The 57,671-nt window shown below is 38.3% G+C and carries 34 protein-coding genes (1 of these 34 running past the window's edge); 14 read left to right on the top strand and 20 right to left on the bottom strand.

Features of this window, described 5'->3' with window-relative positions:
- Window positions 1-415: 415 nt before the first annotated feature.
- Window positions 416-994, top strand: a complete 579-nt coding sequence (locus tag OQZ33_RS21770) for a helix-turn-helix domain-containing protein (protein WP_265801583.1) — start codon at window positions 416-418, stop codon at window positions 992-994.
- A gap of 70 nt (window positions 995-1,064) precedes the next feature.
- Here the strand turns inward: OQZ33_RS21770 and OQZ33_RS21775 are convergent, their stop codons facing one another.
- The 8 genes from OQZ33_RS21775 to OQZ33_RS21810 all read right to left on the bottom strand — a co-directional run bounded on the left by OQZ33_RS21775 (window position 1,065) and on the right by OQZ33_RS21810 (window position 9,599).
- Entirely contained in the window at window positions 1,065-2,222 is a 1,158-nt protein-coding gene (locus OQZ33_RS21775) for a TIGR03364 family FAD-dependent oxidoreductase (protein ID WP_265801585.1), read from the bottom strand.
- Window positions 2,219-3,559 carry a DUF5690 family protein gene (locus tag OQZ33_RS21780; protein ID WP_265801586.1) on the bottom strand — a complete coding sequence of 447 codons (1,341 nt, stop codon included), beginning with the start codon at window positions 3,557-3,559 and terminating at the stop codon, window positions 2,219-2,221. The genes OQZ33_RS21775 and OQZ33_RS21780 overlap by 4 nt, the downstream gene beginning before the upstream one ends.
- Before the next feature lie 180 nt (window positions 3,560-3,739).
- Window positions 3,740-4,636, bottom strand: coding sequence for an alkaline phosphatase family protein (locus OQZ33_RS21785; RefSeq protein ID WP_265801587.1), 897 nt, complete (start codon window positions 4,634-4,636; stop codon window positions 3,740-3,742).
- A 311-nt stretch (window positions 4,637-4,947) separates the two neighbouring features.
- On the bottom strand, window positions 4,948-6,192 hold the full coding sequence (locus OQZ33_RS21790) for an MFS transporter (protein WP_265801588.1): 1,245 nt from the start codon (window positions 6,190-6,192) through the stop codon (window positions 4,948-4,950).
- Complete coding sequence (locus OQZ33_RS21795) at window positions 6,182-7,264, bottom strand: alcohol dehydrogenase catalytic domain-containing protein (protein ID WP_265801590.1); 1,083 nt, start codon at window positions 7,262-7,264, stop codon at window positions 6,182-6,184. The genes OQZ33_RS21790 and OQZ33_RS21795 overlap by 11 nt, the downstream gene beginning before the upstream one ends.
- A gap of 10 nt (window positions 7,265-7,274) precedes the next feature.
- Window positions 7,275-7,958 carry an HAD hydrolase-like protein gene (locus OQZ33_RS21800; RefSeq protein ID WP_265801591.1) on the bottom strand — a complete coding sequence of 228 codons (684 nt, stop codon included), beginning with the start codon at window positions 7,956-7,958 and terminating at the stop codon, window positions 7,275-7,277.
- Window positions 7,959-8,310: 352 nt separating this feature from the next.
- Window positions 8,311-9,183 (bottom strand): hypothetical protein, encoded by an 873-nt coding sequence (locus OQZ33_RS21805; protein WP_265801592.1) that lies wholly within the window; start codon window positions 9,181-9,183, stop codon window positions 8,311-8,313.
- Between the two features lie 65 nt (window positions 9,184-9,248).
- Window positions 9,249-9,599, bottom strand: a complete 351-nt coding sequence (locus OQZ33_RS21810) for a hypothetical protein (RefSeq protein WP_265801594.1) — start codon at window positions 9,597-9,599, stop codon at window positions 9,249-9,251.
- Window positions 9,600-9,853: 254 nt separating this feature from the next.
- Between OQZ33_RS21810 and OQZ33_RS21815 the strand changes: the two genes are divergently transcribed.
- The 7 genes from OQZ33_RS21815 to OQZ33_RS21845 all read left to right on the top strand — a co-directional run bounded on the left by OQZ33_RS21815 (window position 9,854) and on the right by OQZ33_RS21845 (window position 25,339).
- Window positions 9,854-13,234 (top strand): SusC/RagA family TonB-linked outer membrane protein, encoded by a 3,381-nt coding sequence (locus OQZ33_RS21815; protein WP_265801596.1) that lies wholly within the window; start codon window positions 9,854-9,856, stop codon window positions 13,232-13,234.
- A 13-nt stretch (window positions 13,235-13,247) separates the two neighbouring features.
- Window positions 13,248-15,014 (top strand): RagB/SusD family nutrient uptake outer membrane protein, encoded by a 1,767-nt coding sequence (locus OQZ33_RS21820; protein WP_265801597.1) that lies wholly within the window; start codon window positions 13,248-13,250, stop codon window positions 15,012-15,014.
- A 55-nt stretch (window positions 15,015-15,069) separates the two neighbouring features.
- Complete coding sequence (locus OQZ33_RS21825; RefSeq protein ID WP_265801598.1) at window positions 15,070-17,262, top strand: alpha-N-acetylglucosaminidase; 2,193 nt, start codon at window positions 15,070-15,072, stop codon at window positions 17,260-17,262.
- Between the two features lie 209 nt (window positions 17,263-17,471).
- Window positions 17,472-18,806, top strand: coding sequence for a sulfatase-like hydrolase/transferase (locus OQZ33_RS21830; protein ID WP_265801599.1), 1,335 nt, complete (start codon window positions 17,472-17,474; stop codon window positions 18,804-18,806).
- A 451-nt stretch (window positions 18,807-19,257) separates the two neighbouring features.
- Entirely contained in the window at window positions 19,258-21,552 is a 2,295-nt protein-coding gene (locus OQZ33_RS21835) for a glycoside hydrolase family 95 protein (RefSeq protein ID WP_265801600.1), read from the top strand.
- Window positions 21,553-21,838: 286 nt separating this feature from the next.
- Window positions 21,839-23,971: an alpha-galactosidase gene (locus tag OQZ33_RS21840; protein ID WP_265801602.1), complete on the top strand. Its 2,133-nt coding sequence runs from the start codon at window positions 21,839-21,841 to the stop codon at window positions 23,969-23,971.
- A gap of 63 nt (window positions 23,972-24,034) precedes the next feature.
- Complete coding sequence (locus OQZ33_RS21845) at window positions 24,035-25,339, top strand: DUF6055 domain-containing protein (RefSeq protein WP_265801603.1); 1,305 nt, start codon at window positions 24,035-24,037, stop codon at window positions 25,337-25,339.
- Window positions 25,340-25,413: 74 nt separating this feature from the next.
- On the opposite strand, the gene OQZ33_RS21850 is transcribed toward OQZ33_RS21845, so the two are convergent.
- The 4 genes from OQZ33_RS21850 to OQZ33_RS21865 form a co-directional block, all read right to left on the bottom strand.
- Window positions 25,414-26,811, bottom strand: a complete 1,398-nt coding sequence (locus OQZ33_RS21850; protein WP_265801604.1) for a sulfatase — start codon at window positions 26,809-26,811, stop codon at window positions 25,414-25,416.
- Window positions 26,812-26,966: 155 nt separating this feature from the next.
- Entirely contained in the window at window positions 26,967-28,103 is a 1,137-nt protein-coding gene (locus OQZ33_RS21855; protein WP_265801606.1) for a formylglycine-generating enzyme family protein, read from the bottom strand.
- Between the two features lie 58 nt (window positions 28,104-28,161).
- Entirely contained in the window at window positions 28,162-28,962 is an 801-nt protein-coding gene (locus tag OQZ33_RS21860) for a hypothetical protein (protein WP_265801607.1), read from the bottom strand.
- Between the two features lie 97 nt (window positions 28,963-29,059).
- A complete protein-coding gene (locus OQZ33_RS21865) occupies window positions 29,060-33,115 on the bottom strand; it encodes a hybrid sensor histidine kinase/response regulator transcription factor (RefSeq protein ID WP_265801609.1) in 4,056 nt (1,351 codons plus the stop codon).
- Between the two features lie 441 nt (window positions 33,116-33,556).
- On the opposite strand from OQZ33_RS21865, the gene OQZ33_RS21870 reads away from it, so the two are divergent.
- Window positions 33,557-35,848 (top strand): glycosyl hydrolase family 95 catalytic domain-containing protein, encoded by a 2,292-nt coding sequence (locus tag OQZ33_RS21870; protein WP_265801611.1) that lies wholly within the window; start codon window positions 33,557-33,559, stop codon window positions 35,846-35,848.
- A 993-nt stretch (window positions 35,849-36,841) separates the two neighbouring features.
- Here OQZ33_RS21870 and OQZ33_RS21875 read toward each other — a convergent pair.
- The 8 genes from OQZ33_RS21875 to OQZ33_RS21910 all read right to left on the bottom strand — a co-directional run bounded on the left by OQZ33_RS21875 (window position 36,842) and on the right by OQZ33_RS21910 (window position 49,607).
- Window positions 36,842-38,299, bottom strand: a complete 1,458-nt coding sequence (locus OQZ33_RS21875) for an alpha-L-fucosidase (RefSeq protein ID WP_265801612.1) — start codon at window positions 38,297-38,299, stop codon at window positions 36,842-36,844.
- A 385-nt stretch (window positions 38,300-38,684) separates the two neighbouring features.
- A complete protein-coding gene (locus OQZ33_RS21880; RefSeq protein WP_265801613.1) occupies window positions 38,685-40,214 on the bottom strand; it encodes a sulfatase in 1,530 nt (509 codons plus the stop codon).
- An 18-nt stretch (window positions 40,215-40,232) separates the two neighbouring features.
- The gene (locus OQZ33_RS21885) at window positions 40,233-41,495 is read right to left on the bottom strand and encodes an MFS transporter (RefSeq protein ID WP_265801614.1); all 1,263 of its coding nucleotides are present in this window, start codon (window positions 41,493-41,495) and stop codon (window positions 40,233-40,235) included.
- A 52-nt stretch (window positions 41,496-41,547) separates the two neighbouring features.
- Window positions 41,548-43,455, bottom strand: a complete 1,908-nt coding sequence (locus OQZ33_RS21890) for a RagB/SusD family nutrient uptake outer membrane protein (RefSeq protein WP_265801615.1) — start codon at window positions 43,453-43,455, stop codon at window positions 41,548-41,550.
- Between the two features lie 11 nt (window positions 43,456-43,466).
- On the bottom strand, window positions 43,467-46,634 hold the full coding sequence (locus OQZ33_RS21895) for a SusC/RagA family TonB-linked outer membrane protein (RefSeq protein WP_265801616.1): 3,168 nt from the start codon (window positions 46,632-46,634) through the stop codon (window positions 43,467-43,469).
- 35 nt (window positions 46,635-46,669) lie between these two features.
- The gene (locus OQZ33_RS21900) at window positions 46,670-47,656 is read right to left on the bottom strand and encodes a ferritin-like domain-containing protein (RefSeq protein ID WP_265801618.1); all 987 of its coding nucleotides are present in this window, start codon (window positions 47,654-47,656) and stop codon (window positions 46,670-46,672) included.
- Window positions 47,657-47,664: 8 nt separating this feature from the next.
- Window positions 47,665-48,396 (bottom strand): ferritin-like domain-containing protein, encoded by a 732-nt coding sequence (locus OQZ33_RS21905; RefSeq protein ID WP_265801619.1) that lies wholly within the window; start codon window positions 48,394-48,396, stop codon window positions 47,665-47,667.
- A 275-nt stretch (window positions 48,397-48,671) separates the two neighbouring features.
- A complete protein-coding gene (locus OQZ33_RS21910; RefSeq protein ID WP_265801620.1) occupies window positions 48,672-49,607 on the bottom strand; it encodes an ROK family protein in 936 nt (311 codons plus the stop codon).
- A gap of 485 nt (window positions 49,608-50,092) precedes the next feature.
- On the opposite strand from OQZ33_RS21910, the gene OQZ33_RS21915 reads away from it, so the two are divergent.
- The 5 genes from OQZ33_RS21915 to OQZ33_RS21935 form a co-directional block, all read left to right on the top strand.
- Window positions 50,093-51,280: a glycoside hydrolase family 88 protein gene (locus OQZ33_RS21915; RefSeq protein ID WP_322975120.1), complete on the top strand. Its 1,188-nt coding sequence runs from the start codon at window positions 50,093-50,095 to the stop codon at window positions 51,278-51,280.
- Between the two features lie 31 nt (window positions 51,281-51,311).
- A complete protein-coding gene (locus OQZ33_RS21920; protein ID WP_265801622.1) occupies window positions 51,312-52,145 on the top strand; it encodes a heparin lyase I family protein in 834 nt (277 codons plus the stop codon).
- A gap of 167 nt (window positions 52,146-52,312) precedes the next feature.
- Complete coding sequence (gene hepC, locus OQZ33_RS21925) at window positions 52,313-54,265, top strand: heparin-sulfate lyase HepC (RefSeq protein ID WP_265801623.1); 1,953 nt, start codon at window positions 52,313-52,315, stop codon at window positions 54,263-54,265.
- Window positions 54,266-54,364: 99 nt separating this feature from the next.
- Window positions 54,365-56,338: a heparin-sulfate lyase HepC gene (hepC, locus tag OQZ33_RS21930; RefSeq protein WP_265801624.1), complete on the top strand. Its 1,974-nt coding sequence runs from the start codon at window positions 54,365-54,367 to the stop codon at window positions 56,336-56,338.
- Window positions 56,339-56,409: 71 nt separating this feature from the next.
- On the top strand, window positions 56,410-57,671 hold the 5' portion of the coding sequence (locus OQZ33_RS21935) for an alpha-L-fucosidase (RefSeq protein WP_265801625.1). It continues 115 nt past the right edge of the window; 1,262 of the gene's 1,377 nt are visible here — the first part of the coding sequence; it begins with the start codon at window positions 56,410-56,412; the stop codon falls past the right edge of the window.

The raw sequence follows: 57,671 nt of genomic DNA on the forward strand, positions 1-57,671 counted from the left end.
TTACTTCCTATGGATGTGGCCTCTGTATCTACGTAATAGTCCCCGTGCAGTATCGGGCTTCTGTTTGTCGTGCAACATCACCCGGACTAAATCCGCCTCGTATACAGTTTCTGTTCGTAAGCCCCCATATTTGCCGCGGACTTCCTTCAGATTCGCAGTCACCCACGACCCCCTTGTCTCTAGCTAACACTTCCTACTGCTAAGCGTGTTCGGGACTTGAACCCTATAGTCGATTGCCATGCCCGGCGCACGATATGAAAAACGGGATGGCTTTGGCTATCCCGTTCTTTTTTATCGGACACTAGTGATTAAAATTTAAAGATTTAAATTTTAATCAATAAAAATGTTTACATATACTTAACTTTGAAGATCAGAAAAAATTATCGATCTGATATAGCATTACGATTTAAAAATAATGAAAGAAGATACACTCTTAAAGATCAGCAATAAGATTAAGGAAAAAAGAAGGGAGCAAAATATCACTGTTCAGGAATTAGCAGATAGAGCGGATGTAAGCAAAGGCTTAATTTCTCAAATCGAAAATTCACGAACCATACCATCTCTTATTGTACTCATCGATATTATAAAAGCGCTGAATATCGATCTAAATGTTTTTTTTAGAGATTTTACCAACAGCGATAATCAGGAAATGGTGCTTGTTAAAAAAGCGGCAGATTATGAAAGCTTCGAAAAGGAAGATGCCAATGGGTTTTTATACAAGCGTATATTTACACCTTCCGTAAGCAAAGGAACTGTGGATATAATCTTACTTGAATTGGAGCCAAAAGCAAATCGTCCGATGGTTGAAACAGAGGCATTTGAATACAAATATATTATTAGCGGAAAAGTATCTTACAATATTGACAATAAAATCTATGAGTTAAGCGCCGGAGATTCACTTCTTTTTGATGGCAGAATTCCCCATACACCAACTAATATTGGAAAAAGCAAGGCGGTAATGCTGGTAATCTATTTCTTTGAGGAGAAAAGTTAAGCCACCAGAATTCAAAAATTAACCCCTTGGAATCCGAATTGAAATTTTGGATTCAGGGGGTTAAAAATTGTTAACCAAATATTGCTTTGATGCTTTCACCTGCATAACCAGCGCTGGCAGTCATCCCTTTACCACCTATTGCTGTGCGAATGTGAATACGATTGTCAATATCATATTCCACAATGTGCTTTGTGGGGTGCTGGGGATAAAATCCAGCCCAATAATGCTGAATTTGCCTTACATCAAAGTTTACAATTTTTTGGGCTTCGGTAAGCATGAGCTCATTTACATACTGTTTAAGGTTAAAACCCAAATCGTCAAATTGATCAACATTTGCATATTCATGGCTATCGCCTATGATGAAGCTGCCATCAACAGCTTTCTTAAATAAAATATGTATTCCCCATTTTATTAGTTCTTCATAATACGCGGGCGTCGAAATGTTTTTGAAAGAAGGGCAGTGATGCTCAAAGCTTTCATATCGGCGAGTAGTTAACCCAGTCAAAATATTTCCTTCCAAATTTACCTCTGGCATCGATACCGTTCTCATCATTTGCAATTTGCTAATTACGATTCCGCTTGACAGGAAAAGATCGGGAAATAGTAGCTTAAATTCGTAGCCATTGCAGATAATGGCTTTATCTGAAGTAAATTTTTCTCCTTTATTGGTTGAAGTCAGTACTTCGCCATCAACACTTTCGCAAGAAATAACAAGTGTGTTATAGATGATATTATACTGAGGAAATTTTTCGACCATGTAACGCTGTAATCGATGAATCATCAAATCAGGCTCTACACTAACCTCTTGGGGAAAGAAAAGCGCCTCCTTTACATATTCACCTTTTAGTGTAGGATGCTTTGCGAGTGTTGATTCTTTAGTTAATAGCGAAGAGTCATAATCCAAGCCATCATAATGTTTTTTGAGTTCATGTAAAAGCTGCACCTCATCATCATCACTAGCAAGGTATAAACTTCCATTTTGCCTTACTGAAATATCAAAATCAGCTTGAATCTCTTTGTAGATGTTTGTTGCAGTTCGTCCATATTCAAACCATTTATCTTCCATACCCGATGGTACTACCTGCCCAAAATTTCTGACCGTTGAACCGACAGCGTAATTGTCTTTTTCTAGCTGAAGCACTGATTTGTTTTCCTTTAAAGCGTGGTAAGCGTGAAAAGTGCCCAATATTCCACCACCAATGATGATCAGATCATATTTTTGTTTCATACGAGTTGTATTTGATTATTATCTTGATTGTTGATTGAATCAATCGTTGTAGTTTCAATCGGTTGATTTTGTTTTTTTAGACTAAAATAAATCATGGAAAAGATGGTTAACACCAATCCACAGATGGATACGAGCCAAAGCGATCCTTTAAAAAATTCGATCCAACTTATCTGGGGATTACCTATTTCTTTTACGCCAAGAATTGTAATACTGGCTAGATATCCAAAAGCATCAGCTATGTAAATAAGAAAGCCAATATTGCCCTTTTGATGGTAAGTTGCGATTAGCCTTTCGAAGAAAACCGCATTATATGGAAGGTAGGCCATAAACAGACCTATTCCGATACTAGTCATCCAAACAATAGGATTTATGTAACCCCATTGAAAAAATAATGACGCTAAAAGAATAACGAGGCAACCCATAATAATCATTAAATGAATAAGCATAAAAGCTCTTAAGTTATTTCGAACCATGATTAATAAGCTAAGCAGCACCAGAATAACCAAACTGATAATGGTATCAATTTGGGCATATATTTTATTGTTTGATATGCCCAGGCCTTTCCATATTTCTACTTCAAAATTATCCCTCATATCCCTTAATGCTGTAAAAAGAACATAAATAATTACTGTTACGATTATGCCCGGAAAAAATCGTTTCAAAAAAGCGATTCGCTCTGCACCGTTCATGGCTACCCGTTTGGTTCGCAAAAGAATATCTTCGGGCGTTGGCTGGGGCATGGCTTCCAGCATTAAAACAAAACCAATTAAAGGTAGTATGAAAAGAAGTCCTATTGCAAAAGGCATCCATATTTCGGTAAGCCCGGTAATTTCCATGAGCATCCGTCCTACCGTTTTAACAAATCCTGAGGCAAATATCAGCGTAGTGGCCAAAACAGCACCCATAAATTCAGTGGTTTTACGTCCTTCAAGGTAACTGCAAACCAGCCCCCATATCATGCCTAAAGGAAATCCATTGAGAACCATAAAGACAATATTGTACGGAGCAGGGATTATTGCTAAGCCTAAAAGTGCGCCCCAGCTTATTAAAATAAGCAAAAGGATATTTTTTGCTCTACTCCTCCCTTTGCGTTCTGAAATAAATTTAATACCGTAAAATTTACTTGCCGTGTAACCGATCATCTGTGCAATTACCAACCAGATTTTATAATCAATGCCCAGTAAATCTTCATGCCCAGAAAATGTAGCTGCAGCAAACGCTTTTCGAAAAACATACATTGATGTGTAGCAACCGAAGGCAGCTACAGCACCCCATAAAGTGATGGCTGTGATGCCCATTGCTTCAAGTTTAGCAATTAATTTTTCCTTGGAAAACATTTGCGTTTCGGCTTGATTTTAGAAAGCTATTCCAGTTTGTATCTTAAAGTAAATACAAAATTTCACAAGAGCAGGAATCTACACGTTAAGGACATTTTTAATGATTGAAAAAAATTCAAGTATGTTAACTATCCTTATGGGTAAACACCTAATAATCCAGAAAAAAGAGGCGTTTCTGTCTTATTTGAATAAACCTTTAGGTAGCTGTCCTGTCCAAGAGTTCGGCAATTTTTTCGCCCCAAAAATATCAGCGATAACTAATGATGTATTCTTGTTGCTATTATATTCGGTAAATAATCCAATCTTCTTAACTTTAGGTCCGGTGATTGCCCAAGGCACTTCCATTTCTACCATTGAAACGCCTCCATGCCCCTTATTTTTCCCACCATGATCGGTAATTAATAGGAAATGGGTCGAATCATACAAACCCGCTTTTTTCAACTTTTCTAACAGCTCGCCAATGGCCATATCTGCTTGCTCAATGGCAGTAATATATTCTGGGCCCATCCAGCCAAAACCGTGTCCGGCGTGATCAGTATGTACACTATATAAAAAAGCAAGTGTTGGATAATTTTGGTTTTTCACAAGGAAATCGAATGCCTTATTGTAATTCTCCAGGTAAGTATCATTTTCCCCAAAAGATATTTCATCCAAATAGTTTTTATTGATGGGATATATCAACTCTTTCCAATTATAATAGTAGGCTGTTTTTACATCTTTTATTTGCTCCTTCAAAACTTTAAAAATAGATGGGTAATAACCGTCCTTATCCGTTTCAACACTCAATAATTCATGTGTAGCTAAAGTCCATGCATTATTGGTTATTCCATGTTCTTCAGGCCCAGAACCTGTAAAATGACTGGTCCAGTTGGGCAAAGTAACAGATGGCATTACTGGTCTGGTGGTGAGTGATAAAGCTCCATCAGCAATCATTCGATCCAAATTGGGATGTTTAGCCTTTTTAAAACCTTCGGCACTAAATCCATCTAAGCCGAATACCAGCACACGTGTGCTTTTGTTCTGAGCTTGGGCGACAGTGCAAAGGAATATTAAAGTAAGGGATAAAATTATTTTCATTTCCTGCTCTTTTTTATTTGTTAATCAATTGCTTTTTATATTTAAGTAAAGTATGTTTGGTATTTATTTTTGTTTCTACTGCTCTTTTTTAATTCTTGCAATTTTTGAGAAATTAAAGAACACTTTCCTTTAAAAAAATTAATACTATTTTACATGTGAAAACTTTTATCGCTGTAATTGATTAGTAATCAATAAATCACCAGAATAATTATAGCTAAAATTAAATATTATTTAGTATTTATAAACATCGTATTTTACCTGGCTTCAGTTAATTTTTAACTTATAACTACTAAATTCAATACATACAAGGATTATAGCGCTTTTTGTTTTGATGATTTTCTAATTGTTGAGATCAGTACTACCGACAGCAAACACATGATACAAATGAGTACAAATACACTTGAAGTATTTTTTGTTAAATCGATCACCCAGCCGAAAATGGGCTCTCCAAGTGCTGCAAATAAGTAGCCAATCATATTCATGCAACCAATGCCAGTTGCAGTTACTTTTGCAGGCAACATTTGTGGACTCAATGGCCAAAAGTTAGCCTGTGGACCATACACAAAAAAGCCTGATAAAAACATTAAGAGCCCACCTAATAGAAGATTTGAAGAGGGTGATATATAAACCAGCATCACCAAAACTGCACTTATTGCCATTCCTAATCGAATTGATGCAATGCGGTTTCCTTTAAAAATGGAATCAGATAATGTACCGAAAGAAATTGCACCGGCAGCCATACCAATCGGTAATAGCAATGTTGCCCATAAATATTGTGGGTTGTCTTTCCAACCTTTTCCAAGGTAGTGAACAGGTACCCAAAATATTAAACCATATCGAGCCATGCTTTCGAAACCGAAAGATAGTGTAGCCATTACAAAATTTCGGTTTGATAAAACAGTTTTATATCGCGATAGCCAATTATCATTATCTTCTAAATGCTGAACTGGTGGTTCTATTTTTGAGGCTTGCTTAGCTGATGGCCTATCTCGAATTAATATTAGAAACACAATAGCTACAAATGCAAGTGGAATAATTGGTAAACGAAACAACATTCGCCAATCCAGATTCATTTGTAGCAATATTATTGAAAATAAATAGGTAACTACCGATGATAAGCCTGCAGCCATGGTATAAAACCCAAAAGCTTTTCCATGCTCCTCTTTTGCCCACCAATTGGCAATAACCTTGCTTCCAGGTGCCCAAGCCATTGATTGAAAATAACCATTAAGTGCCCACAACACTAATATCATGCTTGAAGAATGTGAGAAACTGATGGCGATATTGGCTCCTATGGATAGAAAAGCACCAGTAGGCACCATAAACCTGGCACTTAAACGATCTGCTAAATTTCCATTGATGAGTTGCCCAAAAGAATAACCAATTAACATGGAAAAGCTAATCCAACCAATTCTTGTGTAAGAAATATCAAGATCTTTAGCCATTTCTGTCACAGCCCATCCAAAATTATGTCGCCCGGTGTAAAAGAAAAGGTAACAGAGCATGGTCACCAGCAGCATTTTCCACTGCTGTTTTCTAAACGAATTACTTTCCATCACTTTCGTTTTTTTCCATATTGATCCCAACACGGAAAGGTTTTTTTTCTACAGCATATTTCATCGCTACTTCCGAATTTTCTAAATCGAATTCTTTGGATACGATACTATCAAAAGGATAGGTTTCGTGGTGTGCTGTTATAAAATCTACAGCTGCAACAAAATCCTCGTAGTTATAATTGTGGAGGCCTTTAATTGATATAATTCTCCTAACAATCTGCTCTGCATCAATTTGAACCGGGCGTGATTTGAATACGGCTCCAATCCAAACAGCAGTATTACCTACACCTAATGAAGCTAGTCCCTGTTCCATCGCATCAGTAGATCCGCTCATATCAAAAGCAATATCTATAGCCGCGGGTAATTCATGTTGATCTGTTAAAAGATAAGTCGCATCCACACCAAAATCCAGTGATTTCTTTAACCTTTCGGGATTAATATCACCCATCAGCACTGATGCTGCACCATTTGAACGACACATTGCCGCACAAACAATTCCCAGTAATCCGCTTCCGGTGATGAAAACTCTTTTATTATTGACGTTACCTGCAAGCCTAAGTGCTCCAGCAACCGTAGCTATAGAACAATTAATCGTTGCCGCTACTTTTAATGGAATTTTTTCACTTAACTTAATTATTGCAGTTCCATTTTTGATCACGCAATGAGTGGCTAATCCTCCATGAAGCGCATCACCATCAGTAATTTGTGTGTGCCCATATTTAAAAAGTCCTGAAGCCTTCTGCGGCATACCAAACATAGACATGAGTGAGGAAGCGTCTGAAGCAAAAATACTCCAAGTTACTCTATCTCCAATTTTCAGCGGATTTCCTAGGTGGTCAAACTTTCCATGGGTTTCGGAGAAAGCGACAATTTCACCAACAATTTCATGCCCTAACACGGTTGGTACTTTTTCCGATCTCAGGCCACAAAAGGTATGTAAATCACTACCACAAATGGTGGTATAGAGATTTCTAACCAATATTTCATCTCTTTTTAATTCGGGAATTTCAATCTGTAGCATTTCAATTGGTTGTCCTGCTCCGTGAAATACTGAAATTTGTGCCTGGTTCATCGCTGTTGGTTCAATTTATTATTTGAGAAACCTCCATTAAATCATTGATAATAAAATCAGGGTTTGCAGTTTGCAATTGATTAAGGGTATGTGCACCTGTGGTGATACCAATACTTAAGCCGCAGCCTGCATTTTTACCTTCCATAATATCGATGGTAGAATCGCCTATTTTAACTACATTTTTGCTATTGGTAATGTTAAATTGCTTCATCGCAAACTCAATCATATCAGGTTCAGGACGATTTCTAGGCACATCCGAAGCTGTTACCAATGCGTCAAACTCTACACCAATTTTCCAGCCTAGTTTTTCCACAATGGAAGTTGCAGTTGTGCGATCATAACCAGTGTTTAAAACGGTGAGAATATTTTTCTGTTTCAAATGAGAAAAAAGTTGAAGTACATTGGGCTGTGGAAGAATCTGAGCCTCTGCGTATGCATTTGTTAAGGATATAATGAAGTCATCATAAATCTGATTTACCAGATTCTCATCTTCTACGCCATCAAAAGTTTTCAAAACCGACCTAATGGCTTGTTTTTTTTCTTTTCCTGCTCCCTGTTCCAAAACATTATCTAATGTAAAATTATAACCTGCTTGGTTGATAGATTTATGAAGTGTTTTGTACACCAAATTATCTTCATTTATTGTAGTGCCAGCCATATCAAAGATGACCATTTCTATATTTTTGTATTCCATTTTTATAATCTTCGGGCAAATTGGCCAAGCAATTTTTTTGTTTAGCAAAACAAAACAAAGTTTATGTAATAACATTTGATCTGTGTTAATAATATATTAATAATTTGTTACTAATAATCTGAACATTGCTAATTTGAAATTATGAGACTGACCTTTATATATATATTTACTATTGCAACAAGGCCTGGTTCAACAACGAATTATGCTTTGAGTATTAATGAATGATGATACCTTTCATAATTGGGTGTAAACAATAAGGAGTTGATGATATATTGTTATGAGCTGCGGAGATATGACTTTGCTAAACTTTTTCGGAGAAAAAATTCGAGCTTAAACAATACATGAATAATAACTAGAAAATTTTGCCTGTCGATAGGTCTACGAGTTTCGGAGAAACCGCCCGGCCAATGCCATTGAAGAGTATTTTAATACCCATCACTTTTCCTATAGCAGTTTTGTAACTGGTATTGAGTACGTTTTTTCCATTGATGAATATCGAAGCTTTTTTGTTTTGCACTTTGATGGTAACATTTCCTCCATTTATTGGATTAAACGCTAACGCACTTAGATTATCTTCTGTTCCCAACACACGCAACTCAGAAAACTTATAATCGCAAAATACCGCACAGGCCTTACGGAACAAATTAATCACATGTTTGTCTTTTTCTCCCAATATAATGAGTGCAGTTCCTACACATTGTGTACCAGGGCGGTTTCGTTCTGAATATACCCTACAGGAAAAAGAGAAGTTATCGCCACTAATAAGTGAGGGCTTAATATTACTATAACCAATCAGGAATGGTTTTCGAGTATCTAAACCGGCAGAATCTAACTGATGTTCAGAGACATAAATATTTTCTGGATCAAGTGATTTCAGCCCAATAATTGGAAAGGAACGAGAGGTATCGTTACCAGAATTGGCCACCCAACCTTTGGTTTGCATAAAAACGCTGGTGGTATCAGTAGGTTTTCCATTGTAAAATAACTTAGCGTAAACAACGCCGGGATTTTTGAAAAATTTGGCCACTTTTCTGTTGCCACTGATGGTTGATCGGGTAGCTTCTTCCAGAAAATCAATCTCGTATTTTTCATCCTTATCAAAATTATTTTTATGTTCAAGTTTAAAGACTGCAGAGTGAGGAACGTTTCCATAAGGATTGCTACATATTAATTTCACATCTGGCGGCTCCTGATATCCATACCAAATTATACTTCCTACAGCCAATATTGACACTGCTGCAAAAACTAATAAAATCCGCCTTATAGTTTTATTTTTTACTTGTGGCTCCTCTACCTTATATTGGTAGATGGAATTACTTCTGTACGCTGCTTAGAAAGTTTGTAAAATATGCCCAGCTCATTCCAGTTACGATGCCCAATAAATTGCGCTAATGCATCTCTGGTGGCTTGTTGTGGATTATAGTTTTTGGAGGTTTGTAATTTACCTAGAATCCTTCTTAACGTGTTTTCACTTAAATATACCTTCGTTTGTTTTCCCAAACGGCTGGAAAGCGAACTATAATCAGCTGAACGCCATTCGGAAACAGGCTTACCTCCCATTTTTTTTTCGATTTCAGAAACACAATATTCTGATAACTCATAAAAAAACTGACTTTCCTTGTTTCCAAAATCTGAATGCATACTTTATAATTATTTGAATAACAGACGATTACCGTGACAGAAAATTTCAAAGACTTTGTAATGGCATTTACTAAGGACGGCCCTCCATTTCACTTAGTTTTACAATAACCAAAAAATCATGATTACAAACATAATAAAGAAATAACATTAATGTTAACCACATTTTGACAATTTCTTATGAGAAAATGCTCTTAAAATCATAGAGATACAAGATTTAAACCAAAAAATAAAACCATTCTAAACAAAAAATAACTATGTCCTTATTTGAATCACATCACTTATCAAATACCATTAGCGTTTCTTGGTTTCTTTGCCGCCTGAAAAAGCTCCGAGATTCGATTCTAACAATTGTAATGGTATTCGCAACATTTCAGGCCAATGCTAGAGTATTAGCGCCTTCAAGTTCGAAAATTAATGAAGAAAAAAAACATTTTTATGGCACACTTCCTGAGCATTTATTGAATATCGGTGCTATCGATGTGAGTGGCAAAGTACTCGATGAAAATGGGCAACCTATTCCATCTGCCAGCATACTTATAAAAGGAACAAAAATAGCCACCCAAACAGATGTAAATGGCCAGTTCCAACTAAAAGACATTGCCGATGATGCAGTTTTGGTAATCTCTTATGTGGGCTATAAAACTCAAGAGGTTAAAGCGAGTTCCGGAATGACGATCAAGCTGATTCCACAATCTGATCTTGATGAAGTGGTTATTGTAGGTTATGGCAGTCAGAAGAAATCTACATTGACGGGCTCGGTTTCATCGATTAAAATGGATAAAGTAAATGATATCCCTGTATCCAATTTATCAAATGCGATGGCTGGGCGTGCTCCGGGAATCACAGTAACCAATACATCAGGTTTAGCAGGTGCTACATCTTCAATTCGTATAAGGGGTAGTTTTAGAGAACCTTTATATGTCATCAATGGAGTGATTAAAAACAAAGCTTCTTTTGATGCTTTGGATCCGAATGAAATCGATCAGATGAGTATTTTAAAAGATGCTGCCTCTGCATCAATTTACGGTGCACAGGCGGGAAATGGTGTTGTGGTGGTGACCACAAAAACAGGAAAAGTACAGGCACCACAATTTAATTTTCAAGTATCAAATACTTTATCAAAATCTACACAGCGGCTTTTAGGAGATATTACTACCGCAGCGGACGAACTCACCTATCAAAACAGGGTAACCAGATTTGAATGGGAACAAGGTGCCAGAACAACACCTTATGTGCAACCAAATAATGAAAGGGAATTCAGCTATTTTAATGATAAAATTTATAATGTAAATGATTATGTATGGCGTAACCCGAATTCTCAAAAATACTTGTTCAGTGTAAATGGTGGCAGTGAAAAAATCACCTATTACACCATGGCCAGTTATACGAATGAGCAGGGTACTTATAAAAACGTCGACTTCGGTAAATTCAACCTTCGATCTGATGTTACCGCTCAATTAAACAAAACCCTTTCCCTAAACTTAAATTTAAGTGCTTCACAACAAAACAATAATAGGTTTTTTTGGCAGGGTGATGGCGCTGATGATTTCAATGTGGGAGATTTTTACCGTGTAACTTTCAATTGGACAAAATTGTACCCGTTTTATACACAGGCAGATGGTACACCAGCTGATGGAGTAACCAATTTCCCTGTTCAAACTCCGCTGGGAAGTTTTCAGGCTTGGAGCGTAATTGATCAGGTTAATGGTGATCGTTATATTGATACCAAAAACAGACAGTTTAATCCAATCTTGAGTTTAAATGCGAATTTGGATGCCATTACAAAGGGATTATCTGCCAAGATTGTAGGAAATTACGAAGCCGTGGATTATATGAGAAAAACATTTATTACCTATCAGAAGAATTTTGTTTTTATCCCTAAGGAACCCACAGGCAACCGTTTCATCCCTGCTGCACCCGATCCACAACGTACGAATACATATACTTTTGGACAAACACAACCGAGCCTGAGTTACCAAATGAATAATGCATGGAGATACCAGATTAATGGTTTTTTGAACTACAACAGGTCATTTGGAAAACACCAGGTAAATGCACAGGCCATATTCGAGCAGTCGGAATTTAAAACAACTTTCATCACCACTACGGGTTTTGCACCTACTGCCAGCATTGATCAAATGTTTGCCTATTCAAATTCTGCCGGAAATAGAACTGGTAATGCAACCGAGAACATTGGCATTAATGGTGGAAATGCATTTAATTCATGGGTTTCTAACATTGCTTATATTGGTAAAGCGGGATATAACTACGACGAAAAATATTTGCTTGATTTTTCATTTCGTTATGATGGAACGCCATTGGTTGCTGAAGATAAGAGATGGGGATTTTTCCCTTCGGTTTCAGCAGGCTGGAGAATATCTCAAGAAAGCTTTGTTCGCGACAATGTAAAGTGGCTTAGTGATTTAAAGTTACGTGCTTCTTATGGTACAACAGGTAACTTAGTTAACACAGGGAACGAAGTGATAGCACCGTTTGGTTTTGAACAAACCTATGGTAATGGAAACCAATACATTTTTGGCAACACACTTTTACGTGGAATTGCCCCAGGCAATATCCCTAATCCAAACCAAACCTGGGCAACAATTTATAACTATAACGCTGGTTTAGATTTTGGATTTTTAAACCAAAAGCTAACGGGCTCTGCTGATTTTTTCCTCAACAATATGAAAAACATATTGGGCACTCGTGTAATTACTTTACCTGCTAGCTATGGTCAGAGCATTGCTCCTGAAAACTATGCAGCCAGAAGTTTCAGGGGTATAGACTTTAATTTGCAATGGCAGGATAAGATTGGCGAAGTTTCCTATTCAATATTTGGAAATGTAGGTTATGCCAAAGATCGCTGGGATATTTTGGATCAAAGCGCAGACTATCGTCCTGGTGGAGTTAACGAGTGGCGATCTGCAATTGGCCAGCCTTCCAATAGAATCATCGGACTAAAGGCGATTGACCTCATCAGAACTCAAGAGCAATTGGACGCTTTAAATGCTCAGGGATTTTTACAATACGGCAGAAAGCCATATTTGGGAGCCATTCTCTTCGAAGATATACGTGGAGATTCATTTGCGCCTGGAGCAAATAATAAAATTGACGATAATGACCTGCAAGTATTAAGTACCAACGGCGCACCACGAATCAACTTTGGTTTTGGTTTCAGAGTAAACTGGAGAGGCATTACCGTTGATGCCTTGATGCAGGGTGTTGGCGCTTATGATCGGATGATTAGTAACCAAGAAGGTGGCGGTATGCGTCAGCATGGCGGTAATTTCAGAACTTACTATCCAATATGGGCTGGTGACGTTTGGACAGCGGAAAACCCAAATGCTAAATATCCGAGACCAGTAGGGCAAAATTGGGCTGAATCTGGTGCATCAACATCTAGTTTTTGGTTAGTTAATGGCGCATACTTACGCCTTCGTAATATCAATATTGATTATGATCTTCCTCAAAAATGGATCAGTAAAGTCGGCCTGTCAGGTACGCAACTATTTTTCAACGGCACCAACCTGTTAACCTTTTCTGCCATGAAAGAGTTTCAAGATCCTGAGCAAAACAACTACGATTCATTCCCTATCATGAAGACATTTACCCTTGGTTTAAATGTTAAATTTTAATTCCCTAAATAAGATGAAAAAAATATTTATATTCTTTATGGCCGTAACCATGTTATCGGCATGTAAAAAAGCACTTGATGTCGATAATCTATTGGCGTACGATCCTGAACAAATATGGAATGACCCACTTTTGGCAGATGCTTATTTAACCAACATCTATCCTTCCGCATTTGGAAATCACAATGTATCAGCTGATCGAAACAGCGATCAATTGTCTGGAATTGCTTTCCCGCAGGACGCCGTTACCATCACCAATGGTGGTTTGGGCAACTGGAATTATAATCCGATCAGGTTGGTCAATCAGGCACTTTTAGATATCCCAAAAGGCACTCTTCCAGACGCTACAAAGAACAGAATTTTAGGAGAGGCGTATTTTTTAAGGGCATACTTTTATTTTGGAATGGTTCGGACCTACGGAGGAGTTCCTTATATTAAAATTCCTCAAGATCGATTTACTGATGAACTTAATGTACCCAGAAACTCGACAAAGGAGTGTTTTGATTTCATGTATGAGGATTTGGATAAGGCAATTAGCTTACTTCCTAAAAGAAATTTGCCTGCCTCATCTAGCTGGGGTAAAATTGACGGTAATTTCGCCTTGGCTTTCAAGGGAAGAATGTCGCTTTACAAGGCCTCGCCACAATTTAACCCCAATAATCCATGGGACAATACTTATTGGGCAGATGCCTATACAGTAAACAAAAAAGCTTACGACGACCTAAAAGCTCAAGGCTACCAATTGGTGGCTGATTATGCGAATACATCGTTAACGGAACGTAATACTGAAGTTGTTTTTTCGGTAATCAATCAATTTCCTGATAAAACTGCTAGTTGGGATAATGGCATTAGGCCATTATCATTTTCCAGAGGAAATGTAGCTGCAGCACCAACATTGGAGTTTGTAAAAGCATTCCCGATGTTAGATGGAAAATTGTACAGTGATCCTACTAGTCCTTATTTTGTTTCAGAGGCTGATTTCTTGAAATCGTACTGGAAAAATAGAGATCCAAGATTTAATAAATCAATTGTATGGAATGCGAAAGTTTATCCGGTATCTGGTACCATTACCGGTTACAGGCAATATACCGCTTTAGGTATTGCAAATGCACTTGATAACAACGGAATTAACCCAAACTCACCAGAGCGCTCTACAAACAACAATGTTCATACGGGTTTCTTTATTCTTAAAAATAGCGATTTAACGCTTACTCAGGCTAATGTTTTACAATACGGTATTGATTATGTGCTGATGAGATACGCTGAGGTGATGTTGAATTATGCAGAGGCAGCAAATGAAACCAATCATCCAACTGAAGCTTTGGATATTCTAAAACAGATCAGAATTAGGGCTGGAATTGAAGCTGGCACAAGTGGCAATTACGGTATTACAGCGACCACACGTACTCAAATACGCCAAGCCATTATGGATGAGCGAAATATTGAGCTTTGTTTTGAGGGATTTCGATTCAATGACTTGAGAAGGTGGAGAATGTTCAGTTTGCTGGATAATAAAGGAAAAACTGGTTTGGAAGCGATTGCTATTGAACCAAACGGAACTGAAATGTCGCTCTCTAAGGCAAGACCATTGGGTCAATCTAATCAATTGTTGGAAGAAAATTTCAAATATGTTCCATTATCTGTACCGCAAACTGGTAACAAACTTAATATCCTGCCAGAGAAATACTACTTCGCTCCCATCCAGCAAAGCATAAGTGCCAATGCAAGCAAACTTCAACAAAATAAAGATTGGGGTGGCTCATTTGACCCTACACTACAATAACTATTTAAACCAAATGTACATCGCAACCATTTATTTATCGCGTTAAAAAAACCACATGATAAGATTCACGTATACCAAGATTTGTTTGGTATTTATTATTCTATGCACAACATTCCTCACCAGTTCGGCTAGCCCCATTGAAGATTTGGCTAAAAGGATTGCTAAACCTTATTCAAAAAATATCAAATTTGAGCAGTCACAGGTCAGCAACGCAAAAGACTTTTTTGAACTGGAGAGCAAAGATGGGAAACTGATTATTAAAGGAAATAGCTATAATTCAATGGCTTATGGACTTAATCATTATTTAAAATATTATTGCAATACTTCGGTTTCTTGGTATAAAGATGATGTTATCGACTTGCCGAAGCAAATGCCAGTCTTGAGTTTAAAGATTAATCAAGAGGCACGTGTTAAAAACCGCTTTTTCCTTAATTATTGCACCTTTGGATACACCATGCCTTGGTGGGATTGGCAAGATTGGGAACACCTGATTGACTGGATGGCTTTGAACGGTATCAATATGCCGCTTTCCATTACCGGACAGGAAGCCATTTGGTATAAGGTATGGTCAAAAATGGGCTTAAGTGATCAAGAGATTCGCAGTTATTTTACCGGGCCTGCATTTCTGCCTTGGCACAGAATGTCGAATATAGATCATTGGGATGGACCACTTCCAAAGTCATGGCTGGATAATCAACTGGAATTACAAAAAAAGATTGTGAAGAGAGAGCGGGAACTGAATATGAAACCTATTCTGCCTGCATTTGCCGGCCATGTTCCAGAAATCCTCAAATCTAAATATCCAAATGCTAAAATTAATGATTTAGGAACATGGGGTGGATTTAGCAAAGAATATTATAGCAACTTTCTCGATCCGCTAGATCCACTTTTCAAACAAATACAAACGGCCTTTCTCGAAGAGCAAACAAAGGAATTTGGAACCGATCATATTTACGGAGCAGATCCTTTTAATGAAGTTACTCCACCAAGCTGGGATCCAAAATATTTGGCCAGTGCATCTGATGTAATTTACAGTTCTATGAAAGCAGTAGATCCTGCTGCTGAGTGGCTTCAAATGACCTGGGTATTTTACTACATGCGAAAAGAATGGACAAATGAACGCATAAAAGCATATTTGAAAGCGGTTCCACAAGGAAAGATGACCTTGCTTGATTACTATGGCGAAAAAACGGAGGTATGGAAGCTAACTGAATCTTATTTTAACCAACCCTATATCTGGTGTTATCTGGGCAATTTTGGTGGTAACTCTATGATGGTTGGAAATTTACAAACTGTAGAAGAAAGAATGGAAAATGCCTTTATGAATGGTGGTGCCAACTTAACAGGTATTGGTTCTACTTTAGAAGGTTTTGATGTTAACCCAATGATGTATGATTATGTTTTTGAAAAAGCTTGGAGCAATGGAAAAACGGATGTAGCGCAATGGACAGATAAATGGGCAGATAGAAGGCTTGGCACAACAGATAATAGCAACATGAATGCATGGAAATCATTGGTTAATGATGTTTACAATAAACCTACGCAATTGGGTCAAGGTATTTTAATCAATGCGAAACCGTCACTTAAAGGTACCGCTCACTGGACCCCCAATCCTAATTATAGCTATTCGAACAAAACGCTTTTACAGATTTGGGAGCAATTATTGGATTCAAAATCTAAACGAAACCAGTCTTCGAACTATGATGCGGTAAACGTAGGATGGCAATTACTCGGAAATCATTTTAAATCGCTTAGGGATGATTTTAATGCTACTTACGAAAAGCGAGATACAGTTAATATGAAAATCAAGCAAGACCAAATGTTAACGGTTATTGATGATGTAGACAGATTATTAGCCACCCAACCTTCTATGTTGTTAGGGAAATGGATTGAAAACGCCCGAAAACTAGGCAAAAACGAAGCGGAAAGGGCCTATTACGAAAAAGATGCTAAACTGCTAATCACTGTATGGGGAGGAAATCAACGATCGCTTAATGATTATGCAAACCGCAGTTGGGCTGGCCTCACAGGTGATTTTTATAAAAAAAGATGGCAGATGTTTTTCGACGAAATATTCTTGTCGGTAAGAAACGGTTCAAAATTCGATGACAAACAATTTAAGAAAAAAACACACCAATTCGAAGATAAATGGGTATTGGAAAGAAAGAAATTTCCCACAAAAACGGAAGGGAACAGCTTTGAAGTTTGTATGGAGCTACTGAATAAATATGCCTCCGCAATTAAATAATTATTTAATCAAATTTTTAAAAAATTAACACCCAACTTTAGCAATTATGTAGAAAATGACAATACGGCAAATGCAGTTTTCGGGCGAACGTCTACAATGCTAAAAATGGAAGTTTTTACAACAGTAAGTTTTAAAGTAAACTAAAATTTAGAACAAGAAATAAAGTGAATACATTAAACCTAATATAAAGATCAATCATCAATCCCAATATGAATACATCTAAAACAATATTTCTGATTTTAATCTTATCGTGTTTTTTTATTCAATACGACTATGCCCAGAAAAAACCAAATGTAATTTACGTTTTGACAGATGACATGGGTTATAGCGATATTTCTGCCTTTGGCAATCCACTTATCCAAACAAAATTTCTTGATGAAATGGCACATAAAGGTGTGATGGCGACAAATTACGTAGTAACCTCTCCTACCTGCTCTCCTTCTCGTGTATCATTGCTCACGGGAAGGTATTGCAGTAGATCGAACCTGAATTATGTGCTGAGTCCTGGAGATAAAACTGCCATACCAGATGAAGAGGTTACCATTGCAGAAATGCTTAAAACATCAGGCTACAAAACCGCTTGTGTAGGTAAATGGCATATTGGCGATTATGGAACTGGTCTTCCAAACAAGCAAGGTTTTGATCTTTTTTATGGGATGTTATATAGCCATGATTTTCGATCTCCTTACGTGAAAACGGATACCGCAATCAAAATTTTCAGAAATCAGAAACCAGAAATATTTCAGCCTCACGATAGCATTTTAACAACCAATTACGCTAAAGAAAGCATTAAGTTTATTCACCAATCTACCAAAGAAAAAAAACCGTTTTTTTTATATCTAGCGCAGAACATGCCGCATTTACCAGTGGCTTGGGGAGCAATGAAAACCAGGAAAGACCAAAGTGCTGGTGGTGAACTGGGAGATGTAATTGAGGATATGGACCGCAGTTTGGCAGAGATTTGGAAAGCGGTAGTAAAAGCAGGACAAGAAGATAACACTATCTTCATTTTTAGCAGTGATAATGGCCCCTGGATCAATGCCCCAAAAAGAATGTATGAAGACGGATTGACAAGAGCCTATCATGTGGGTTCTGCAGGAATATTCAAAGGTTGGAAAAGTTTATCTTACGAAGGAGGCTGCAGAGTTCCTTTCATTGCATATTGGAAAGGCCATACTTCATCGGGAAAAGTGCTCAAAACACTCATTTCAAATATTGATATCCTGCCGACTCTAGCTGATTGGACCCATACAAAACTTCCGAATAGGGTTTTGGATGGTCAATCCATTAAGGGAGAATTAACTGACAAGAACTATAACAAGCCCCACAAACCTATCTATTATTTTGCTTATGTGTTGGAAGGTGTAAAAGATGGGGATTGGAAACTTAGGATCACCAAAAACAAAGAGAAAAACAATAACTACGAGTTGTTTAACCTAAGTTGGGATCCTTCAGAACGGGTCAATTTGTATGGCAATGAAAAATATGCTTCGATTCAAAACCATCTTCAACAACTTTTTGATGATTACCCTGATAAAAGATGACTTGGCAGGAGAACAAGAAATTTATAACATACGACCAAAACCATTCATGGAATCCTCGAAAAATCTAAATCTCTTAGTGAAATAAGATAAAAGATTATCATCAGATCGATCGTTTATAATGATAATAGGTTAAATATTAATTATAGTAAGTCAATATCCTTTGTTTAGTTAAACTAAAAAAAGTTTAAATTAGCCTCCCGTATGGTAGTAGGAAAATTGGAGTGATAGGTAACTGCAAGATGTTTGTGATTTTAATGTAGCTGTTATTTTTCTTGTCAAAACTTCGAGTGAATTTTCACCTTGAATCGAGGAGAAACTATCGTTAGGAATACATTTTGAAATAATGATTATACATGTTACACCTTTACCCTGAATTGCCACAACGTTTTACTAGCCAATTTTTCAGGGCAAGTTTTAACGTCAATAACTGATTAAATAAATATTTAGAGAAATGAAAATTAAGTTAATTGTAGTATTGTTGCTCACTTTTCAAATCGTTCAGGCACAATATAATAAATTGACAACACAGACTGGCACATCCAACCTTAAGCTATGGTACAAGAAGCCTGCAGAGAAGTGGATGAGCCAAGCGCTACCAATTGGGAATGGACTTATTGGTGCAATGATTTTTGGAGGCGTTGACAAAGATCAGATTCAGTACAACGACAAAACATTATGGACCGGTAGCACCACTAAGCGCGGTTCTTACCAAAACTTTGGCGATCTTTTGTTAGAGTTTGAAGGTTTAAGCAACTATAGCAACTATAAAAGGGAGTTGGATTTGGAGACGGGGATATCACGAGTTTCCTTCGATGCCCAGGGAAACAGTTTCCTTAGAGAATATTTCGCAAGTTATGTTGATCAAGTGATCACAGTAAGATTAACGAGCAGTGGAAAAAAAAGAATTTCTTTTTCAGCGCAGATCAGTGATCCACGTGAAGCTTCAAAAATGGCTGAAATAAATGCCGGTAACAATGAAATCCATCAATATGGAAAGCTTGATATATTGAACTACGCTGCAATACTCTCGGTTAAAAATTCTGGCGGAAAAATAGCAGTAGAAGAGAACAAACTGGTTGTAAAAGAAGCTGACGCTGTGACATTAATTCTCTCATTGGGCACAAATTACGACCCCGTTGCTCCCGGCTATGTGGGTTTCGATAAAGAAAAATTAAATAGTAATGTTACACATCGAAACCATACAGCTTCAAAAAAACCTTACAAGGAGCTATTGGCTTCACACATAAAAGATTACCAGTCGCTCTTCAAACGCGTATCACTTGAGATTGGTGGATCTGATCAAGGTTTGCCGACTGATGAATTGCAAGCTGCGTACAACAAAGGAAACAAAAACCCTTACTTGGAGAGTCTGTATTATCAGTATGGAAGATATTTAATGATTTCTTCCGCTCGCGGAATGGCGCTGCCTTCCAATTTACAGGGCTTGTGGAACAATTCCAACAATCCGGCGTGGCAAGCAGATTTGCATAGTGATATTAATGTACAAATGAATTATTGGCCTGCAGAAATCACCAATCTGTCGGAGCTACACGGCACCCTCTTGAATTACCTTTATAATGAAGCCATGGTACAACCTTCATGGAGAAAAGCGGCAAAGGATGATGGTACCGAAGGTTGGTCGCAATGGGTACAAAACAACATTTTTGGCTATGGCGATTGGGCAAAAACCAGGCCTGCAAACGCTTGGTACAGTATGCATCTGTGGCAACACTACGCATTTACGCTCAACAAAGCCTATCTTAAGAAAACTGCCTATCCGGTAATGAAAGGTGCTTGTGATTTTTGGCTGGGCAGGCTTGTTCAATCAGAATCAGGACTAGTGGCGCCAAAAGAATGGTCGCCGGAGATTGGCCCATGGAATGTTGAAGGTGGTGTCGCTTACGCTCAACAACTAATTTTCGACCTGTTTTCCAACACCATTAAGGCCACGGAAGAACTTGGTATAGATCCTGATTATCGTAATAAATTAAAAAGTACGCTAGCAAAATTAGATAAAGGAACCAAAATTGGCAATTGGGGGCAACTGATGGAGTGGAACAATGAAGCGATTGAAAAAAAGCATTCTGGCCCAAAAAATACGCACCGACATCTATCCCATCTGATCGCCTTGTATCCGGGATCGCAGATTTCGCCGCTCATAGATACAGTCTACAGCAACGCAGCCAAAACATCGTTAATTGGAAGAGGAGATTTTTCTACAGGATGGGCTTTAGCTTGGCGATTGGCTTGCTGGGCAAGGTTGTTGGATGGAGATCATGCACACCAACTACTCAAAAACAGCCTCGTGCATATTAAATCAACCGAAATTACCTATAACGAAGGAGGTGTATACGAAAACCTGTTAAATGGTCCTCCATTTCAAATAGATGGAAATTTTGGAATCACCGCAGGCATAACAGAAATGCTGTTGCAAAGCCACCTCGGTATGCTGCAAATCTTACCGGCGTTACCTTCTGCATGGCCAAAAGGAGCAGTTTCCGGATTAAAGGCCAAAGGAAATTTCACGGTCGATATTTCTTGGTCAAAAGGAGAAACGATTAACACAAGAATCACATCCGGATCAGGAAGTAAATGTACAATTTACTTAAAAAACATTAAGGGGAGCTCGGTTAAGGATAAAAACGGAAAGATTATAAATGTGAAAGTAATTAATAATGATCGAATAGAATTTGACACCATTAAAGGCATGCAGTATGTCATTGATGGAATTCCTTTCAATCGCTGAGCATTAATGAAATGAATTTCCGTTTGAAATAAAACTGATTCGAACATAAAACCTGTATAGGTTTATCATTAAAACAATAAATGGTGATTAGCCAAAAAATAAAACGCATTGCATGTTGGTACGCTATACAGATACATTACCGATATCATTCTAACATTATAATATAAATCAACTTTAATATTCCGGCCGATAAATATTGGTCATTTAAACGCTTAAGGCAATTAAAATCATGATGAAAAACCTTTTATACACTTTAATAATTATTTTTTGTATTCAAAATCGTAGCATGGCACAAAAGCAGATATTTATAGAAACCAAAAATAACGTATTGCTTCTTTCTACTGACACCAAAAATTCATTGGTTTCGAATTATTTTGGAGAAAAAATAATAAACAGTAATGAATATGCTTCTGTAGCTGGTCTAGATAAATTTAAGCCCGGCTCGGATGATCTATATAATAAAAGGGAAGCTTATGTTGCTTCGGGAAGCATCAATCTATTGGAGCCAGCACTAAGCGTTACCCATGCCGACGGCAACAAATCTACGGTGCTGACTTTTAAATCAGTAACGGAAACAAAAATCGACGACAATAGAAAACTTACTTCAATACGTTTAGAGGATGCCAAGTACAAATTCGTTGTAACATTAAATTACTTAACATATTACAATGAAGATGTAATTGAACAATGGGCAGAATTTCGCCATAATGAAAGTGGAAATGTAATTTTAAATAAATACGCATCTGCCAATCTAACGCTAGCCGGAAAGAAATTTTTTCTGAAAAATCAATACAGTAGTGCTATGCGGGAGATGAGATCAGAGGAGCAGCAACTTTTGCACGGTATCCGAACATTAGATTCAAAGTTAGGTACTCGAAACAATCTCTTACATTCCAGCTCATTTATGATTTCGATAAATGAGCGCTCTTCGGAAGATACGGGTGAGGTGATTGCAGGGTCGTTAGCCTGGACCGGAAACTTTAAACTGGATTTTGAAACATTTGACGATTATTATCTTCGAATAACAGCTGGCATCAATAATTTCTCCTCTAACTACACCTTGAAACCTAAAGAGCAGTTTGTGACGCCAAAATTTATATACACCTATTCGAAAAGCGGCAAAGGTTTAGCCAGTAGAAATTTACATAATTGGGCGAGAACCTATCAGATATTGGACGGTAAAGGACAAAGATCTACATTACTTAACAATTGGGAAACAACGTATTTTGATTTTAATGACGAGAAATTAAACGCATTAATACAGGACACAAAAAACCTGGGTGTTGATGTTTTCTTATTGGATGATGGTTGGTTTGGAAACAAATATCCAAGAAATGGTGCAACATCAGGGTTGGGAGATTGGGATTTTAACAAACAAAAACTTAAAGGAGGCATTAGTGCTTTGGGAAAAGAAGCAACAAAGAATGGCGTTAAATTTGGTATTTGGTTAGAGCCTGAGATGGTTAATCCAAAAAGTGAATTATACGAAAAGCATCCTGATTGGATTGTGAGGCAACCAGGCCGTGAAGAATATTATATGCGCAATCAACTCGTGCTGGATTTAACCAACAAGGCTGTTCAGGATTTTATTTTCAACGTGGTTGATCAAACTTTTCAGCAGGTTCCCGAACTAGCTTTTATAAAATGGGATTGCAATTCTTTGATATACAATGCCCACTCACCTACTTTAAAAAATCAGGATCACTTTTATATTGAATATGTAAATGGCCTTAACAAAGTTTTAGAAAGAATTAGAAAAAAATACCCGAAAACACCAATGATGTTATGTGCTGGAGGTGGTTCGAGAGTGGATTATGGGGCCTTAAAATATTTTACTGAGTTTTGGCCGAGTGATAACACAAATCCATTTGATAGAATTTTCATTCAATGGGAGTATTCGTACTATTTTCCATCAATTGCTGTTGATAATCACGTAACAGATATGGGGAGACAGTCTATAAAATTCAAAACCGATGTAGCCATGATGGGCAAATTGGGTTACGATGTGAGGGTAAATGAATTATCGAAAGATGATTTAGCCTTTAGCAAAAATGCCATTCGAGATTATAACGAATTTAAACAAACGGTTTGGCATGGCCAGCAATTCAGACTTCAGAATCCTTATGAGAACGATGTAGCATCTATTTCTTATGTTGATTCGAGCAAAAATGAGTGTGTGGTATTTAGCTATTATATGGCGACCAGAAATGCAACCAGGCAAGCAATACCAATTAAAATGAAAGGGTTAAATCCTCAGGTACTCTACAAAATTCAAGAAGTAAGCCTGTATCCAAATATGCGTTCACCTATCGATAGTACCAAAACTTACTCAGGCGATTTCCTGATGAAAGTAGGGTTTAATCCTGAAGTAAACGACAGGAGAACTAGCGTAGTGCTTAAAGTTACGGCTACCAAATAAACCCTTATTTTTTGCTGCTAAATTTTATAATAATCATAATACAACATCATCAATTTTTTTAAAATGAAATTTAAAATTCTATTGGTATTTCTAGTACAGTTATCCTTCCACACCTTTGCAGATCCAAAATCAGTTAAGCAAGTTTACCTGCCGGATAGAATATCGACCGTACCAGAGAACAATGACTTCGCAGATAATAACAGTGAGTACAGTGACAAAAGAAGTGCAGAATCAGAAAATTTCAAAATTTTTTGGTCAAAGGAATATGGAGATAATCCATTGATTAACGAGGTTCAAAATAAAAGATTCGATATCAATAATGCTATAAAAGAACTTGAACGGTATTATAACTACTATGTAGATGAATTAAAACTGGTAAAAAAAGGCAGTTCTATTAGCGATAAATACAAAATACTGGTTTTTATTACCGGAGGGAAGAATTCAACTGCCTATGGAGGCGGAGAAGAAAAAAAAGTTGGCATTTTGTGGTGCCCGGCAGTTCGTTTAAATCCACAGCCTTATGGGGTGCTTGCCCACGAACTGGGTCATGTTTTTCAATTTTTGGCCAGATGCGACAACGGACAGGTTACTTATGACGGGCCTATTAATGAAATGGGTGCACAATATGTTTTATGGCAGGTTTATCCCGAATGGCTTACCTTCGAAAATTTTCATTTAAAAGCATTTTTAAATAACACTTATCATGCATTTCTACATCCGGAGAACGCTTATCATTCTCCATTTATATTGGAATATTGGGCAGAGAAACACGGGAAAGATTTTTATGGCAAGCTTTTGCGAGAAGTACAAAAAGATGAAGATCCCGTACAAACTTATAAAAGAATAAATAAGATTGATCAAGATCAATTTAATGAAGAGATTTTTGATGCCTCAAGTAAATTTATCACTTGGGATATAAAGCGAGTTAAATCAATAGCAGCCAAATACGCAAACCAACACCATAGCAAGGTTGAAAAAATTGGCGAAGGCTGGCTAAAAATTAACGTATCTGAAATCCCGGAAGATTATGGATACAATGCAATACAATTACAGGTTCCAAAAATAAACCATGTTATTTCATTGGAATTTGAAGGATTAGTGGATACTACAGATCAAAGTAAGCAAGAAACAGCAAGAGCAGGCTGGAGATATGGTTTTATTGCGTATAAGAAAAATGGAAAAAGAGTTTATGGCAAAATAAACAGCGATTCCAAAGGAAATACATCCTATAAGGTGTCAAAAGATTCGAAATATCTATGGCTGATAGTTACAGGCGCACCGACCATCCACACCACCATTAAAAGAAAACAGGCTCATTTTGATCAGTATCCATATCGATTTAAAATAACAGGAACTGATATTAAATAAAATCTGAATTATACATTTCATTATTCCTGCATCCCAATAACTAAAAACACCTATAATGAAAGCAGGCATCATGTTTATAATTTTGCTGTAAATTGATCACCATTTGCTTTGCACCAGCTTTCTAAATAGGTGCGTAAAGCGATTAATTTGTTTTTATATTTTTTATTTATTGCCAAATTGGTAATTTCTCCTGGGTCATCAGTCAGATTGAACAATTGCTCCTTGATCTCACCTTTATTATATATTATGTATTTAAAATCTTTGGTAATCACCGCCCTGCCACTAATACCCAGCAATAGCTCATTATCTGCAAAATCTGTTTCAATAACCAACGTATCACGCAAGTTCTTAGTCGGCTCTGCCAAACGCATAGCTAAATCCACGCCTTTTAAATAACCTGGTTTCGAAATACCAGTAAGCCCACAAATGGTTGGAATGATATCTATCCCATTGCAAACCAGCATGTCATCTGTACGTGGTTTGATAGTGCCATCCATTTTTGCAATGATAAATGGGACTTTAGCTGCCTCTTCGTACAAAATTTGTTTTTGATTCCAGCTGTGACCAGCATAACCATCGCCATGATCTGCTGTAAAAATAATGATGGTATTTTTTTCAACCTCATATTTTTTGAGAGTATAGAGTACCTGCTCGATGTATTTATCTACTTTTTCCACTAAGCGATTATAAGCCCAACGGTACTGACGCCATTTTTCAGGAGTATAATTCACTGATGGATAGGTACGCAGGCCAACGCTTTTTTGTTGGTCGCGAACAATCTCGGGTTCATTTGCCGGAATTTCCCAGTTAGCGGGCAATGCTGGACATTGATCTGCTGGTGGGGCATCGGCCAGAACGTCCATTTTCATTTCTTCGCCCCTCGCCCATTCGCAAATATCGTGTGGATTAAGGAACGATGCCACCAATAAAAATGGCTTTTTAGTATTTTCCTTAATAAATCTGGCACAGTATGATGGTGTTGCACCATCGTTGTAATCCAGAAAATCAGTATTTTCGACATAACCAAATCCATGTTGACTTACTTTAGTGGTTGGAACAGGCAGGTGCCACTTGCCCACGTAACCAGTTTGATACCCACCTTGCTGGAATATTTTGCCCATCATCAGTAAACTATCTGGCCATTGTCCATCTTTTTCTGGTGAATTACCAATAAAACGTGTTTCAAATGGCATTTTACCACTAAAAATTGCCGTACGTGATGGTGTACACAAAGGTTGGGCACAGTAAGCCTTGGTGAAGCGAACCCCGTTTTTTGCTAACTTATCCATCGCCGGAGTGCTTAGATCCATATTCCCAGCAATGCTCATAGCGCTTGCAGTTTGCTGATCGGTCATAATAATGAGAATATTGGGACGAGTTAGTTTTTGAGCTTTTAAAGCAAATACCGGTAAAATAGCCCATACAACAACTAATAAGCTGAATCTATTTATCATGGAAAAGAAAAACTTCATAGATTATGTTTTTAAAATTAAAATTTAGCTATCAAACTTCAGAATAACCTCCGAATCAGTTCGAAAGACTCAAAACTGGTCGCAGCGCATTAAATTATTTAGCTTTCCGCAGCTTCTTGAAATCCAAATCAAGAACCATTCTACTCTTGCTACATTTAGTTGTTAGAGACACATCTAAAACCAGTATTCTCTAATGCCGTATCTTTTGATGATTTCATTCTTCCACTAGAACGGTAACCAGTACAATAACTATCGATACACATGAATGACCCACCTTTAGTTATTTTTTTAGGAACATGTGGTTCAACCGGATCAAAACTAATGGCAGCACCCTTAGGATTTTTGAGGATCCGATTTCCAATTGATTGATAATAGTCAGCATTGTACCAATCCTCTACCCATTCCCATACGTTTCCTGCCATATCATATAGCCCATAAGCATTCGCCTTAAACTGTTTTACCGGCGATGTTCGCTCGAAACCATCCCATTTAGTATTAGTAATAGGGAAATTTCCCTGCCAGGTATTGGCTTTGGGTTTACCTCTGGATATAGGTTCATTCCCCCACGGATATATGGCTACGTTATCACCTCCTTTAGCAGCATATTCCCATTCTGCTTCGGTTGGCAGCCGTTTTCCAGCCCATGTCGCGTACGCAACAGCATCATCCCAACAAACTTGGGTAACAGGAAAATTACCTTTATTTTCAATTGTGCTGCTTGGGCTCTGTGGATGTTTCCAATTAGCCCCTGCCGTCCATTGCCACCATTGACCTGGATTTTGCAAATCAGCAACATGTGTTGGTGCCTTGAATGTTAACGCCGATGGTTCTAACAGTTCTTCAGCAGGTTTAGCGGTTCCCGGAGGCAGCTGTTTTTTTAAAAGTTCCCAATCTACTTTACGTTCGGCAATAGTAATGTATCCTGTGGCTTTAACAAATGCAGCAAACTGAGAATTGGTAACTTCAGTTTCATCCATCCAAAACCCGTTTAAGTCAACCCTATGGTTAGGATACTCATCATCTCTTCCATTCTTATCCATTGCGCCCATGGTAAACTTACCTGAAGGAATCCACTTCATGCCAATGTGAGTTGGGCTTGACGTGAATTTAGTTGTTCTATCGGTTACAGGAGTAGCTGCCGCGAACCGTGCAGGAAGATCTGAGGAACAGGTATGCTCAACAGCAACCTTCTTTTCTGTTAATACCGAATTAGCTTTAGGTTTGCAGGATACAATCAGTAATATTATATTCAAAACTGGAATCATACCTTTAATCACAAAATCTTTATACATTGGTATACTCAATATCTATTTTTATAAATGATATGACTGCGATATATTTTTCAGTCATTTACTTTTTACGAGCTTTTTTAATCAGATAATTTGCTACGTCATTAGCCGCTAGATTATTCTGAAATGTTGCAGGTAGCCTCCCATTTGTATATTCATTGTATAACCATGGGTCACCTACTGCCAGTACCGTTCCTTTTCCATATGTGGCAACTACAATTACATTTTCTCCTTTCGGAGTTTTTAATACAGGTGCAGCGATATTGATTATCTTGATTGATGATGCATCTTTGATAAAGATTTTTCTGGAAGTAGAGAATACTTCGTTTTTTCCAGTGTTCAATCCACCGTCCGCGAAATGCTCATCATTAGTTACATGGAGGATTAAATCATTATTAAACATAAACCCAAATTTTTTGGCCAAAATGTTGAAATGTATTAAATCAGCATTGGCTTCATCATTTGCGAGCAGGAACAATACTCCCCCAGCCTTAACCCACTTGGCTATGGCATCAGCATCTGTATCGTTCATAAAATTCGGGTTTGGATTATCTTTTAAGTTATCGGGGTCGACAATTATATAAATATCGCTTTCATTTAAATTTGATGCGGTCGGACCCTCAGCGAGAACGTTTAAGACTTTTGCCCCACCAGCTCTAAATGAATTTCCAAATATTGAAAATCCAGTCATACTTTCATCATTCCAGAGATAATGAAAACTGGCTTTCTTTCCAGCCAACGCCGGTTTGGTTTCTTGATTAAAATAGTTATCAACAGTTACTACTTGAGCACTGGCAACATAAAATGTCCCTATCAAAAGAATAAGGGTTGAAAAAAGTCTGGTAATAAAACGGTTCTTCATTTAATTAAAAATTTGGATATATAAATGTAGACTGTAATCCATTGCCCGAGTTTTGAAATTGTCTAATTATCTTTAAGATAGGTTTAAATCTAACCTATTAATCATTTTCACGCCGTTGCTCAGTCGTTTTTGACAGATATACAGTTGGCATACACCCGAAATGTTGCTTGAAGGCCGTGGAAAAATAGGAAGGTGAGTTGAAACCACACATATAGGCCACCTGGGCGATAGTATAACGTTTGGACTTCATCAATTCAACAGCCTTGTTAAACCGGATTCTTTTTAGAAAATCAGTAGCAGACTCCCCGGTTATTGCCTTGAGTTTGAGATATAGATTTGATCTGCTCATTCCTATTTCCCTACTAAATTTATCAACTGAGAAATCGGAATCAGAAAGGTGCGCCTCTATTATGGAACTAGCCTGTTTCAAAAACTCCTCATCAATAGTGTTAAAGGCGATGTTTTCAGGAACAATTTCCTTATTAGACAGGTAATACTCTTTCAATCTTCTTCGAGATCGCAATAGGTTATTAATCTTGGCTGCCAGTAAAGTTATGGAAAAAGGTTTGGTTACATAGTCGTCCGCTCCCATCTCCAGCCCCTTAATTTGTTGTTCTGTCTCCGTCTTTGCTGTTAACAGTATAACCGGGATATGAGAGGTATTAATATTTTGCTTGACCTTCCTACAAAAATGAAGCCCGTCCAATACTGGCATCATCACATCGCTGATAATTAAATCAAACTGGAAATTATCCAATAATGATAGTGCCATCTTTCCATCAAAAGCAGTGTGTACCTCAAAATTTTTTCCAAAATATTCATTGAGGTAACTCACAATTTCTTCATTGTCATCTACAATCAACACCTTCAATCCCTGCATTTCGCTTAATTCCGAATTAACATTTTCTGATGGCGAAGGCGGTATTTCCTCTACATTGGATATAACTGGCATTTCTGTGGATTTAGAAACAAGATATAAATCGTCTTGGTAAATCGCCTCGTCAATTGGCAGTTCAACAGTAAATACACTACCCTTTTGAGGCCGACTTTCTACGTTGATTTGGCCATGATGTAGGGCAACTAAACTTTTAGTGAAGGCTAATCCCACTCCAGAACCCAGATTCATTTCTTTTCCACTTACCTGGTAAAATCGATCAAATATTTTAGGCAGATCTATCTCACTGATACCGATTCCCGTATCAATAATTTTTATTATCACGTTGTCCTTTACCCTTGATAAATTGACATCCACAGATTGAGCAGGCCCAGTATACTTGAATGCATTTGAAAGCAAATTGAACAATATTTTTTCCATTGCATCATGATCGAAATAGATTTCCAATACTGCCTCTGTTGAGGAATAAGTATAATTAATGTTATTTTTATCGGCCAATGGTCTAAAAGATTGGTAGATTTCCTGAACAAAACCCACCAGATCATTTTTGCTTACTTTCAGCCTGCGGGTACCAACCTCTGTTTTTCTAAACTCAAATAACTGATCCACCAAATTATACAATCTCCTGGCGTTAGTCAGCATGAGCTCGTGCTTTTTTTGAACGGGTTTATCTATGGATTTACTCTTAACCAGTTCCTCCAATGGCGCAAGTATCAATGTTAGAGGCGTCCGTAGCTCGTGTGAGACATTCGTAAAAAACTCGGTTTTGATTTTGTTGATGTAATTTACTTTTTCTTTGTCAACACGTTCCAGCTTTAGTTGATGGAGTGTTCTTATTCTTTCTCGAACAAAGGTATAGATGAAATAGCTAGCAGAGACTAAGATAACTGTCATCAAAAGATAAAACCAGCCAGTATTATACCAGGGTGGTAATATCGCTATATTAAGTTTTCGTTCTAAACCAGCTTTCCCGTCGGGTCCTTCTGCTTTAACCAGTAATGTATAGTTGCCAGAGGGGAGATTGCTATAGCTAATCCTAAAATCTTCACTACGCTGCCAATATTTATCAAATCCGTCCAACTTGTAGTAATAATGTGTACGATTTGCTGATATGAAATTGAAGGAATTTACAAAAACACTAAACTGCCTGTACTCTGGAGGGATTTCTATACCTCTTACCTGATCAATATGATTATCAAGGATACCGGTTGGGTCATCAACAGTTATGTTTTTATTGAAAACCTCAAGGCCGGTAAAACTAATGCCCAAAGGAATGGATTGCTGTTTAACATCGGATGGATAAAAATAAGTAAGCCCCTTAATGCCCCCAAAAAGCATCATCCCATCTCGGGCCTTGCAAAAAGAGTATTCATTAAACTGGTTGTCTTGCAAGCCGTCATTTTCGTAAAAGGACTGACTGAATTTTGTATCAGGATTAAATTTCATCAATCCTTTATTGGTTGATATCCAAAGGTTATTTTCATCATCAGGCAATATGCCGTAAATGGTTCCCTTCATAAAGTCTTTCCTATCCCTGAATGTAATAAAGACATGGTTAACCTCATCATATAGGCCTAATCCTCCTCGAGTGCCAATCCAAATCCGCTTTTTACTGTCTTCTACGATGCAGTTGATTACCTCTTCTTTCAATGCATCATCTTTTATGTTACCAAAAAGCAAGTTATCCGCATAGAATTGTGCAACGCCATTAGTTGTTCCAACCCATATACGATGCTTGCTATCCTCAAAAAGAAAGGTTATGTCATTAGACAATAAACGTTCACCAGCCCTATCTGCAAACAGGTGCATAAAACTTTGCGTTGCTGGAATAAAACGATCTAAACCAGTCCTTGTACCAACCCAAATCCGCCCTTTCGAGTCTTTTAGGATACTATAAACTAAATCGCCAGCAATACTATTTTGGTTATTGGGATTGTTCAGATAGCGTTTAACGTTTCCTGTTTTTGGGTTTAAAAGATTTAACCCACCATTATGTGTTCCAATCAGAACATTTCCATCATCATCAAATTCGATCGCTTTTATGTTATTGGAGCTTAGACTATTCGGATTATCTTCCTTATGAGCGTAATAACGAATATTCTTTTTGGTTACATCCCAATAATTGAGTCCTTTATCATTGCTTCCTATCCAAAAATTCCCAAGCTTATCTTGCTTAATTACACTAATAACTTCATCATTTAGGGCAAGTGTGCCAGTGTTTGGTTTTAGCGAATTGAATTTTATATCATCTTTATGATAATAACTTATTCCGCCATAATAGGTACCCATCCACATTCCGTTTTGCTTATCACGGAAGATATACCGTACTGAGTTCTGACCAATGGTGTAGCGTTGCCCTATTTGGTGCCGGTAGTTTTCAAAAGTTGCTTTTTTTGGATTGAGAATAGACAACCCCCCGAATGTACCTAACCAAATATTTCCCTCATAATCTTTTTCAATAGTCCTTATATTGTTATCGGACAGACTGTTACTGTTGGGGCTATGTATAAATAATTTTACCTCTTTAGTTACCTGATTAAACCTTAACAGCCCACTACCTTCAGTGCCTATCCATAAAAAATCTTTGTCAACGTAGATATCGTTTACTACCGGTTTATCAACGCTCAGTTTAATTTGCTGAAGCAGGTAATCTTTTTCCTGCATAACAAAAGCGCCAGCATCAGTACCCAATAATATTCTACCTTGCCAAAAACCGATATAAGATATTTTCTTTATCCCATGGGCAAGCTTATTATACGGCACAGATTCAAACTGCTTGGCTCCTGGCTTTAATATAAATAGATCTCCAGAAATAGATGTAGCCCATATTTGATTTTTGGCATCGGCTGTGATGGAAGAAATACTCCATTCTCCTAAACTTCGAGGAATTTTGTAGTTGGTAAAACTATCGGTTTTATAATTGTATCGGCTGATACCCTGATTGCCACCTACCCATAATTCTCCCTTAGAATCTACAAATAAACTGCGTACATAATAGGATTGTAGGCTATTTTTATTCTCCTTCGTTGGTGAATAAACCTTAAAATCTTTACCGTCATATCTGTTGAGTCCATCTTGGGTACCCACCCAAATAAAGCCAAGCGTATCTTGGATAATCGTAAATCCTGTGCTTTGAGACAGACCTTTTTCCACAGAGATATTCCTGAATTTTTTTTCCTGCGCAAAAGCAACTTGATTTATGCTGCTCAAAAGCAATAAAACAATAATTTTCTGTTGGATAAATTTTGATAGACTCATTATTTATAAATGATTCAGTATAAGGATTTTTTTAACTTTTTATTTATTGAAGTAACTGATGACCCATTGAAGTGTTAAATCAAATGTATAATTTTAGCATTCTTTTAATTCACATTCTAGTGATCTACAAAATCAGGTCTGGTAAAAATGTCTGGCTTTAAAAAAAGCATTTCTACAAATTATCAAAATTTTTGGCTTGCAGCAGTTACCATTGCAATTTAACCATTTCTATGTATGAGTTTCTTCAATTACGTTGATTTATGTTTTAAAATTGATGAATTTAGGTACAAAAACACTTGCATCCATGGAATTGTTCCTTTAAAGCCGTTAGCAACTGTAATTTGCAAATTCAACTAAATTGTAAGGCAAATACCCATTTTTTAAATAGCTTGTTCAACTCAACGCTTATCTTCGACTAAAAAACCATCAGGATATTAAATCATGAGAACAATCATTGCAGCCTTAATCGGATTGCTATTTTACAGCAGCAGTATCAATTCGCAACCACTAGCAATCAAACATAACCTCAACTGGGAAAAAGAAATAAGTAAACATAACCTTGTTTGGGAAGATTTGCCTTTGCAATGGAACGAAGGTGCGTTTACCGGCAACGGACAGCTGGGCATGATGGTTTATATCTCCGAAAAAGATAGTGCCGTAGTTTTCAGCATTGGCCGTAGCGATGTTACCGACCACCGCAAAGATCCCAACCGTAAAACCTCTATTGGCACACCAGGCGCTACCGTAGTTTTTGATTACTGCAGATTGCCCATTGGAAAGCTATTGTTAAAACCTGGCGCCAAAATTCTATCAGGAACCATTACACAGGACATATGGAATGCCGAACTTCGTGGAAAACTGCTTACCGAAGCGGGCAATATTAGTTTTAGAGCTTTTACACCACGAGATGCCGATGTGCAACTCATCGAGGTAACACAGGATGGAAATTTCACTAATAAACACCAATGGAAGTTTGCTCCAGGCAGAGCTTGGTCGCCAAGGGCACTTACACGCCCGGATGACATACAAAGCAAAACTTACGTAGGCAATGACTTGCCAGAACTAAGCGAAAAAGACGGATACAACATTTGCAAGCAGACCCTAACCGCCGGTGGCGATTATGCAACGGTGTACAAAGAAGTAAAAACAGCAGCTAATAGCAGTTTACTATATATCGCAACGGCTAATGAGGTGCCAAAAGCGGGTTTATCGGTGCCGCTGGCCATTAAAACCATTTCCGAAACAGAAAAACGCACCTTGCCAGCGGTGTTAAAAGCACATTGCAACTGGTGGCACAACTTCTACACAAAATCATACATAGGTCTTCCTAATGCGCAGGTAGAAGATTTTTATTGGATACAATTGTATAAAATGGCCACAGCATCAAGAGCAGGTGGGCCAGCAGTAGATTTATTTGGCCCTTATTACAAAACTTCACAATGGCCAGGTATGTGGTGGAACCTTAATATTCAACTTACCTATTTTCCTGTTTACACTAGCAACCATTTAGAACTTGGTGAAAATATGATGGATATTGTTGATGAAAACTTTCCTTTCTTATTAAAAACTTTCGGCGGCGAGAAACTTGGAGATATGTGCTGGACCATGCATAATTACTGGCGACAACTGGCATATGCCAATGATCAAAAAGGATTGCAACAACGCTGGTTGCCAAAAGCGATTGCCATTTATCAAGAGTACAAAAAAATGATGATTGCCGAAAATGGCAAAATTGGCTTGAATCCAATGCGCTCACCAGAATATAAAGGCACAGCTAGTTTTCCAAATACCAACTACAACCTGGCCAACCTAAGATGGCTGTTAAGCACGCTCACAAGCGTTAGCGAAACAGCCAAAGTAAATTCTTCGGCAGTTGCCGAATGGAAAAAAACATTGAGCCAGTTGATGGATTATCCTAATGACGAAAATGGCTTGATGATTAGCAGTAACCAAAGCGTTGCGATATCTCACCGCCATTATTCGCATTTGTTAGGTTTGTATCCACTATTTGTAATGCAACCCGACAATCTGAAGGATAGTATGCTGATTGATAAAACGGTAGAACATTGGTTAAATATTGAAGGTGGGAAAGCTTTGGCCGGATACTCTTTTACCGGTGCATCTTCATTAAACTCGGCATTGGGCCGTGGAGATGACGCGTTGAAACAATTATTGAAATTGTTGAACGGACCATCCAATCTTGGTCAATTTTACCGAAACACTTTTTATGCAGAGAGCGGCGGGAAAAACGAAGTGATCGAAACACCGCTGAGCGGAGCTGCATCGGTAAACGAAATGCTGTTGCAAAGCTGGGGCGGTAAAATCCGTGTTTTTCCGGCGCTACCCAGCACCTGGAAAAATGCCTCATTTCACAATTTATTGGCAGAAGGTGCTTACGAAGTGAGTGCCGTAACCCAAAACGGACAGGTGCAATGGATAGCGGTAAAAAGCACCAGCGGTAAGCCGTTTAACCTTAAAAACAGCCAATTGGCTAATTGTAAAGTGATAGAAGCCACTGGAAAATACAGCAGCAAAAGCATTTCGGCAACCGAAACCGCTATAACCTTAGCAGCAGGCGAAACTATCTTTTTAAAGCGTAACAAAAATACCGAAACCACTATTGTACCTTCCAATAATCCAATGTCAGCACATCAATCATTTGGTGTAAAAAAAGGACAGCAACTAAAGAGAAATCAAGATTTTCAGGTATTCGATTTTTACGAAGCCAAATAATATTTTATTTTAAAAGCAGGGATTGCTACGCTTTGGCAACGGTAGTCCCTCTTTTCGCTAATAGTTATTCGCTTTGCTCTGGGCTAGCCACTACGATAGGGTTTATTTCACAGCGTTGTGGCTTTCAGCTAAATTGATACCCTACGCCAATGAATAAATCTTCTTGCCCCGAATCTTCATTAAAATAAATCGCTCAGCTTTTATATTTCGTTAGTTTAAAAATCGTGTTCTTTCCGGCAGATTTAAATTCTACGAAATAGGCGAAATTTATGGTTTTACTCTTCAGCTTTATCTCTCCGTTGCAAGCTCCGAGTTTTCCGTGGCTCAAAATTTCGCATATCACTAGCTCTTCAATTTCGGGCATTTTAGCAAAATGTGCTTTCAATTGGTCGAATGCTTCGACTGGATTGTTACCAAAGCTCACCAAACTGAACTTATCGTCTAAAATTTTTTCAACTTCTTGCCACTCTTTTTATAGATAGCAAGCACAAAATCTCTGATTATTCTTCGCTTTGGTGCATTATCACAATCGTTTGGAATTGTAATTTTCATAGATATAATTTTTGATTAATATTTAGTTTTAGCTTACAATAATAGCGACACTAGCGCATCGACCCATAAGACCATTTATATAACGTGAGGTCGGGTTATGCGCTTTCTTAAAATATTATTTAATTGGCAGTTACCTCTGTTTTCTTAGCTCGCCGCCGCTGGGCCCCTACTTTTTGACCGCAAAAAGTAGCAAAACCGGAGTTTACGGAGCTCATCAGCTTTGCTGATAAACTCTAAGTTGCCTATTTTTCTTTAAAAGTAAGTACTTTGGCTTATTGATGCTAACAGAAAAATAGGAGACCGAAAATTAGCGGAGCGGAGATTTGAAGGCTATCGCCAGCAAATGGGAGATTTTATTTTCCTGAACTCACGTTATTTAGCTATTCATCTCTAAGTAGAAAAATTTTTACCTTTTTGAAAGAAAAACCCACCTCCTACGCTTTAATCTATTGAACCGCTATTCATTTTTCTTTGCAGGCCAAAGCTTTTCTTTTTGGCAAAACCCTTTAACTTCACCTCTATTACGCTGGCAATATCATCTGGCGCAGCTAATGGCAAACCTGTAATTTCTAAACTTCCATCATCACTTTGTGTAAGTTTTAATTTGCTCTTTCCGCCAACTAACGTAGCGCTAAGGGCTTTGTGAGGTATGCCTGCTAACTTGAGTGCGCCATCGGCTGGCCAATCAAACACCGAAAGGTAAAGTGTGGTGGCTTTTTTTTCGTCTTTGGCTGTAATCCGTCCCCATTTTTGTGCTTCAATTGGGTTAGCATGCGAACCGTAAACAGCGGCTCCGTATTTTTTCATCCAATTGCCCACGGTAGCCAAACGCTCTACACTTTCTGGTGGAAACGTTCCATCGGGCTGTGGCCCTACGTTAAGCAAAAAATTGCCACCTTTTGAAGTGATATCAATTAATTTCCTGACCAGGTCTTGCGCAGATTTCCAGTTTTTATCATCCTTCCTGTATCCCCAAGTATCGTTCATCGTCATACAGGTTTCCCAATCTTGCCCATCCAGTTCTTCCCAATTTGGTATTTTTTGTTCAGGAGTTTTAAAATCTCCAGAAACACCCGGCACACCGAGTCTGTCATTCTGAATAATATTTGGAGCCAAATTCTTCACTAACTCATACATTTCGCGGGTTTCTGGTGTTTCTCGATACATTGGTGTGTCCCACCAAATTACAGCGATATCGCCATAATTGGTTAGCAATTCTTTCACCTGTGGTAAAGCTACTTTCCTGAAATACTCGGCATAAGGTTTAGCGGTTTGTATTGGATCCCAGCTTCCACTGTTTGCTTTGGCATAGGCGTCAATTCGTGTACTATCCGGATTTGGCCAACCTTGTCTCATTGGCCTTAAGGCAGTAGCACCACCAGCATTGCCCCAATCTTGCGCCTGTGAATAGTAAAAACAAAGCTTAACGCCATATTTTCTGCAAGCTTCGGCTAGTGGCTTTAACATATCTTTACCGTATGGGGATGCTTTGGTGATGCTCCAATCGCTTACCTTGGTATCAAAAAGTGCAAAACCATCATGATGCTTGGCAGTAACTACAATATATTTCATACCGGCCTCTTTCGCTGTCTTTACCCATTTCTCTGCATCGTAGTTTTTCGGATTGAATTTTTGCGCCATCGCTTTGTATTCAGCAACTGGTACTTTCATTCGGTTGAAAAGCCACTCCCCATTCTTCGCTTTTTGGAAATGGCCTTTATACTCGCCACCAAACTGTGCGTATATACCAAAGTGGATAAACATGCCGAACCTAGCCTCACGCCACCACGCCATTCGCTGGTCTCTTTCTTTGGCGTTTTGTATATCTAAAGCCTTTTGTGCAGAAGTAACATTGCAAAGGAATATAAATGATAAACAGATAAAAATTTTTTTAATCATATTGATATTTTTATAAAAAAACCAGTGTTTCCACTGGTTTCATTTTTTGCGGAAACTAATTGAATTTAATCTTTCTTCCTGTATTGTAGCTGTTAACAAACTCACCACATTGCGCCAATTGCTCAGGTAAAAACGACGCTTTTTTCTTTAATGCTCATTTCTCTTCTAAAGGCGGTAAGCTGGAAATTGGCTATTATTGTAATGTATTCACTGTCATCATTATTTCTTGTTTTTTATGCTTATGTGTGTTTATAGTTTGATATTCCACTTGATTAAAGTATAATTAATCAATGGATATCGCTTAATCCCAAAAATTTAATTCAATTGCGGTTAACAAGTTGTAAGTTTTAGTGAGATAAGCACTTAAAGTATTCAATCAACAAACCTATTTCAGGTAATCGTAAGCACTATCCAAATTAAAGCGTTTCTGCATGGCCTTGCTCGGTTTTGGTTTTTTATCTACTTCGCTAAAATACGGTGCGTTATCCCAAACCTTGGTATCTCCGCCAGTTTCCCGGGGATCGTTTGTTGCTTTTAGATAAGCAACCATTTTACCTGATAACTCCTTTTTAATTTTTGCGTATGCCGGAAGCGAGGCCAGGTTGTGTAGTTCGTCTGGGTCTTTGGTGATATCAAATAACTCTTCGGCGGGACGTTTCCCCATTCCCAACTCAAAAAATGGTTTAACTGCTGGTTTATCTTTATTTTCAATGAGATAATACTTGGTTTCACCAGGCCAGTTAAACATGTAAGGGTCTATATCGCCATAAAATTGCGGATCGCCTGCAGGCCAGCGGGCTGGCTCATAATTTTTAATATACAGATATTGTTTAGTGCGAATCGCCCTGCCTGGGTAGCCTAAACCATGCTGACGTACAAAGGCATGGCGCTCACGACCGAGTACAACGAATTCTCTTTTTAAAGTATCCTTTGCATTATCAGATAAAATAGAAAGTAGGCTTTTACCCGTCATTTGTTTAGGAATTTCTACCTTTCCAAGTGATAAAAAAGTTGGTGCTAAATCATTTAATGTTACCAGATTATCAACCACAGCCCCTTTTTTGAATTTACCAGGCCAGGAAATCATCATTGGCACATGGGTACCAAAATCGTACAAATTAGCTAACCCTCTAGGCATTTGCCAACCATTATCACTACAGACCACAATAACTGTATTTTCCAACTCCCCACTTTTTTCCAACGCCTTCAGCGCTTCACCAAGTTCTTTATCAAAAGTTTCTACCGCTGCATAATAATCAGCAATATCTTTTCTAATGCTAATGTGATCTGGAAGATAACCTGGAACAGGAACTTTTTTAGGATCGATGCCGGCCTTTTCGCCAGACCCTTCCACATACGGACGATGTGGTTCATGACTGTTTACCCAGTAACACCAAGGCTCGTCAGCATTTTTCTTACCTAAAAATTCCTGAAAATCCTTAAAGGGATTTCCTCCGGGATTTCGCTTACGTCCGTTAGCCTCGAAACTTCCAGGACCCCAACCTTTGCGGTCGAAACCAACCTGATAACCCCCTTTTTCGAGCAAATCTGTGTAAATAGGGAACTCTGTAGGCAATACACTCCATAAGTCTGAGCCTTCCTTTAGTCGCCAGGTATCTTGACCTGTTAACATAGCTGCCCTGGCTGGCGTACAGGAGGGCGAGCTGCAAAACGCATTATTAAAGCGAACACCGGCTTTAGCTACTTTGTCCATGTTTGGTGTGCGCACAATAGGGTCGCCGTAAACGCCAACATGGTTCCATGATTGGTTATCAGACATAACCATTAATATATTGGGGCGTTTGCCTTCTCCGCCATCGCTTTGAGCATTCTTTTTCTGTTTACATGAAGACATTATCAGGCTGGTTGCGACCAACATTGCTAAACATAAAATAGAGAAGTTTTTGGTTTTCATTTTTTTTTGTTTTATAAATTAAGTATTCTTCAAGAGATCGCGAAATGCTACAGTTTTGTTATTTACAAGTGGTTTGGCTTTGAAGGCAATAAAAAAAATATAGCCTAAGGTTACGTATAAAAACATCATGGCATATTTAAGGCCGATGACATCACCTAAAGCACCTACAATAAAAGGCACTAATGCACCTCCAAATATTCCCGAGCAGAGGATACCGGAAAATGATCCGTGGTTTTTGGTAACAGAATTTAATGCTAAAGAAAAAATTACCGAGAACATGACTGATATCGTAAAGCCCGCAAACGGAAACGCCATTATTGCCAATTCCCTATTACCAAGCAGTGCCACGGTAATTGTTAACAATGACAATACAGTAGCTACTTTTAACACGAGTTTACCATCCCACAGTTTTAGCACCAACAAGCCGAGCAAACATCCGATAGTCATTAATCCCCAAAACCATGCAATAATATTAGCGCCCTCTGTTGCCGGGTTTACCTGATGATATCGTTTTAAAAATTCAGTCATCCAATTGCCTAGCGATTGTTCAGTACCCACGTAAGCGACTATCCCCAGAAAAAACAACCAAACTTCTTTTTTTTGAAGCAACTCGAGATAAACCTTAAATGCACCTGACTTTTCATCTTCTTTCAACTCCACCCGTGGCATTTTAATGATGGAAAGCGTTAAAATCATCAAAATAAAAATGAATGCAAATAGCCAATAGAGTGATGTCCAGTGAATCCCATCCCTGATTAAACCACCTAATATATGTACCAGTGGATTAGCGGAAGTGGGATTGGTGCCCAAGGCTTCCATCAAATAAGCAAATACGAATGGACTAAGGAATGACGCTCCTCCAAAAACCAGCTGTGCCATAACCGAATAAAAAGCAAAGTTTTCTTCACATCCGGCAATTCGCATTAGCGGATTAATGATTACCTGTAACATCGCCATCCCAATGCCGATGACAAACAATGATGCCAAAGCCATAGAATATTGAGGATTAAATGCAAAGGCTAAAGCTCCCAAAAGATTCAATGAAAATGCAATCAACATCGAATATTTTTCGCCAATTCGCTCAATCATTATCCCAGCCGGGATTGAAGTTACTCCGTAAGCCAAAAAGAATGAAAACGGCAGAAATGCGGCCATCGTCAAACTGAGATTGTAGGTATCGATAATGATGGGCATAAGCGGTCCTAGTATATTGGTCACAAAAGAAATGACAAACCATACCACCAATATCACACCGACCAGAAAGTTACTTTTTTGTTTCATCTGCTATTAAAGAATAACGCTTCAAGAATCAACTTGAAGCGTTGTAAATCAATTACCATCCCGGATTTTGACGAGTTATACCTTTGGTATTGGCATCGGTTTCATTCAATGGGAATGGCATTAACCAATACTTAAATGGCTGGTTAGCTTGTGCAAATGCAGTACCCGCACCATAAGGATAGCTAGATCTTCTGGTTTTTAAGGCAGCCTCAGTTTCAGCTACCTTTGCTGAAAATATGTTCCACCTGATTAAATCAGCTTTACGTAAACCTTCAAAACATAATTCCCAAGCTCTTTCATCTTGTAGACGGTTTTTAAAATCTGTATAACTTAAGCCATTTGGTAAATCAGCATCTGTATTTGTCTTTTTCGGTAGCAAGGTTGCTGTTGCCAAAGCCCCTGTGCCACTGCCTGTGATACTTACAATTGGCGCCGATGTAAATCCGATTCCAGCATTTAACAATCTAACACCAGTTACTACACCATTTGTAACAATGGGCACCGCCTGAGCATCAAAACCACTACCTGTTACGGTGATACCAGTATTGGTTACTCCCGAACCTCCGGTGGTATTATTTCCATATCCACTACCACCAGCGGTTATTGCGATGCTAATACCACTGCCCGCTATGTTGGTACCGAATGCTCTTCTCCTAACCTGGTTAATGGCATCGTAAGCCAGTTGGTTAGGACCATTATTCAGTTCGTTTTCTACTTCTGCTCTCATCAGCAGCACGTCAGAATAGCGCATAATTACATAATTGATATAGGTTTGAGCAGGTTCTAAAGCACTACCTTTCTGGTACTCTCTACTCCATTTCTGAGGTGTCCAGGTATGTTCTTCCGTTGTTCCTGCTAAAAGCGGCACCCTTAATCCGTTGGCGCCAATCCGATAAGTTGCTACTGAGAAATCTTTTCTCAAATCACCATCGGTAAAAGAACTGTAAAAGGTGAATGGTATAAAATGCCTGGCAAGTCCATTCGCGTACACGCCGAGCGTGGTATTTGGAGTATTAAAACTTCCAAAATACGAGCTATTGCTGGTTGCAGCAGTTGGAGAAAAGAATGAAGCTTCAAATAAACTCTCTTTTGGCTCAAATATTTGTGACGACTGATTTTTGAAAACACGACTATAACTTGCATTCAACTGGTATAAGTTGGATGCAATTACATCATTAACATGGGTTTGTGCCAGGCGATAATATTTCAGATAATCTTCAGGTCTTTTAACGGTTCCATCAGCTCTTAACGAATAACCGCCGGCAGCCAGTGCAACTCTTGCCAGTATCGCCTTCGCACCAAATTTGTTGATTCTCTCGTTTACAGGAAGGGACGCCGGCAACACGGCAATCGCCTCTTCCATATCCTTAAAAAGTTGTTCATAAATAACATATCTATCAGTAAGTGGAGTCGCTAAATCATCGCCAGCAACTGAGTTTTTTGTTTTAAAAGGTACATCACCCCATAGTCTAACCAAATCGGAATAATAGAATGCCCGTAAAAATTTTGCCTCGCCCAGCAACCTATTGAGATCTGCTTTTTCTGTATCCGAACCCGATGTAAATTTTTCCATCTGAGGAATTGCAGCAATAACCAGATTTGCTCTATCAATACCTGCGTAAAGTTCTGTCCAGGTACTGTATAGAAAGGGATGCGATGCCTGATAGCGGTATTGTGTAATATCCCTAAAATCATTTGCCGTATTTCCAGGACTGATAAATTGCATATCATTTTCCAAATCGTATAATAAGGGAATGTGATACCCGTAAGTCCTGGCACTCTTCATCGTTTCGTAAACGCCCATTGTGGCAGCGTATGCTTCTGGAACAGTTTTAAAAAAATTAGCAGTGGTAAATCTGGAATAAGGCGTAACCTCCACCACTTTTTTACAAGAAACCAATATTACGGTAACCAATAACAATATGCTCGCTATTTTCGAATGATTTAATTTTAATTTCATTTCTATAATTTTTATAGTGATAGATTTAGGCCTGCAACAAAAGATTTCCCTCTTGGATAGGCATTGAAATCTAAGCCTCTGGTTAAAGCACTTGAACCAACATTCACTTCAGGGTCGTAGCCCGAATATTTGGTGAATACATGAAGGTTGTAAGCTGTGAAGTAAAATCTTGCTCTGGATATTTTTACTGCGGAAAGCCAATTTTTAGGTAAATTATAACCTAAACTGATGTTATTTACACGTAAAAATGAGCCATCTTCAATAACTAAATCATTCACCGGTCGGGTTGTGCCACCTGCAAGGGGAATTAGATTTTTGCCTTGATTAAAAGCTCCCAGCGCTGTAGGGCTAACCAATAAATTGCCCTGAGAGTCTACCTCAGTCCAACGATCCTTTTGAAAAGCTAAATTGCTGGCATAGTCATTAGCTGGGTTCCAGTTATTAGCAATATTGGCATTGTAAATGTTATTACCGTAAACAAAATCTAAAAAGATAGATAAATCTATACCTTTGTAGGTAAAGGTGTTGTTGATACCTCCAGTAAATTTAGGGTTGGCATTGCCGATGATAGTACGATCGAAATCGTTGATGATACCATCTGGTGCACCACCCGGACCGCTTAAATCTTTATATTTTCCAAACCCTGGCCTTACTGCGGTTCCGTTGTTCACCACGCCTGGCTTAAGGGTGTATGTTGCGGTTGTTGGGTTATAGTTAAAATCATTTACCTGATAAAGGCCATCTGTTAAATAACCATACATCATTCCTACAGGCGAACCCACTCTCAAGATATAATCGGTGTAGGTGCTGCTCCAACTGCTCACATTCAAAGAGGTTTCATCGCCGTTTAATTTTAATACTTTGGTTCTATTGAATGAAATATTAAAGTTGGTATTCCAGGTAAAATCTTTCTTTTGGAAGTTCACCGAATTGATTGACAACTCGAATCCCCGGCTGGATGTTTCGCCAATATTTTGTAGCTGTAAAGCAAAACCAGAACTTGCTGGAATTCTAGAATTATACAATAAATCTTTAGAACGGTTATCATATACCTCAGCTGTTAGCGTAAGCCTTTGTTTAAATAGGCCCAAGTCTAGTCCTAAATTACTTTGTACAACCGTTTCCCATTTCAAAAAAGGGTTTGATAAACTGGTTTGGTAAACTGAACTGTTCAATTGGTCGGCAAGCGGGTAACTGCTGCTTACAAAAGTGCCTAAAGCTGCATAATTTGGAATTCTGTTGTTTCCAGAACTACCATAACTTATGCGCAAACGTAAATCAGAAATCGCCTTCACATTTTTCATGAAAGACTCCTGGTTGATTTTCCAGGCAAATGCTCCGGCCGGAAAATATCCAAAAACATTTTCAGGACCAAATTTAGACGATCCATCTCGTCTTAAGGATGCACTAAAAAGATACCGGTCTTTATAACTGTAGTTCGCTCTGGTGAAAAGTGAGAAAAGTTTATCATCTTCAGCATAAGAAGAGGGAAAGCCAGCTACCGTTCCAGCACCCAGATCATTGTAGCCATTGTTAACTAAGGGAAAGTTAGCTGCATCTGCCGAAAAACTTTCGCTATAGTTATAGATATATTCCTGCCCTAAAGCAACGTCAAACTTATGGTTCTTTATCGTTCTGGCATAAGTTAACACATTATTAAATGAATACCGATTTCCATTTAATTCTGAGGTATTGCCAAATGGCCCACCCCGCCTTATCGACTGGATATTGGAGGCATCAGCAAAGAATTGCCTTTTGTCTCCCTTGGTACTAAAACTACCCAATCCATTATATGTTAAGTTTTTAACGATGTTATATCTTAATGTAACGTTTGCATTAAGATCATTAACCGTTCTTTTATCCTGACGACTTTCTAACGCAACTATTGGACTTTGAAAAGCTGGGTTGCTTTGATTATCGAACACATCAAGCTGATCATCTAAAAGATCTAAATCATTATCAAGCCTGCCGTTAATAGGCCTATATTGCAACAATGTTTGCAAAAAGCTCAGTCGCGGTGCACCTGCATTTCCGCCGGCATTTGTACCGCCGGTGCCAAAAATATTCTGTCTAGAATAATTAACAATTCCGGTTATCACTGCTTTTGTGCCGATATTGTTTGTTACGGTCAATTTTGCAATATCTTTAGTGGCACTACTGTTCAACAATAATCCATCGTTATCATTCCTTGAGTAGAAAAGATTATAGCGCATATCACTAGATCCGCCACTCACACCAATTTTATGGTATTGGCTCATCACTTGTTCTCCCAACACCTTATTTTGCCAATTTATGCCCGGTCTGTTCTCATACAAAGATTTCAATTCATTAAAATTGCCGAAAGTATTGGTAAACCTGGTTAATCCATCAGTATTTCCAACATTGTTCTCATAAGCATACAAGGCATATTCATACGGAGTTAAAACCGGTAAATAACGGGTGGTAATTCTAGCGCCTACATATCCATCGTAATTTATGGATACTTTTCCCACTTTAATTTTCTTTGTGGTTACTAAAATTACGCCATTTGCGCCACGAGCTCCGTACACAGAGGTGGCAGATGCATCTTTTAATACATCAATGGTTTCTATATCCGAAGGATCTAAAAAGTTTAATCCATCCGTTTGGGGAACTCCATCTACCACGTATAATGGTTCATTACTTTGTGTAATGGATGTTCCTCCTCTTATTGTTATCGAAGGTTGAGCTTCAGGATCGCCGCTTGGCATACTTACCTGCATACCCGCAATACGCCCCTGCAAGGCTTGTGCAACATTCGGAACAGGAGACTTTTCAAGTTCGGTGCCACTTACAGAAGAAATTGAACCTGTTAAATCGCTACGCTTAGCCACAGCGCCATATCCAACAACCACAACATCATTCAGTTTGTTGGCATCTTCTAAAAGCTTCGCATTAATGGTTGTCCTGTTCTGCACTGCTTCCTCCACAGATCTTGAGCCTATAAATGAGAAAACTAGAATGGCAGTAGGCTTAACTTTAATGCTATAAGCACCAACATTGCTGGCTACCACTGCATTTTTTGTTCCTTTCTCTAGCACGGTTGCACCCGGAACGGTCTGACCTGTTTGGTCTGTTACCACGCCTTTTACTGTGATAACATCCTGGGCGTTGGCCATAAAACAAGGAATAATGAGTAAAAGAAGTATAAATCTTTTCATATTGATGTTCTTTAGGTTCTTCATATACATCTTATTTAAATTTTAAACCCCGTCTTTAGATAATAGTTGATTTGTTGCTTAGCGGTAACATCCGAAAAATACTCATCAAAAGATGCAGATGAAATTGCCCTGGCTTCAAATAGGTCATTTCCAGCGAGTGGCAGTGTTTTTCCAGCAGTAAAATGAGAAAAATTTGAAGTTTCAATACCTGCTTGTACTGATTTAACTTCTCTGTTTGCTGCGGTAACATCAACATCGTAAACCGCAGATGCATTATTTAGAAAAGTATCATTCGTCACGATATCTGTTCCGGCTGTTATTAAGCTCAATGTTCCCGAATCTAACCTTCTGGCGCTTACCCATGGCCTTAGATTTTTTAAATTCGCCGCTTGTGTATTTTGAAGCAGTTCCCTAACCTGTGCAGAATGTCTTGCCTGTGCAGTATGGATTCTTACTGTTGCCATTAATGCCGGTTTGCTATCCAATAAATTACTAAGCTGTCCTTTGTAAATCCTCACCGTCAGATCCTCCAGAACAACAGCTGCAGTTAAAAAATTCTGATAATTTGTGTTTACCGAAGTAAAAGTTACCGTTGTGCCAACAGTCCTGGAAAAATCAAAAGCCGAACTATCAAGAGCTGCACGAGCTGTGCCTCCAATGTTGGCAATTACAGTCCTCAAATAATCAATATGCGCTTTTTCCTGCTCACGGATTATTGTAAAAAGTGGCTTATCACCTGCTGGTATCAAATTCGGAAAATTCACCAGGGCATTGTTGTAAAAATGATATTGTAAGTACTCCAATACGATTAAGGTATTTAACGCATCAGCAGCAGAATTGCCACTCGATGTTTGCGCTTTCGCGGTCTGAATTAAATTTCCAAAAAATAATGGTGTAGCTGCAACTGAAACCTTTTTACTAAAATTAAGTAACGCTTTTAAGCTCCCGCGTCTATTTTCTGTAAATCCACTATCGCCTCCGATCTTGGACAACTCATCTAAAACATTTAAAATTCTCATCATTATTATTTTTAAGCATTTAAGATTTCCAATTTCGTTTTTATGTACTTCATCACTTGCTGCAGCACCATTGCCGGTGGCAATGATACATCTGTGGCCTGCGTAGCATTCGCCCCTAAACTGGTAAGCTGATCTAAACTAACCGAACTTCTAGTAACCACTTGATTGCGTACCCACCCAGCATGCCTTGCTTCTACAGTAGCAATTTGCGAAAATGTAATGATGCTGGAAACAAGGTTCGTCTTTTCCAAAGCTCCATTGTAGGCCGCCACACCTAAATCCTCAAATGATTGTGCAGTAGCTAAAACTGATATTTTAGATGAAAAATTGACGCTTGATAGATCAAAGTCCAGTTGTCCAATTGCGGCTTGGTTGCCAATAATGCTCGCGAAATAAGCTACATGAGTTTGCTCATGAAGTTTAAGCTCATTAAAATAGGTTTTCTGAAGATCAGTAAAATCGGCAGGGAAGCTTTCGCAAACTTTGAGGTAAAAAGCCGCTTCCAATTGCTCCAGAGCGTAAAGATAATTGAGCAGGCCAATATCATTCGGGGCAGCAAAATCAATCCTGTTTCCTGGATTATTTTCTGTCTGTGCGGCATCGCTGATCACATATTTTTTACAGCCTAGCGCTGTTATTGCCAGTGCCCCTGCTGCACCGAACTTAATTAAGTCCCTCCGGTTTAAAGCAAAAGCTTTGCTTCCACCTGAGGTGTTGAGGAGATTTGGTTCAGTAAATTTCATAAAGTTGTATTTAGTTGTTATTAGGTTGTAAAGCTTGGCAACTAAAGTTAGGTCATCTCTTTAGTCAGCATCTATATATTTGGTTGTGGCATTACACCATATTTATTGAATACGAAACTACTTACTTCAGCAGTATACGACTTTCGAAATGGTGTAATTTTATATTAAAATTGTCTAATCACTTATCAAATATCACTTTATCCACACTTTCATGTAATGGAAAGGCACTCAGTGACATCTCTTATCTTACACTAACCTGCTGAGCCATTAGACTTTCATTTCATTGCTAAATCTTCAAAGATTATTGCTGCACAGCCAAGCATTCCAGCCTTGTTTCCAAGTTCTGCTACTGCAAAACTGGTGTTCGCAACGGCAATAGGTATTGCTAATGATCTTACACGCATTTCTATTTCATTAATATAAAATGGTCCGGCCTCACTTATACCACCACCGACTACAACTTTTTGAGGACTAAAAATATTAACCAGACCCACGATTCCACTAGCCAGGTAATCGAAATGCCTTTTCATTGCCTGTTTAGCTAAGTGATCACCCTGTAAATAGTGCTTTATGATATATTCGCCGTCAACATCAGCACTAGCCTGACTATTTTGCTTAAAATAGTTCACCAATGATGTTACCGATGCGTAAGCCTCCAAACAACCTTTTCCTCCACAGGCACAAGGTAATCCATCCTGTTGGACAACAATATGCCCTATTTCAGATCCTCTATTCCTAAAACCCCCATACAATTGGTTGGCGATCATGATTGCGCCACCAATACCAGTTCCAACAGTTAGAAAGAGTACATCGCTTGCCTGCATTGCAGCGCCAAATTTTTGTTCACCAAGGCCCATTAAATTAGCGTCATTTGCAATCTTGATATTTCTGAAACCGGTTGCATCAGATAGAATAGAACCCAGAGGTAAGTTATTGAAACCAGGCAAATTATCTGCTCCTCCAATCACACAATTGTTTTCTATAATACCCGGGAATCCGATTCCAACACCTAAAATACTTGGTACTTTAGCTGCGCAATCCAATATGGATTGTGCGATCTTGATGATAACGCCTTGCTCAGTATTTACTTCCCGCAAAGAAACAAGCGTAGAATAATGAATTTTACCAACACTATCAATTAACCCGCATTTTAGCGAGCTACCTCCCACATCAATACCAACAGCATATTGTTCATTATCTAAGGCAATCATAACGTGTTTTAAAATTTAATTGTAAATACTTGTTTGGTTACTGATGTATAAAATTTTATGAAGTTTTAATAAAATCAATAGGTTTAAATTTTCACTAGACCTGATGATTTTATTACCCCAAAGTGCTCGCCAATAAAAATACAAAACGAACTTATAGTGCGTATTTGACAATTCCAGTTTTCAACCATATTTAAACTTATTTAGTGATTTGCTAAATATTTTACTAAGCCAGTGCGAGTAAAACAACACTTTAAAATGCATGTCTTTTTGCGATAGAAACGCAGCTATGATGAAATCCATTTTTATAATGGCGATAAGCTGCTAATTGCTAAAAAGCTTTGATCATTCTAATATCCTTGGGTTGATGGTTTTAACCAATATCAAAAGTATTATGGGTGAAATTGAAAGTCTGCTGAAATCAAAAGGATTAATTTTACGATAGTTACAATCAAGAATTCAAACCCTTTTATAATTATATGGAAAACATGATCAAGTCAATCTTAGTTGGTGTTGCAATCGTATTTAGCCTGCAGGCTAATGCCCAGCTGAAGAATGAACACACTGAAGGTTGGCTAGCAAATGCCACCTCGACAATAAATCAACAATTAATTAAAGCGTCCCAAACCTACCTGCCAGGACAAAACCCAAGATCAGTAACATGTGGCACTGTTAGGTTAGCCAATTATAAGGATTGGACTACCGGATTTTTCCCTGGCACCTTATGGTATGGATACGAACTTACCGGTAACAAGGCTTTGGCAGCTGATGCAAAAAGATTTACGCTTGGCCTGGATTCAATGAGATATATTACCGACACGCACGATTTGGGATTCATGATTTACTGCTCCTATGGTAACGCCTACCGGATCACCAAAGACAAATCTTACCTGCCTGTACTATCAGATGGAATAAAAAACCTTGCTGCAAGATTTAATCCAAAGATTGGTGTGATACGCTCTTGGGATTTTGGAGAATGGAAATATCCGGTAATTATTGATAATATGATGAATCTGGAATACCTGTTTTGGGGATCATCAGAATTTGATAAATCAGCTTATGCTCAGATTGGCACCACACACGCATTAACCACGATGAAAAATCATTTCAGACCAGATTTTAGTTCTTATCATGTAGTGGATTACGACCCTTCGACGGGAAAGGTTTTTCGCAAAGCGACTCATCAGGGCTTAACCGATAGTTCTGCATGGTCTCGAGGTCAGGCCTGGGGATTGTACGGTTATGCGATGTGCTACGAAAACACTAAAGATTTAAGATTTTTAACACAGGCAGAGCACATTGCAAAATTTCTGATGAATCATCCAAAAACTCCTGCAGATAAAATTCCTGTTTGGGACTACGATGTGCACAATGCACTGCAAGCAGATGAGCGTGCCCCGAGAGATGCATCTGCTGCAGCGGTGATCGCCTGTGGTTTATTAAAGCTGAGTACAAAAGTTAAGAACGGACAACAATATTTCAAATATGCAGAGGATATTTTAAAATCACTCTCATCAGATAAATATCTGGCTAAACCTGGCGAGAACAATTATTTTATTTTAAAGCATAGCGTAGGTGCATTTTTATATAATTCTGAGATTGACACCCCGTTAGATTATGCTGATTATTATTATTTGGAGGCCCTTAATCAATACAAAAAGCTTAAAAAAACTTAATTCTCATTATCGACAAAATTTATTAACGGATATGAACTCTAGACCATTCTTAATACTTGCAAGTTTCGCCTTATTCTTTACAGCCTGCAAAAAGAGCACCTCTCAGGAGCTAATTATCGAAGAAAAGCAACCATCTGCCCAAGTTTTGGCTGTTGCTGAACCAACTAACAGCAATGTACTTTTAGACTTGACCTATGAAAACGGGAAAAAAAATAGCGGGGTGGCTAATTTGGATACCAGTAAGGCCGCCGCTTCTGATGCTTCTTATATAGTGCAACCGGGCTCAACTGGTAATTGGGCAGTGGCTCACAAAGTAGTGCAAGGTGACCCAAACTATTACTCAAACGAGAATTATAGAAGCGAATCAAGCACAGTAAATTATACACCGGGTCGTTTTTTCCCAGGAGATGTACGTCGATATGAATTTAGTGTACTGCTAAAAGATTGGCAATTTATTGGAACCGACCCTACGGAAAGCAATATTTTTCAATTGAAGCTATCCGCTGGAGAAGTACCATTGCAAATTAGAACGACCAGAAATGCGATGGTGTTGCGTTTTGCTAAAATAAATGCGGTACCAAACGTTACCGCTATTGCCGATGCACGCCCTTACGTTAACCAATGGATTCATTTCCGCATTGATGTGGATTGGCAAGATACTGCTACAGGCTACATGAAAACTTATATGAAATTGCCCAATCAAACGGAATATCTCCTGATAGATGATAAAAATAGCTATTTAACTTACCCACCAAATGGAAGTTCAGGGCAAATTGGTTATATTAAATGGGGGGTCTATATCGCACCAGTTGGGCAAACACGCATCGCCTACCATGATAATATTAGAATCATAAAGCTGAATTAATCGCAAACATGTTGGTAAATACACTATCTGTTTCAATTTACGTTGTTACTATAACCCACAGACCACGTCTTTTAACCGCACTGTTCATCCGATGAGCAATAATGACCAATTTGATAAATTGATAAAATAAGTTACAAACCTTTTAAGGTTAGCAAAGTCAAAACAATATGCTTAAAAAATCACTGCTTTATATTGCGCTTATTTTTACAATTGGCAACGTTGATGGGCAAACACCACTAAACAAGGTTAGTTTTGCACCTTTCAATCTATCTGGAAAAGGATTAGAAAAGGTGGGCAAAGCCGAAAGTGCTGGCAAATTTGCCGAGGCTGCTATGGAATTGCTTGCTTACTATCGCAACCGGCCAGGCGCTTTAACACCAAAAGTCGGCAAAAGAATTAATCCTGCCTTACAGCAACTGGCGGATGATATTCTGAAGCATAAGTTTAAGCCCCACAAAGGTTATCCTACTTTTGAATATGGTGAAAATATCAACTGGCAATTCCGACCGGTGCAAGACCAGTTATTAACCACTTTTTTACACCGCACCACTTTCTGGGAAAGTTTGGGCAATGCTTATTTGGCCACGGGTAATGAGAAATATGCAAAAGAATGGATTTTTCAGGTAAGAGACTGGTTGAAGAAAAACAAACAGGGCGCTTATGCGGATGATAAGGAATTTGCCTGGAAAGCTTTCGTAGTATCCTTCAGGCTAAACAATTGGGCTACCTTTTTCAACCAGTTCATCAACTCACCTCACTTTACTCCACAATTTTTGATGGAGTTTTTAAATGCCTATAATGAACAAGCCAACTATGTGATGGCTAACTATACTGATATTGGCAACCACCGTTTATATGAAGCCGAACATTTGCTGTTGGCGGGAACTAGTTTTCCAGAATTTAAAGATGCAGCCATTTGGCGAAAAAGTGGTATTGATGTGCTCAACTCAGAAATTGGAAAGCAGGTTTATGATGATGGAATGCAATTTGAATTGTCTACATCATATCATATCGGCACCATCGGCACCTTTTTAAGGGCACTAAAAATGGCCAAAATTGCTGGAATTGAAAATGAATTTCCACAAAAATATCGCGATTTGGTAGAGAAAATGACCACAGCAGTGCCAAAGTTCTCTTTTCCAGATTATACCTTTCCCTTGTACGGCAATTCATTTTTAACAGATAAAGCCACCATGTTAAAAAATTATGCTGCGTGGGCTGATGTTTTTCCAAAAAATAAAATGTTGGCCTATTTTGCTAGCGATGGCGCTAAGGGTGAAAAACCTGGCTACCTTTCGAGCGCCTTGCCCCAGGCAGGGTTTTATGCATTTAGAAATGGTTGGGACATGAAATCGACGGTTTTACAGCTGAAGGCCGGACCACCTGCAGAGTTTCATGCACATCCGGATAACGGCAATTTTGTACTGTGGGTAAAAGGTAGGGATTTTACCCCCGATGCCGGAAGCTTTATCTATGCCAACATAGGTGTAAAGGAAAATGCAAAACGAGATTGGTACCGATCTACCATGGCGCATCAAACGCTCACGTTAAATAATCAGAATATCGAGATTAATAAGGCTTCAGCGATAAAATGGGAAACAGGTAGTGATATAGAACGACTTACCTATACCAACCCAAGTTATAAAAGCCTCAACCACCAGCGAACATTCTTATTTATCGATCAAACATATTTTCTGATCATTGATCGTGCTATAGGTGATGCCACCGGTAAATTGGATGTCCGGTATGTATTGAAGGAGGATGCAAAACCTGAAGTAGATCAGAAAAACCTACAACTATCAACCACCTACAACGATGGCAATAATCTTTTCATTAAACTACTCAACAGCGAAAATGCAATACTAAAACCAGAGGAAAGCTTTGTGTCGTATGTGTATCAAAAAGAACAGCCACGGCCAGCTTTCGCTTTCGAAAAACAAAAAAACACCATTAAAACAGTATCCTTTATCAGCTTGCTGTATCCTTTTCAGGAAAAAAAAGCCCCAAATGTAAAATTAAGCGAAAATGCAAGCCATGATCTAGAAAATGGAATGTTAGATATTTCACTTGAGGTAAATGGCAAAGTGAAACTAATTAAGATGGATTTGAAAATAGAATAATTGCGGCAAAGGATTGACAATATAACGAACTATTTTCAAAGGCATAATTTTGGAAAAATGTTACTTAATAAATAAAAAAGAAATTTAAACTTATCACACGTGAAAAATATCATTTCATTTTGTTTTTTTCTATTGATCGCAGTCACCTTAACTGCCCAGGAGAAACCAATATCTGCAGCGCAGTTTAACATTATTAACCTTGATTACAAAGGTTTGGAGAGTGTAAAAAATCTAGTTAACAGTAAAAAATACGAAGAGGCTGGCAAGGAATTATTAAAGTATTACCGAACACGCACCAATGTAAAACTAGGTGAGTTTAAAATGGGCGATAGTGAGCGTTTTAGGGGTAAATCATTAAGCATAGATGATCAGGAAAAAGCCGACAATGCCCTTTTGCACAATTTCAAACCGCATAAAGGCTATGGTTTTTTTAACTATGGAGAGGATATCAACTGGCAAAATTGGCCGGTGAAGGATAATGAAGTGCGGTGGCAGTTGCATCGCCTGGGATGGTTTACACCAATGGGCTTAGCTTATCGTGCTTCTGGCGATGAAAAGTATGCAAAGGAATGGGTTCATCAATACCGCGATTGGGTGAAAAAAAATCCAAAAGGTCTATCAGCTGATAATGACAAATATGTTTGGCGTCCATTAGAAGTATCAGAACGCATCAATATGCTGCGTGGAGTCTTTAATCTTATGGGAACTTCGAAGGCATTTACACCATCGTTTTTACTGGAATTTTTGCAAAGCTACGGCGAACAAACCGATTACCTTATTAAAAATTACGCCGATAAAGGTAACCACCGACTGTTTGAGGCACAACGTGCCTTAGCTGCCGGGTGTTTCTTCCCTGAATTAAAAAATGCAGAAAGCTGGCGAAAAAGTGGCGCCCAGGTTTTAGTTGTAGAGATAAAAAAACAGGTTCTGGATGATGGAATGCAGTTTGAGCTTTCTCCAAACTATCACAATACCATGATCAATATTTTCTTGGAAGGCTTAAAATCAGCCAAAGATGCGGGGTTGGAAAGTGAGTTTCCTACTAGCTACAAAGAAACAGTAGAAAAAATGGCAATGGCAACAGTCAATTTCTCTTTCCCTGATTATAATTTTCCAATGTTTGGCGATGCGTGGCCAGTAGGAAAACCAACCATGTTAAAGCAGTATAAAACATGGGCCAATGCTTTCCCGGATAATTCAACACTGCAATACTTCGCTACTGATGGTGTTGAGGGTAAAGTGCCAGGGTATCTTTCTAAAGGCCTAAATTCCGCAGGTTTTTACACATTCAGAAACGGTTGGGATATGAAATCAACGGTAATGGTATTAAAGGCAAGTCCTCCGGGAGAGTTTCACGCACAGCCAGACAATGGTACATTTGAACTTTGGGTTAAAGGGCGTGACTTTACGCCAGATGCTGGTGTATTTGTATACAGTGGTGATGAAGAAGTGAACAAAATGCGGGAGGAGTTTCGCCAAACGAAATTCCACAGTACGCTAACTTTAGATGATCAAAATATGGTAATTACAAAGGCCAAACAAAATAAATGGGTAACCGATAAAATGATGGATATTTTAACCTACACCAACCCCAGCTACGCAGATTTAAATCATCAGCGCAGTATATTATTCATCGATCAGAAATACTTTTTGATAATTGATAACGCAATTGGAAAGGCTACCGGGAAATTAGATGTGCGTTTTCACCTTAAAGAAGATGCAGAGCCGGTTTATGATGTAACTAAAAACTTGGTTTACACCACTTATGCGGATGGTAACAATTTATTGATTCAATCCTTGAATAAGGATAAAGTTAAGCTCATAAAAGAACAAAGCAAGGTATCCTATTTTTATCGTAAAGAGCAGAAACGCCCCGCAGTGGCTTTTGAAAAACAGAAAAACGATGGTCAAACTCAAAGTTTCATCCATATTTTATATCCATTTAATGATAAAAAAGCTCCGCAGATTAGTGTGAAAGAAAATCCTGGTAATAACTATGCCTCCGGCACCATTAACCTTACCTTAACAATTGATGGTAAGGTAAAAAATGTTGTCTCGAATTTGGTAAACTAGTCGGCTTAACCACACAAAAAGTCGACAAATGTTGAAACTATGTCTGGTATGGGAAATAAAAATGGAAAGCATTGAAAAATAAAAAATTTAAACTTCTGATTGTTTTGCTGGCTTTATGCAGTGGCCTGGCAAACGCACAAGCTACAAGCCCAAACAGCACAGCGATGCAGTGGTGGAAGGACGGAAAATTTGGACTTTTTTTGCATTGGGGATTATATTCGCAAACGGCTGGTTATTGGAAAGGCCAAAAAGCTCGGGCCAACGAACATTTCATGTTGGGTGAAAAAATTCCCTTGAAAGAATATGCAACGATTGCTAATGACTTTAATCCTGTCAAGTTTAATGCAGAAGAATGGGTAAAAAGTGCGAAGAATGCAGGCATGAAATATATTGTCATCACCGCCAAGCACCACGATGGTTTTTCGATGTATGATTCTCCTTCCCAACCCTATAATATTGTTAAAACAAGCCCTTGGGGCAAAGACCCAATGAAGGATTTGGCAGTGGCTTGCAAAAAATATAACTTAAAATTATGTTTCTATTATTCTTTGGGCAGAGATTGGCAAGATCCCGATGTGCCCACCCGAGATGGGTACCGAAGCAACACCTGGGATTATCCCAACGAGGAAATGAAGGATTTTGCCAAGTATTTTGAGCGAAAGGTAAAACCTCAAATCCGTGAATTACTCACACAGTATGGACCTATTGGTTTACTTTGGTTTGATACACCAGAACAAATCAGCAAGGCGCAGAGTACAGCGTTGCGAGAAATGATCAAATCAATACAACCAAACTGTATCATCAATGATCGCATTGGAAACGGCATGGGTGACTATAGTGTTGCAGAGCAAAAAATTGAAGATAAGACAGTAATTAAACCTTGGGAAGCCTGCGTGACGATGAGTGCGAAATGGGGATATGTTAAATACGACACCGTTTGGAAATCGCCAGAATTATTAGTGCGTCAATTGGTGGAAGTTGTGTGTAAAGGTGGGAATTTTTTGCTAAACGTTGCACCAAAAGGTGATGGTAACTTTCCTGCAGAGGCCACCGATCGGTTAAAAGCACTCGGAAATTGGATGCGCATCAATCACGATGCCATTTATGGCGTCAGCCCTTTCAAGATATTAAATGAAGGTGCGCAAAGCGAGGTAGGCCGAGCAGATGCGATGGGAAAATCGGACAACGATTTTACTTCTAAAAATACCCGGCCCGACGCTTACTTCGCTAAAAAAGGCAAGGTGATTTATGCATATGCTCGCAGCTGGAAGATGAAGCAACTGAACTTAAAAAGTTTAACAAAGGCTATCGCAAGCATTAAAAGCGTATCGAT

Origin of the sequence: Pedobacter sp. MC2016-05, from assembly GCF_026239735.1 — a bacterium.
GTDB lineage: Bacteria > Bacteroidota > Bacteroidia > Sphingobacteriales > Sphingobacteriaceae > Pedobacter.

Excerpts from the sequence above, each read along its gene's own strand:
- OQZ33_RS21775 (WP_265801585.1), bottom strand. The coding sequence starts at position 2,222 with ATGAAACAAAAATATGATCTGATCATCATTGGTGGTGGAATATTGGGC.
- OQZ33_RS21820 (WP_265801597.1), top strand. The coding sequence starts at position 13,248 with ATGAAAAAAATATTTATATTCTTTATGGCCGTAACCATGTTATCGGCA.
- OQZ33_RS21880 (WP_265801613.1), bottom strand. The coding sequence starts at position 40,214 with ATGAAAACCAAAAACTTCTCTATTTTATGTTTAGCAATGTTGGTCGCA.
- OQZ33_RS21890 (WP_265801615.1), bottom strand. The coding sequence starts at position 43,455 with ATGAAATTAAAATTAAATCATTCGAAAATAGCGAGCATATTGTTATTG.
- OQZ33_RS21845 (WP_265801603.1), top strand. The coding sequence starts at position 24,035 with ATGAAATTTAAAATTCTATTGGTATTTCTAGTACAGTTATCCTTCCAC.
- OQZ33_RS21810 (WP_265801594.1), bottom strand. The coding sequence starts at position 9,599 with ATGCATTCAGATTTTGGAAACAAGGAAAGTCAGTTTTTTTATGAGTTA.
- hepC (WP_265801623.1), top strand. The coding sequence starts at position 52,313 with ATGCTTAAAAAATCACTGCTTTATATTGCGCTTATTTTTACAATTGGC.
- OQZ33_RS21920 (WP_265801622.1), top strand. The coding sequence starts at position 51,312 with ATGAACTCTAGACCATTCTTAATACTTGCAAGTTTCGCCTTATTCTTT.
- OQZ33_RS21915 (WP_322975120.1), top strand. The coding sequence starts at position 50,093 with ATGATCAAGTCAATCTTAGTTGGTGTTGCAATCGTATTTAGCCTGCAG.
- OQZ33_RS21830 (WP_265801599.1), top strand. The coding sequence starts at position 17,472 with ATGAATACATCTAAAACAATATTTCTGATTTTAATCTTATCGTGTTTT.
- OQZ33_RS21840 (WP_265801602.1), top strand. The coding sequence starts at position 21,839 with ATGGCACAAAAGCAGATATTTATAGAAACCAAAAATAACGTATTGCTT.
- OQZ33_RS21875 (WP_265801612.1), bottom strand. The coding sequence starts at position 38,299 with ATGATTAAAAAAATTTTTATCTGTTTATCATTTATATTCCTTTGCAAT.
- OQZ33_RS21905 (WP_265801619.1), bottom strand. The coding sequence starts at position 48,396 with ATGAAATTTACTGAACCAAATCTCCTCAACACCTCAGGTGGAAGCAAA.
- OQZ33_RS21815 (WP_265801596.1), top strand. The coding sequence starts at position 9,854 with ATGTCCTTATTTGAATCACATCACTTATCAAATACCATTAGCGTTTCT.
- OQZ33_RS21800 (WP_265801591.1), bottom strand. The coding sequence starts at position 7,958 with ATGGAATACAAAAATATAGAAATGGTCATCTTTGATATGGCTGGCACT.
- OQZ33_RS21855 (WP_265801606.1), bottom strand. The coding sequence starts at position 28,103 with ATGTATAAAGATTTTGTGATTAAAGGTATGATTCCAGTTTTGAATATA.
- OQZ33_RS21865 (WP_265801609.1), bottom strand. The coding sequence starts at position 33,115 with ATGAGTCTATCAAAATTTATCCAACAGAAAATTATTGTTTTATTGCTT.
- OQZ33_RS21860 (WP_265801607.1), bottom strand. The coding sequence starts at position 28,962 with ATGAAGAACCGTTTTATTACCAGACTTTTTTCAACCCTTATTCTTTTG.
- OQZ33_RS21835 (WP_265801600.1), top strand. The coding sequence starts at position 19,258 with ATGAAAATTAAGTTAATTGTAGTATTGTTGCTCACTTTTCAAATCGTT.
- OQZ33_RS21795 (WP_265801590.1), bottom strand. The coding sequence starts at position 7,264 with ATGAACCAGGCACAAATTTCAGTATTTCACGGAGCAGGACAACCAATT.
- OQZ33_RS21770 (WP_265801583.1), top strand. The coding sequence starts at position 416 with ATGAAAGAAGATACACTCTTAAAGATCAGCAATAAGATTAAGGAAAAA.
- OQZ33_RS21870 (WP_265801611.1), top strand. The coding sequence starts at position 33,557 with ATGAGAACAATCATTGCAGCCTTAATCGGATTGCTATTTTACAGCAGC.
- OQZ33_RS21885 (WP_265801614.1), bottom strand. The coding sequence starts at position 41,495 with ATGAAACAAAAAAGTAACTTTCTGGTCGGTGTGATATTGGTGGTATGG.
- OQZ33_RS21825 (WP_265801598.1), top strand. The coding sequence starts at position 15,070 with ATGATAAGATTCACGTATACCAAGATTTGTTTGGTATTTATTATTCTA.
- OQZ33_RS21850 (WP_265801604.1), bottom strand. The coding sequence starts at position 26,811 with ATGAAGTTTTTCTTTTCCATGATAAATAGATTCAGCTTATTAGTTGTT.
- OQZ33_RS21895 (WP_265801616.1), bottom strand. The coding sequence starts at position 46,634 with ATGAAAAGATTTATACTTCTTTTACTCATTATTCCTTGTTTTATGGCC.
- OQZ33_RS21910 (WP_265801620.1), bottom strand. The coding sequence starts at position 49,607 with ATGATTGCCTTAGATAATGAACAATATGCTGTTGGTATTGATGTGGGA.
- OQZ33_RS21790 (WP_265801588.1), bottom strand. The coding sequence starts at position 6,192 with ATGGAAAGTAATTCGTTTAGAAAACAGCAGTGGAAAATGCTGCTGGTG.
- OQZ33_RS21785 (WP_265801587.1), bottom strand. The coding sequence starts at position 4,636 with ATGAAAATAATTTTATCCCTTACTTTAATATTCCTTTGCACTGTCGCC.
- OQZ33_RS21780 (WP_265801586.1), bottom strand. The coding sequence starts at position 3,559 with ATGTTTTCCAAGGAAAAATTAATTGCTAAACTTGAAGCAATGGGCATC.
- OQZ33_RS21900 (WP_265801618.1), bottom strand. The coding sequence starts at position 47,656 with ATGATGAGAATTTTAAATGTTTTAGATGAGTTGTCCAAGATCGGAGGC.